At 73.0% G+C, this 57,671-nt stretch carries 47 protein-coding genes, 2 tRNA genes and 4 pseudogenes (2 of these 53 only partly in view); 26 read left to right on the plus strand and 27 right to left on the minus strand.

The window, feature by feature from the left end; translation table 11 throughout:
* Positions 1–19: the 5' end (the start) of a low temperature requirement protein A gene (locus MCM47_RS18245; protein WP_238862714.1), read on the minus strand. It extends 1,172 nt beyond the left edge of the window; only the first 19 of its 1,191 coding nucleotides appear in the window; its start codon is at positions 17–19; the stop codon falls past the left edge of the window.
* A 589-nt stretch (positions 20–608) separates the two neighbouring features.
* The gene (locus tag MCM47_RS18250) at positions 609–2,315 is read right to left on the minus strand and encodes an ABC transporter family substrate-binding protein (RefSeq protein WP_238862715.1); all 1,707 of its coding nucleotides are present in this window, start codon (positions 2,313–2,315) and stop codon (positions 609–611) included.
* Positions 2,316–2,630: 315 nt separating this feature from the next.
* On the opposite strand from MCM47_RS18250, the gene MCM47_RS18255 reads away from it, so the two are divergent.
* The 5 genes and pseudogenes from MCM47_RS18255 (at position 2,631) to MCM47_RS18275 (ending at position 8,179) form a co-directional block, all read left to right on the plus strand.
* Entirely contained in the window at positions 2,631–3,611 is a 981-nt protein-coding gene (locus tag MCM47_RS18255; RefSeq protein ID WP_238862716.1) for an ABC transporter permease, read from the plus strand.
* A 15-nt stretch (positions 3,612–3,626) separates the two neighbouring features.
* A pseudogene (locus tag MCM47_RS18260) lies at positions 3,627–4,544 on the plus strand (ABC transporter permease); the annotation flags it as partial.
* A gap of 284 nt (positions 4,545–4,828) precedes the next feature.
* On the plus strand, positions 4,829–7,009 hold the full coding sequence (locus MCM47_RS18265) for an ABC transporter ATP-binding protein (protein ID WP_238862717.1): 2,181 nt from the start codon (positions 4,829–4,831) through the stop codon (positions 7,007–7,009).
* A 157-nt stretch (positions 7,010–7,166) separates the two neighbouring features.
* A tRNA-Lys gene (locus MCM47_RS18270) sits at positions 7,167–7,240 on the plus strand.
* Positions 7,241–7,357: 117 nt separating this feature from the next.
* Positions 7,358–8,179 (plus strand): GPP34 family phosphoprotein, encoded by an 822-nt coding sequence (locus MCM47_RS18275; RefSeq protein WP_238862718.1) that lies wholly within the window; start codon positions 7,358–7,360, stop codon positions 8,177–8,179.
* 89 nt (positions 8,180–8,268) lie between these two features.
* Here MCM47_RS18275 and MCM47_RS18280 read toward each other — a convergent pair whose 3' ends face one another.
* On the minus strand, positions 8,269–9,168 hold the full coding sequence (locus MCM47_RS18280; protein ID WP_238862719.1) for an alpha/beta fold hydrolase: 900 nt from the start codon (positions 9,166–9,168) through the stop codon (positions 8,269–8,271).
* Between the two features lie 136 nt (positions 9,169–9,304).
* On the opposite strand from MCM47_RS18280, the gene MCM47_RS18285 reads away from it, so the two are divergent.
* The 3 genes and pseudogenes from MCM47_RS18285 to MCM47_RS18295 all read left to right on the plus strand — a co-directional run.
* A tRNA-Lys gene (locus MCM47_RS18285) sits at positions 9,305–9,378 on the plus strand.
* 385 nt (positions 9,379–9,763) lie between these two features.
* The gene (locus MCM47_RS18290) at positions 9,764–12,079 is read left to right on the plus strand and encodes a transglycosylase domain-containing protein (RefSeq protein WP_238862720.1); all 2,316 of its coding nucleotides are present in this window, start codon (positions 9,764–9,766) and stop codon (positions 12,077–12,079) included.
* Between the two features lie 291 nt (positions 12,080–12,370).
* Positions 12,371–13,369: pseudogene (locus MCM47_RS18295) on the plus strand (DMT family transporter); the annotation flags it as partial.
* Between the two features lie 187 nt (positions 13,370–13,556).
* On the opposite strand, the gene lepB reads toward MCM47_RS18295, so the two are convergent.
* Together lepB and MCM47_RS18305 are read right to left on the minus strand one after the other, a co-directional pair.
* Positions 13,557–14,384, minus strand: coding sequence for a signal peptidase I (lepB, locus tag MCM47_RS18300; RefSeq protein ID WP_238862721.1), 828 nt, complete (start codon positions 14,382–14,384; stop codon positions 13,557–13,559).
* Positions 14,385–14,988: 604 nt separating this feature from the next.
* A complete protein-coding gene (locus MCM47_RS18305) occupies positions 14,989–15,351 on the minus strand; it encodes a chorismate mutase (RefSeq protein ID WP_238862722.1) in 363 nt (120 codons plus the stop codon).
* Between the two features lie 239 nt (positions 15,352–15,590).
* On the opposite strand from MCM47_RS18305, the gene MCM47_RS18310 reads away from it, so the two are divergent.
* The gene (locus MCM47_RS18310; RefSeq protein WP_238862723.1) at positions 15,591–16,016 is read left to right on the plus strand and encodes an OsmC family protein; all 426 of its coding nucleotides are present in this window, start codon (positions 15,591–15,593) and stop codon (positions 16,014–16,016) included.
* Positions 16,017–16,409: 393 nt separating this feature from the next.
* A complete protein-coding gene (locus MCM47_RS18315; RefSeq protein WP_238862724.1) occupies positions 16,410–18,776 on the plus strand; it encodes a bifunctional diguanylate cyclase/phosphodiesterase in 2,367 nt (788 codons plus the stop codon).
* 67 nt (positions 18,777–18,843) lie between these two features.
* Here MCM47_RS18315 and MCM47_RS18320 read toward each other — a convergent pair whose 3' ends face one another.
* Positions 18,844–19,944: an LLM class flavin-dependent oxidoreductase gene (locus tag MCM47_RS18320; RefSeq protein ID WP_238862725.1), complete on the minus strand. Its 1,101-nt coding sequence runs from the start codon at positions 19,942–19,944 to the stop codon at positions 18,844–18,846.
* A gap of 526 nt (positions 19,945–20,470) precedes the next feature.
* Between MCM47_RS18320 and MCM47_RS18325 the strand changes: the two genes are divergently transcribed.
* Entirely contained in the window at positions 20,471–21,067 is a 597-nt protein-coding gene (locus MCM47_RS18325) for a DedA family protein (protein WP_238862726.1), read from the plus strand.
* 331 nt (positions 21,068–21,398) lie between these two features.
* The gene (locus MCM47_RS18330; protein WP_238862727.1) at positions 21,399–22,694 is read left to right on the plus strand and encodes a hypothetical protein; all 1,296 of its coding nucleotides are present in this window, start codon (positions 21,399–21,401) and stop codon (positions 22,692–22,694) included.
* 86 nt (positions 22,695–22,780) lie between these two features.
* Here MCM47_RS18330 and MCM47_RS18335 read toward each other — a convergent pair whose 3' ends face one another.
* The 6 genes from MCM47_RS18335 to MCM47_RS18360 form a co-directional block, all read right to left on the minus strand.
* The gene (locus MCM47_RS18335; protein ID WP_238862728.1) at positions 22,781–23,689 is read right to left on the minus strand and encodes an alpha/beta fold hydrolase; all 909 of its coding nucleotides are present in this window, start codon (positions 23,687–23,689) and stop codon (positions 22,781–22,783) included.
* Positions 23,686–24,777, minus strand: coding sequence for a branched-chain amino acid ABC transporter permease (locus MCM47_RS18340; protein ID WP_238862729.1), 1,092 nt, complete (start codon positions 24,775–24,777; stop codon positions 23,686–23,688). Before MCM47_RS18340 ends, MCM47_RS18335 begins: the two co-directional genes overlap by 4 nt.
* Before the next feature lie 164 nt (positions 24,778–24,941).
* Complete coding sequence (locus MCM47_RS18345) at positions 24,942–25,808, minus strand: branched-chain amino acid ABC transporter permease (protein WP_238862730.1); 867 nt, start codon at positions 25,806–25,808, stop codon at positions 24,942–24,944.
* On the minus strand, positions 25,808–26,533 hold the full coding sequence (locus MCM47_RS18350) for an ABC transporter ATP-binding protein (RefSeq protein WP_238862731.1): 726 nt from the start codon (positions 26,531–26,533) through the stop codon (positions 25,808–25,810). Before MCM47_RS18350 ends, MCM47_RS18345 begins: the two co-directional genes overlap by 1 nt.
* Positions 26,534–26,628: 95 nt before the next feature.
* The gene (locus MCM47_RS18355) at positions 26,629–27,405 is read right to left on the minus strand and encodes an ABC transporter ATP-binding protein (RefSeq protein WP_238862732.1); all 777 of its coding nucleotides are present in this window, start codon (positions 27,403–27,405) and stop codon (positions 26,629–26,631) included.
* A 5-nt stretch (positions 27,406–27,410) separates the two neighbouring features.
* The gene (locus MCM47_RS18360) at positions 27,411–28,688 is read right to left on the minus strand and encodes a substrate-binding domain-containing protein (protein WP_238862733.1); all 1,278 of its coding nucleotides are present in this window, start codon (positions 28,686–28,688) and stop codon (positions 27,411–27,413) included.
* A gap of 420 nt (positions 28,689–29,108) precedes the next feature.
* On the opposite strand from MCM47_RS18360, the gene MCM47_RS18365 reads away from it, so the two are divergent.
* From MCM47_RS18365 to MCM47_RS18380, 4 genes are all read left to right on the plus strand, one after another.
* On the plus strand, positions 29,109–29,870 hold the full coding sequence (locus tag MCM47_RS18365) for a CoA transferase subunit A (RefSeq protein ID WP_238862734.1): 762 nt from the start codon (positions 29,109–29,111) through the stop codon (positions 29,868–29,870).
* 5 nt (positions 29,871–29,875) lie between these two features.
* Positions 29,876–30,595, plus strand: a complete 720-nt coding sequence (locus MCM47_RS18370; RefSeq protein ID WP_255752446.1) for a 3-oxoacid CoA-transferase subunit B — start codon at positions 29,876–29,878, stop codon at positions 30,593–30,595.
* Between the two features lie 596 nt (positions 30,596–31,191).
* Positions 31,192–33,297 (plus strand): glycosyltransferase family 2 protein, encoded by a 2,106-nt coding sequence (locus MCM47_RS18375; RefSeq protein ID WP_238862735.1) that lies wholly within the window; start codon positions 31,192–31,194, stop codon positions 33,295–33,297.
* A 33-nt stretch (positions 33,298–33,330) separates the two neighbouring features.
* Positions 33,331–35,262: a galactose oxidase-like domain-containing protein gene (locus tag MCM47_RS18380; protein WP_374209161.1), complete on the plus strand. Its 1,932-nt coding sequence runs from the start codon at positions 33,331–33,333 to the stop codon at positions 35,260–35,262.
* Positions 35,263–35,446: 184 nt separating this feature from the next.
* On the opposite strand, the gene MCM47_RS18385 is transcribed toward MCM47_RS18380, so the two are convergent.
* The 4 genes from MCM47_RS18385 to MCM47_RS18400 all read right to left on the minus strand — a co-directional run bounded on the left by MCM47_RS18385 (position 35,447) and on the right by MCM47_RS18400 (position 39,853).
* Positions 35,447–36,388 (minus strand): glycoside hydrolase family 6 protein, encoded by a 942-nt coding sequence (locus MCM47_RS18385; protein WP_238862736.1) that lies wholly within the window; start codon positions 36,386–36,388, stop codon positions 35,447–35,449.
* Between the two features lie 357 nt (positions 36,389–36,745).
* A complete protein-coding gene (locus MCM47_RS18390) occupies positions 36,746–37,474 on the minus strand; it encodes a uracil-DNA glycosylase (protein WP_238862737.1) in 729 nt (242 codons plus the stop codon).
* Positions 37,475–37,594: 120 nt separating this feature from the next.
* Positions 37,595–38,962, minus strand: a complete 1,368-nt coding sequence (locus MCM47_RS18395) for a low temperature requirement protein A (protein ID WP_238862738.1) — start codon at positions 38,960–38,962, stop codon at positions 37,595–37,597.
* A gap of 111 nt (positions 38,963–39,073) precedes the next feature.
* On the minus strand, positions 39,074–39,853 hold the full coding sequence (locus MCM47_RS18400; RefSeq protein ID WP_238862739.1) for an HAD-IIA family hydrolase: 780 nt from the start codon (positions 39,851–39,853) through the stop codon (positions 39,074–39,076).
* Positions 39,854–40,233: 380 nt separating this feature from the next.
* Between MCM47_RS18400 and MCM47_RS18405 the strand changes: the two genes are divergently transcribed.
* Together MCM47_RS18405 and MCM47_RS18410 are read left to right on the plus strand one after the other, a co-directional pair.
* Entirely contained in the window at positions 40,234–41,364 is a 1,131-nt protein-coding gene (locus MCM47_RS18405) for a lytic polysaccharide monooxygenase (protein WP_238862740.1), read from the plus strand.
* Positions 41,365–41,532: 168 nt separating this feature from the next.
* Positions 41,533–42,624, plus strand: coding sequence for a Gfo/Idh/MocA family oxidoreductase (locus MCM47_RS18410; RefSeq protein WP_238862741.1), 1,092 nt, complete (start codon positions 41,533–41,535; stop codon positions 42,622–42,624).
* Positions 42,625–42,708: 84 nt separating this feature from the next.
* Here MCM47_RS18410 and MCM47_RS18415 read toward each other — a convergent pair whose 3' ends face one another.
* Positions 42,709–43,131, minus strand: coding sequence for a type II toxin-antitoxin system VapC family toxin (locus MCM47_RS18415; RefSeq protein ID WP_238862742.1), 423 nt, complete (start codon positions 43,129–43,131; stop codon positions 42,709–42,711).
* Entirely contained in the window at positions 43,124–43,408 is a 285-nt protein-coding gene (locus MCM47_RS18420; RefSeq protein WP_238862743.1) for a type II toxin-antitoxin system Phd/YefM family antitoxin, read from the minus strand. Before MCM47_RS18420 ends, MCM47_RS18415 begins: the two co-directional genes overlap by 8 nt.
* 211 nt (positions 43,409–43,619) lie before the next feature.
* On the opposite strand from MCM47_RS18420, the gene MCM47_RS18425 reads away from it, so the two are divergent.
* From MCM47_RS18425 to MCM47_RS18435, 3 genes are all read left to right on the plus strand, one after another.
* Positions 43,620–43,913, plus strand: coding sequence for a DUF6412 domain-containing protein (locus tag MCM47_RS18425; protein ID WP_238862744.1), 294 nt, complete (start codon positions 43,620–43,622; stop codon positions 43,911–43,913).
* Positions 43,914–44,042: 129 nt separating this feature from the next.
* Positions 44,043–44,741, plus strand: a complete 699-nt coding sequence (locus MCM47_RS18430; protein WP_238862745.1) for a YidC/Oxa1 family membrane protein insertase — start codon at positions 44,043–44,045, stop codon at positions 44,739–44,741.
* A gap of 129 nt (positions 44,742–44,870) precedes the next feature.
* On the plus strand, positions 44,871–45,641 hold the full coding sequence (locus MCM47_RS18435) for a CDP-alcohol phosphatidyltransferase family protein (protein ID WP_238862746.1): 771 nt from the start codon (positions 44,871–44,873) through the stop codon (positions 45,639–45,641).
* A gap of 59 nt (positions 45,642–45,700) precedes the next feature.
* Here MCM47_RS18435 and MCM47_RS18440 read toward each other — a convergent pair whose 3' ends face one another.
* The gene (locus MCM47_RS18440) at positions 45,701–46,300 is read right to left on the minus strand and encodes a hypothetical protein (protein ID WP_238862747.1); all 600 of its coding nucleotides are present in this window, start codon (positions 46,298–46,300) and stop codon (positions 45,701–45,703) included.
* 139 nt (positions 46,301–46,439) lie between these two features.
* Here MCM47_RS18440 and MCM47_RS43295 point away from each other — a divergent pair.
* Together MCM47_RS43295 and MCM47_RS43300 are read left to right on the plus strand one after the other, a co-directional pair.
* Positions 46,440–47,216, plus strand: a pseudogene (locus MCM47_RS43295) (serine/threonine-protein kinase); the annotation flags it as partial.
* A 114-nt stretch (positions 47,217–47,330) separates the two neighbouring features.
* A pseudogene (locus MCM47_RS43300) lies at positions 47,331–48,005 on the plus strand (cellulose-binding protein); the annotation flags it as partial.
* 21 nt (positions 48,006–48,026) lie between these two features.
* Here MCM47_RS43300 and MCM47_RS18450 read toward each other — a convergent pair.
* Together MCM47_RS18450 and MCM47_RS18455 are read right to left on the minus strand one after the other, a co-directional pair.
* Positions 48,027–48,182: a hypothetical protein gene (locus MCM47_RS18450; protein ID WP_238862749.1), complete on the minus strand. Its 156-nt coding sequence runs from the start codon at positions 48,180–48,182 to the stop codon at positions 48,027–48,029.
* Positions 48,179–48,556 carry an ATP-binding protein gene (locus MCM47_RS18455; protein WP_238862750.1) on the minus strand — a complete coding sequence of 126 codons (378 nt, stop codon included), beginning with the start codon at positions 48,554–48,556 and terminating at the stop codon, positions 48,179–48,181. Before MCM47_RS18455 ends, MCM47_RS18450 begins: the two co-directional genes overlap by 4 nt.
* A 239-nt stretch (positions 48,557–48,795) precedes the next feature.
* Between MCM47_RS18455 and MCM47_RS18460 the strand changes: the two genes are divergently transcribed.
* Together MCM47_RS18460 and MCM47_RS18465 are read left to right on the plus strand one after the other, a co-directional pair.
* Complete coding sequence (locus MCM47_RS18460) at positions 48,796–49,653, plus strand: DUF5753 domain-containing protein (RefSeq protein ID WP_238862751.1); 858 nt, start codon at positions 48,796–48,798, stop codon at positions 49,651–49,653.
* Positions 49,654–49,656: 3 nt separating this feature from the next.
* Positions 49,657–49,842 (plus strand): DUF397 domain-containing protein, encoded by a 186-nt coding sequence (locus tag MCM47_RS18465; RefSeq protein WP_238862752.1) that lies wholly within the window; start codon positions 49,657–49,659, stop codon positions 49,840–49,842.
* 69 nt (positions 49,843–49,911) lie between these two features.
* Here MCM47_RS18465 and MCM47_RS18470 read toward each other — a convergent pair whose 3' ends face one another.
* Positions 49,912–51,405, minus strand: coding sequence for an MFS transporter (locus tag MCM47_RS18470; protein WP_238862753.1), 1,494 nt, complete (start codon positions 51,403–51,405; stop codon positions 49,912–49,914).
* A 138-nt stretch (positions 51,406–51,543) separates the two neighbouring features.
* Between MCM47_RS18470 and MCM47_RS18475 the strand changes: the two genes are divergently transcribed.
* Entirely contained in the window at positions 51,544–52,272 is a 729-nt protein-coding gene (locus MCM47_RS18475; protein WP_238862754.1) for a TetR/AcrR family transcriptional regulator, read from the plus strand.
* Between the two features lie 258 nt (positions 52,273–52,530).
* Here MCM47_RS18475 and MCM47_RS18480 read toward each other — a convergent pair whose 3' ends face one another.
* From MCM47_RS18480 to MCM47_RS18500, 5 genes are all read right to left on the minus strand, one after another.
* Entirely contained in the window at positions 52,531–53,529 is a 999-nt protein-coding gene (locus MCM47_RS18480; protein WP_238863021.1) for an adenosine deaminase, read from the minus strand.
* A 199-nt stretch (positions 53,530–53,728) separates the two neighbouring features.
* Positions 53,729–55,024, minus strand: a complete 1,296-nt coding sequence (locus MCM47_RS18485) for a DUF445 domain-containing protein (protein WP_238862755.1) — start codon at positions 55,022–55,024, stop codon at positions 53,729–53,731.
* A 188-nt stretch (positions 55,025–55,212) separates the two neighbouring features.
* Entirely contained in the window at positions 55,213–56,172 is a 960-nt protein-coding gene (locus tag MCM47_RS18490; RefSeq protein ID WP_238862756.1) for an ATP-binding cassette domain-containing protein, read from the minus strand.
* Between the two features lie 26 nt (positions 56,173–56,198).
* Positions 56,199–57,053: an ABC transporter permease gene (locus MCM47_RS18495; protein WP_374209173.1), complete on the minus strand. Its 855-nt coding sequence runs from the start codon at positions 57,051–57,053 to the stop codon at positions 56,199–56,201.
* Between the two features lie 133 nt (positions 57,054–57,186).
* Positions 57,187–57,671: the 3' portion of an ABC-2 family transporter protein gene (locus tag MCM47_RS18500; RefSeq protein WP_238862757.1), read on the minus strand. The gene runs 394 nt beyond the window's last position; the window shows 485 of its 879 coding nt (coding positions 395–879); its start codon lies beyond the right edge, outside the window; it ends in the stop codon at positions 57,187–57,189.

The raw sequence follows: 57,671 nt of genomic DNA on the forward strand, positions 1-57,671 counted from the left end.
CGGCGGATTCGCTGCTCATGGTCTGGTCTCCGGGCTGCGGGACGGCGGACTGCGCCAGGGCGGGCCGCCGGACGGCCTGCTGCGCCGTCCCGCGCATCCTGGCAGCGGCGCGGGACGGGCGCACGCACCGGCGCGCGGTCGCGAAACACGCCCGTCATGTCGCTGTGGCCCGGTATTCTCCCTCCGGCTTCGCCCGATATGCCCTGCCGTCAGCGAGAGTTGACGCCCGGGTGCGCGAACCGGGTGACAGCGGCACGGGTTTCCGGGCGCGCCCGTGCCGTACGGCACGGCGGCCGGGATCCCCCGCTAGATTCTTCCCCGGTTGGAAGCGAGCGGGTCCGGAGCGACCCCACGACACGGGCGGCCTGCGGGCAACGCGGAAGGTCAAGGCCGGCGGCAGGACGGCGGGGGCGGCAGAGCCGGTCCCCCGCGTCCGCACCACCGGCCTCGTGATCACCGCGCTGCTCGCCAGCGCCTGCCGTGCCGCGCTCTCCGCCGCCTACGCGGACGCGACGCCCGCCGGAGCCGATCGGGCCGCCGGAGCCGATGGGATAGAGCCGATAGAGCCGCTGAGGCCGATCGGGCCGCCGGGGCCGCTTCGGCGCCGGTCACTTCTCCCAGCCGACCTTGGCGTAGTCGACGCCGGCCAGGCCGAACGCGCCGTAGTTGGCCAGGCCCTTGCGAGCCGCCACCACCGTCGGCCGCTGGTAGAGCTCGACGGTGTGGCCGAGCTCCCAGATCCTCGCGTCCGCCTGGTTGTAGAGCTTCGCCGCCTCCACCGGGTCGATGGTGCCGGCCGCCTTCTTGAGCAGGCCGTCGATCTCCGGCGTGCCGAGCTTGGAGAAGTTGCCGAAGACGTTGTCGCCCTGCGGCAGGCGGAAGTTGCCCAGGCTGCTGGAGAGCGGGAACGAGTCGGTGTTGCGCCAGCTCGCGACGTCGAACTTGCCCAGGTTGACGTACTTGGTGAAGAAGTCGTTGCTCGGGACCTTGTCGAGCTCGACCTTGACGCCGGCCGCCAGCCACATCGCCTGGGCTGCGGTGGCCAGGTCGAGCTGCGCCTGGGGGGTGGCGTCGTTGAGCACCCAGTGCAGGGTCAGCGACTGGCCGTCCTTGGTCCGCGGCTGCCCGCTGCCGGCGTCCTTCCAACCGGCCTCGTCCAGCGCCTTCTTGGCGGCGGCCAGGTCGAACTTGGCCCACTCGCCCGAGTTGTCCTGGTAACCGGTCTGGTTGGGCATGAAGATGTGGTTGCCCAACGGCTTGAACTCCACCGGCACGCCGTTGTTGGCGATCTTGATCAGGGCGGAGCGGTCCAGCGCCTTGCCGAGCGCCTGGCGCACCTTCTGGTCGGCCAGCGCGCCGCCGCCACCGAAGGAGATGTGCACCTCGTCCCACGGGCTGGCGCTCCGGATCACCGCCTCCTTGGCGTCCTTGAGCTGCCCGTACGCCGTCGCGGTGCCGGCCGTGGCGAAGTCGATCTCGTTGTTGAGGAAGGCCTGGGTGGTCGCCGACTGCGACATCACCCGGAAGGTGATCTTGTCGGCCTTGGGCTTCGCGCCCCACCAGTTCGGGTCCGGGACCAGCGTGAGGGTCTGGGCGGTCTTGTCCGCCACGCCGACCTTCAGCGCGCCGGCGGTGATCGGGATCTTCTCCACCCAGCCCTTGTTGAAGTCGTCGGCCGTGGCGATGCCGGCCGCCGGGATCAGCGGGCGGAACAGGTTCTGCCAGTCGGCGTACGGCTCCGAGAAGGTGACCTTCACCTCCGTCGGGTCCGCGCCCTGCTCCACGCCGGAGATCAGCTCGTAGCCGGCGGAGTCGGCGATGTTGTAGCCGTCCTTCTTGCCGCCGGTGGCCTCCCAGTCCGCCTTGAAGTCCAGGTAGCCGAGCGGCTTCCCGTCCGACCACTTGGCCTTCGGGTTGAGCTTGTAGGTGACCACCTGCGGCGAGGTGGAGGTGACCTTCGCCTCCAGCAGGTAGTCGGTGACCGGCTTGAAGGTGCCCGACTCGTCGGTGGTGAACAGATTGGGCTCCAGGGCCCGCATGATCTCGACCGCGTCGCCGTAGCGACCGTCCACCTGGTACGGGTTCCACTGGGTGATCCACTGGTACAGCGGGAACTTGACCTCGCCGCCGTCCTTCAGCTGGTCCACCGGCTTGGGGTTGATGTCGCTCGCGCCCTGTCTCGGCGGCTCGCTCTTGACCGCGTCGTCGGCCGAGCCGCCGCCCGAGCTGCACGCGGTCGCCGCCAGCGCGGCGGCCAGGGTGAGGGCGGCCGCCCGGCCGAGACGGCGCACGGGCGTGACGGTGGATGCGTGCATGAGGGTCCCCCAGAAGATCCGGAACGTGGCAAGGGTTGGGCGTCGCGAGGTGTGGCGAGGCTTGAACGTGGGCAGCCAAGTCGGTGCCCGGTGAGCGAACGTAACAGCCGATCAGATCCAGTACCAGGGGGTGTGGTTCACGCCTGATCCAAAAGCAACGGGCGGCAACACGGCCGCAACACGCCGGCCGTGCGCCGGTGCCAGACTCCTGACCTGCACCTCTCCCCGTCCGGCCCGAACCGGGCCACCGACCGAAGGCCACCCACCGATGCCCACCAGACGCGTCGGAGCCGCCCCCACCCCGGGCGGCCGCTGATGCTCCGCTACCTGGCGAAACGATTCAGCTACTACGCCGTCCTGCTGATCGTCGCCGTCTTCCTGGCGTACGCGCTCTCCGCCACCGCGCTGCGGCCCCGCACCTACTTCGAGGCCAAGGTGCCGCGCCCGGCCGCCGCATCGGTCGAGCGGCAGCTCGACGACCTCAACCTGAACGACCACACCCCCGTCGTCGAGCGCTTCGGCCACTGGGCCGGCGACCTGCTCCACGGGGACCTCGGCCGCACCATCCACGACACCCCGGTCACGGACGACTTCCGCCGCCGGGTCTGGGTCTCACTGCGGCTGCTGCTGCTCGGCAGCCTGCTCGGCATGGCCCTCGGCGTCGCGGCCGGCGCCTGGAGCGCGGTACGCCAGTACCGCATCTCCGACCGGCTGCTCACCGTGTTCTCGTTCGTCCTGCTCTCCACCCCGGTCTTCCTGGTGGCGCTGTTCCTCAAGAACGGCGCCATCGCCGCCAAGGACGTCGCCGGCCACGAGGTCGTGCCCTTCACCGGGTACGAGACCCCCGGCCTGACCGGCGGCATCGGCGCCCACCTCGCCGACTGGGCGCTGCACCTGCTGCTGCCCACCCTCTCGCTGGCCCTCGGCGGCCTCGCCACCTACAGCCGCTACCAGCGCGGCACCATGCTGGACGTGCTCGGCTCGGACTACCTGCGCACCGCCGAGGCCAAGGGCCTCACCCGGGGCCGCGCGCTGGTCAAGCACGGGCTGCGGACGGCCGTGATCCCGATGTCGACGATGTTCGCCTACAGCTTCCTCGGCATCTTCACCGGCGCCGCCTTCACCGAGACCATCTTCGGCTGGCACGGCATGGGCGAGTGGTTCATCCAGTCCATCAACGAACAGGACGTCAACTCGGTGGTCGCCGTCAACCTGTTCGCCGCGGTGGTCGTCCTCGCCTCCGGCTTCCTCGCCGACACCCTGCACGCCGCCCTCGACCCGCGCGTGCGGTCCTGACCGGAGGAGACTGCCGTGACCGCCGTCGCCGCGGAGCCCTCCGCGCCCCTGCCCGCCCCCGACCCCGCCGTAGGGGCCGCCCCCGACGCTGCCGGCCGGGGCCGGCTCGTCCTCGCCCGCCTGCTCGCCGCCCGCTGGGCGGTGGCCGGCGCCGTCGTCGTCCTGCTGCTGTTCGTCCTCGCCTTCGGCGGCCAGTACCTCACCCCCTGGGACTACGCCACCCCCGACTACACCGCGCTGCGCCAACCGCCCTCCACCACGCACTGGTTCGGCACCAACGGGGTCGGCCAGGACGTCTTCGCGCAGACCGTCCGCGGACTGCAGAAGTCGCTGGTGATCGGGCTGCTGGTGGCGTTGTTCTCGACCGTGCTGGCCTCGCTGTTCGGCGCCTGCGCCGGCTACTTCGGCGGCTGGACCGACCGGATCCTGATGTTCGTGGTGGACCTCATGCTGGTCTTCCCCAGCTTCCTGGTCATCACCATCATCTCGCCCCGGCTGAAGGGCGCCGGCTGGCTCGCCTTCGTCCTGCTGCTGGCCCTCTTCAACTGGATGATCACCGCCCGGGTGGTCCGCTCGATGACCATCTCGCTGCGCGACCGCGAATTCGTCCGCGCGGCCCGGTTCATGGGCGTGCGGCCGCTGCGGATCATCACCCGGCACATCCTGCCGAACGTGGCGTCCTTCCTCATCATCGACGCCACCATCGCCGTCGGCGGCGCCGTGATGAGCGAGACCGCGCTCTCCTACTTCGGCTTCGGGGTGAAGGCGCCCGACGTCTCGCTCGGGACGCTGCTCGCCGCCGGCACCAACGACGCACCGGTCTTCCCGTGGCTGTTCTACTTCGCCGCCGGGTTGCTGGTGCTGTTCGTCCTGGCGGTCAACCTCATCGGGGACGGGCTGCGCGATGCCCTGGACCCCACCGCCGACGCGGCCCGTAGCCGCCGCACCCGTCGGACCCGTCGCACCCATCGGACCCGTCGGACCCGTCGGACGCGTCGGACCGGGAAGCGGGAACTGCGGAGCGGCGCGGGCGACGCCGGTCCGGCGCGCGCCGCGCCGGCCGGAGCGACTGCTCCGGCCGCGGCGCCCGGATCAGCCGAGGCGACGGGGACGGCCGGAGCAGCCGAGGCGACGGAGACGGTCGGCTCAGCGGAGGCGACGGAGGCGGCCGGTTCGCCCGGCGTCGACCGTTCGGCCCGTAGGAAAGGTGACAGCCAGTGACGACCACCGTCGTGACCCCGCCGGCCACGGCCCCGCTGCTCGACGTCCGCGACCTGCGCGTCGACTTCGCGGGCCCGCGCGGCACCACCGTCCCCGCCGTCCGCGGCGTCGACCTCACCCTGCGGCGCGGCGAAACCCTGGGCATCGTCGGCGAGTCCGGCTCCGGGAAGTCCGTCACCGCGCTGTCCGTCCTGGGCCTGCTCCCCGGCACCGCCCGGGTGCGCGGTTCGGTCCGGCTGGACGGCCGCGAGCTGGTCGGCCTGCCCGGCCGCGAACTCGCCGCCGTCCGCGGCCGCCGGGTCGCCATGGTCTTCCAGGACCCGCTCTCCGCCTTCACCCCCGTCTACCGGATCGGCGACCAGATCGTCGAGGCACTGCGCGTCCACCAGTCGCTCGACCGGACCGCCGCGCGCACCCGCGCCGCCGAACTGCTCGACCTGGTCGGCATCGCGGCGCCCGAGCGGGCGCTCGACAGCTTCCCGCACGAGTTCTCCGGCGGCATGCGCCAGCGCGCGATGATCGCCATGGCCATCGCCAACGACCCCGACATCCTGCTCGCCGACGAGCCCACCACCGCCCTGGACGTCACCATCCAGGCGCAGGTGCTGGACGTGCTGCGCACCGCCCAGCGGGAGACCGGCGCCGCGCTCGTCCTGGTCAGCCACGACCTCGGCGTCATCGCCGGGATGGCCGACCGCGTCGCGGTGATGTACGCGGGCCGGGTGGTCGAGACGGCCGGCGTGGAGGAGTTGTTCGCCGCACCCCGGCATCCGTACACGCTCGGGCTGATCGGCGCCGTACCGCGGCTGGACGGCCGGGGCGGAGCGCTCGTCCCGATCCCCGGCGTGCCGGCGCCGATGGCCGAGCTGCCGGCCGGCTGCCCGTTCGCGGCCCGCTGCCCGCTGGTGGAGGAGCGGTGCCGGACGGCCGAGCCCGCCCTCGCGGGCGGCGCGGAGCCCGGGAGTCCGGACGACGTCCCGGGGACGGAGGCCGTCGCGGGTTCGGGCGGGCCCGCAGGTTCGGGCGGGGTCGCGGGGACGGGCGGGGCCCGGGGGGCGGGCCGGCACCTGGCGGCGTGCGTCCGGGCCGGCGAGCTGGCCGAGCGGCGCCCCGCACCGAGCGAGGTCTACCCCGTGCCGCCGGTCCCGCCCGCCGCGGTCGCCGTGCCGCGCGAGGAGCGCGCGCCGGTGCTCGCCGTCACCGGCCTGACCAAGACCTTCCCGCTGCTCAAGGGCACCGTCTTCAAGCGCCGGATCGGCGAGATCCACGCGGTGGACGGCGTCGAGCTGGACATCCGGCAGGGCGAGACGCTCGGCCTGGTCGGCGAGTCCGGCTCGGGCAAGTCCACCACCCTGTTCGAGCTGCTGCGGCTGGCCGCCCCGGAGTCCGGCCGGATCGAACTGCTCGGGCAGGACACCGCCGCGCTCTCCCGGGCCGATGCCCACCGGATGCGCGCCCAGCTGCAGATCGTCTTCCAGGACCCGATGGCCAGCCTCGACCCGCGGATGCCGGTCGGCGACATCGTCGCCGAACCGCTGCGCGCCCAGCGCGCCGCCCGGGAGGAGATCGCCCACCGGGTGCCCGGACTGCTGCGGCAGGTCGGCCTGGACCCGGCCCACGCCGTCCGCTACCCGCACCAGTTCTCCGGCGGGCAGCGGCAGCGGATCTCGATCGCCCGCGCGCTGGCCGTCCGGCCGAAGCTGCTCGTCCTGGACGAGCCGGTCTCCGCGCTGGACGTCTCGATCCAGGCGGGCGTGCTCAACCTGCTCCAGTCGCTCAAGGCGGAGCTGGGCCTGTCCTACCTCTTCGTCTCGCACGACCTGTCGGTGATCCGGCACCTCGCCGACCGGGTCAGCGTGATGTACCTCGGCCGGACCGTCGAGCAGGGCGAGGTCTCCGCCGTCTTCGACCGCCCGCGCCACCCGTACACGCGCGCGCTGCTCTCCGCCGTCCCGCTCCCGGACCCGGCCGCCGAGCGGGCCCGGGGCCGCATCCTGCTGGCCGGCGATCCGCCCTCGCCCACCATCCGGCACACCGGCTGCCGCTTCCGTAGCCGGTGCCCGGTCTACGCCGGGCTCGACGCCGGCTCCAGGATCCGCTGCGAGAACGAGGCCCCGGCGCTGACCGGGCCCGCACCGGGAGGGGACCACGAGGCGGCGTGCCATTTCCCGGAGTGACCGGAGCCGGCTCGGCCCGGGTTGTTGCGGCCCGGTTCGTTGCGGCCCGGGCCGAGCCGGACCGCTGCGGCGCGACACCGCCGGTCACCGAGAGTGCCCGTTCGGTCGCGATTCGGCGGATCGGCCCGACCCCGTGTAATGTCTTCCAGGTCAGCAGGCGCCGCTAGCTCAGTTGGTTAGAGCAGCTGACTCTTAATCAGCGGGTCCGGGGTTCGAGTCCCTGGCGGCGCACATGGCAAGGTCTCAGGCCGTCCACTCCGGTGGGCGGCCTGAGGCGTTTCCGGAGCGGTAGGTTGCGAGGACGGCGCGGCCCCACGCGCCCGTCCGCGACCGCTGGGGGTTCCGTCCATGGCACCGCTCGACACCCGCTCGCTCCCGGAGGAGCTGCTGCTGCTCTGCGCCGAACCGGTGAGCGGCCGGCTCCGGATTCCGCAGTCCGCCTTCTACTGGGCCGTCCCCGGCAGCATCCTCGCCGAACTGCAGCTCAGCGGAGCCATCACCGTCGACGGCCGCCGGATCACCGGCTTCCAGCCCCTCGGCTCCGCCGACGAGATCGCGGCCGGGGTGCTCACCCGGCTGGAGGAGACCGGCAAGCGCAAGCACCGGCTGGGTCTCGACCTGGCCATGCGCCGGATCCCCCGCAAGCCCACGCAACAGTTGCTCCTCGACCGGCTGATCGCCGACGGTGTCCTCCCCGTCGACCGCCGGAGCTTCCTCGGCCTGCCGTACCGGCGGTACACGGCGGTGCCGCCGGCAATCGGGCAGGAGATCGCGGCTCGGGTGGCCGCCACCCTGGCCGTCGACGACGCCGGGTCGACCCTGGCGCCGCCGCCCGCCGCTGCCCCTTCGCCCTCTCCCTCGCCCTCACCCTCCCCCTCGCCCTCGCCTTCAGGTGATGCGGCCCCCGCCGAGGCTGCGCCCGTCGGCGGGGGCGAGGTGTCCGGTACGGCCGGGGCGTCCACCGCCGAGGCCGACCGGGACCGCCGGTCGGCCGATCGAGACCGCCAGCTGGCCGGGCTGATCTTCGCAGCGGGGCTGCACCGCCGGCTCTACCCCGGCCCGGCCGGCGCCCCCACCCGGCGCGCCGCGCGCCGACTGGCCAACGAGCTGCCGGTCCCCCGGGCGGTCCGGCGGGCGATCTCGGCGATGTCGGCGAACACGGCCTCCTGAGCCGCGGGGAGCGGCGGGTGCGACCCGCGGCCGGCGATCGACCGGCCGGCGATCGACCGACCGACGGCCGGCAGTACGACCGGCGGCGCTCAGCGGGTGTCGAGGATCGCCGAGGCCACCGCGTCCGGGCGGTCGAACATCAGCAGATGCCCCGCCGGGGCGGTGGTGCGGAAGTCGGCCCCGAGCAGCGCGGCGAGCCCCCGCTGCCGGGCCAGCCACTCCTCCGTGCGGCGGGTGCGGCACCCGTCGTCGGCGGCGAGCACGGTGATCGGCAGCTCCTCCGGCAACGGCACCACGCCGCGCAGCTCGTCCAGCTCCGCGGCCACGTCCAGGTACCGGGCGTTCTCCCGGAGCACCGCGCGCAGGGCCCGGCCGGTCCGGTAGCAGTGCCGGACCAACGGTCGCGGGGCGAGGTCCTCGCGGCGCACCGTCGCGGCCCGCGCGACCAGCCGCCGTACGGTCGGCCCGAGGACGTACGGCACCGCCAGTGCCGTGGCCGCGCCCGCGACCGCCCGGGCCGCCAGGTCGCGCAGCTCCGGCGCCGGCCAGGGGCGAGGTGACGACTCGACGCTGCCGTCCAGCAGGACCAGCCCGGCCGTCCGCTCCGGGTTCAGCCGGGCGAAGGCCTCGACGTGGAAGCCCGCCAGCGAGTGGCCCACCACCGTGCACGGCTCGCCCAACCCGAGCCCGTCCAGGACGGCCAGGATGCGCTCCGCCTCTCCGACGGCGGTCGGACCAGGACGGTCGGCCGGCTCCCGACCGCTCAGCCCGTAGCCGGGCCGGTCGAAGCGGACCACCGTGCGGTAGGGGGTGAGGAAGGGGACCACGAGGTCCCAGTCGAACCAACTGCTGCCGAGCCCGCCGGCGAGCACGACGACCGGGCCGCTGCCCTCGGTCCGGACGTGCAGGGGCGTGCCACCGATGCGCAGGAACGCCACCGCGGGGACGGCGGGCCGGGCCGTCCGGCGGCCGGGGTCGGAGCTGGGCACGTTTCCCACCCTAACCGCCGGAAAACTCCGCCCCAACCGGGCGGAAACGGGCTGCCGCCACGGCGTGCGGGCCTGCGGGACGCCGCAATGGTGCGAGCCACCCCTCCGGAGCGTGTATTGTTTTCCAGGTCAGCAGGCGCCGCTAGCTCAGTTGGTTAGAGCAGCTGACTCTTAATCAGCGGGTCCGGGGTTCGAGTCCCTGGCGGCGCACAGACACTGGGGAGCCTCTCGCACGAGCGGGAGGCTCCCCAACTTTTTGCCCTTCGGCGTCCGATTTGTGTGTGATGTCGGTCTCGCTTGCCGTCCCGGTGGAGCCAATCGCCCCGATCGGTGCGTTCTGGGCTGTACAACCGGAAACGGGACGAACGGTCCCGACCGCCGAAGTCCCCTCCGCTGTGCAGGCCGGCACGGTCCGCCCGCAGGAAAGGCCGCCGATTTGTCCCGAGACACCCAGAGCGGCCGTCGCACGGCGTCCGCCCTCCTCCGTCCGGTCAACCGTCTGAAGCGCTCCGGCGGGAGCCCGACCGGCGGGACCGGCGGGTCCGGGCCAGGCCGCAGGCGCACCGGATGGCGGCGGCTGATCCCGACCTGGCGGATGACGCTGGCCGGTCTCGTCACCGCGCTGCTGCTCGGCGTCGGCCTGTTCGCCCTGGGGATCGCCCTGGTGAAGGTGCCGGACGCGCACGCCGCCGCGATCGCCCAGAGCAACACCTGGCTCTACCAGGACGGTTCGGTGATCGCCCGGACCGGCCAGACCAACCGGCAGAACGTCCCGCTGGACAAGGTCTCCCCCGCCGCGCAGCACGCCGCGCTGGCCGCCGAGGACCGCAACTTCTACGACGAGGGCGCCGTCAACGTCCAGGGCCTGGTCCGCGCCGCCGTCAACACGGTCAAGGGCGAGGGCACCCAGGGCGGCTCCACCATCACCCAGCAGTACGTGAAGAACACCTACCTGAGCCAGAAGCAGTCCATCAGCCGCAAGGTGCAGGAACTCTTCATCGCCATCAAGGTCGACGCCACCGAGACCAAGGACGACGTCCTCTCGGGCTACCTGAACACCTCCTACTACGGGCGCGGCGCCTACGGCATCCAGGCCGCCGCCCAGCAGTACTTCGGCGTCGACGCGTCCGCGCTCACCCCCGCCCAGGGCGCCTACCTGGCCGCCCTGCTGAACGCGCCGAGCGCCTACGACGTGGCGACCGCGACCCCGGCGGGCAAGCAGAACGCGGTCAACCGCTGGAACTACGTGCTGGACGGCATGGTGAAGGAGGGCTGGCTGTCCGCCGAGGAGCGGGCCGCCACCACCTTCCCCGAGGTCCGGGACCCGCAGGCCCAGCTCGGCCTCTCCGGCCAGGCCGGCTACCTCGTCAACGCGGCCACCGAGTACCTGACCGCCAACCGGATCATCACCGAGTCCGAGCTGGCCAAGGGCGGCTACACGATCAAACTGACCGTCGACCCCGGGCGCCAGTCGGCCCTCCAGGACGCCGTTCAGGCCCAGCTGCACGACACCCTGAACCCGGACAAGCGGAAGAAGGACGCGGCCGCCCAGGCCGGCGCCGCCTCCGTCGACCCGAAGACCGGCGCGGTGGTCGCCCTCTACGGCGGCGTCGACTACACCAAGCACTACATCGACAACGCGACGCGTCGGGACTACCAGGCCGGCTCCACCTTCAAGGCCATCGCGCTGGCCGCGGCGCTGGAGAACAACGCCAAGACCCAGTCCGGGCAGACCATCACCCCGCGCACGGTCTACGACGGCACCAGCGGCCGCAAGGTCCGCGGCGGCAAGGGCACCGCGTACGCGCCGCCGAACGAGGGCGACAAGAGCTACGGCCAGATCACCCTGCAGCAGGCCACCGACTGGTCGGTGAACTCGGCGTTCGCCCAGCTCGCCCAGGACACCGGCCTGCAGAAGGTGCGGGACACCGCCGTCGCGCTCGGCCTGCCGGCCAACACCCCCGGACTCGAACCGCTGCCGTCCATCCCGCTCGGCACCGCCACCCCGAGCGTCCTCGACCTGGCCGGCGTCTACGCGACGCTGGACAACGGCGGCAAGCAGATCACCCCCTGGCTGGTGCAATCGGTCGACCGCGAGGGCGAGGCCCTCCAGCTGCCCGCCCACAAGGCCACCCAGGCGATCGGCGAGGACACCGCGCGCAGGGTGACGGCCATGCTGGAGGGCGTGGTGCGCGACCCCGGCGGCACCGGCTGGCGCGCGAAGGCCCTGGGCCGCCCGGCGGCCGGCAAGACCGGGACGACCGACGACCAGAAGTCGGTCTGGTTCGTCGGTTACACGCCCGAGCTGGTGACCTCGGTCGCCCTGTTCGGCCAGGACCCGGGCACCGGCGCCCAGGTCAGCCTCAGCGGCACCGGCGGCATCGACGGCGCGGCGGGCGGCCAGTACCCGGCGCAGATCTGGACCAGCTACATGAAGGCCGCGCTGAAGGGCAAGCCGGTCACCGACTTCGCCTCGCCCGCGGGCCGGGACGACACCTGGTCGGACGGCTCCTCGTCGGGCGGCCCGGACGGCCCGGCGACCCCGTCCGGGCCGGCTTCGGCACCGGCTTCCCCGGGCGGCTCCGGCAACGGGGCGGGCTCCGGCGCCGCGCCCAACGGCTCCGGCGACGGGTCCGCCCGGTCCGGCTCGGGCGCGCCCGGTTCGTCGAACGGGCGGAACGGCTCGCGGTCCGGTGACGGCGGGCCGACCGGCGGGCCCACCCAGCAGCCGACGGCCCAGCCCAGCTCCCAGCCGACGTCGCAGCCGACGACCCGGCCCACCAAGCCGCCGGCGCCCACCACGGGGCCGACCACCGCCCCGACGACCGGGCCCACCACGGCGCCGCAGCCGACGGGGGGCACCGGTTCGGGCGGCGGCTCGGCCGACGCGGCCGCGTCGGCCGGGCAGTAGCCCGCCCGGGAGAGGTGGGCGGTGGGCGGTGGCGCTGGCCCGTGGGACGGTGCCCGTGGGGGGCGGCCCGTGGGACGGTGCCCCGTGGGGGCCATGGCGGTGGGGGCGGTGGCCCGTGGGGTGGGTGGTGGCGGCGGTGGCCCGTCTGGTCGGTGACGTGACCGCCGGGGGTGGGTGACCGTAGCCGATCGGCGGGTGCGCGTGAACCTGCCGTCGCGCACAGTTGGAGGCAGGACCAAATGACGGAATGGCGCCTTACCGAACCGATGACATGACTGTCACAATGCCTCGGTGCACAGCTCAAACCCCCCACTCGGCCGGTCGTCGGCCAAAACCCTCGGACTCACCCTGGCGCTGGTCTCGGCCATCGCCTTCGGCGGCTCCGGCACCGCCGCCAAGCCGCTGATCGAGGCCGGCCTCTCCCCGCTGCACGTGGTCTGGCTCCGGGTGACCGGCGCCGCCGTGGTCCTGCTCCCCCTCGCCTACCGCCACCGCGACGCGGTGCTCCGGCGGCCCGGCCTGCTGCTGGGCTTCGGCCTGCTCGCCGTGGCCGGCGTCCAGGCCTGCTACTTCGCCGCCATCTCCCGGATCCCGGTCGGCGTCGCCCTGCTCATCGAGTACCTCGGACCGCCGCTGCTCATCGGCTACGTGCGGTTCGTCCAGCGCAGGCCGATCAGCCGGGGCTCGGCGATCGGCGCCGGCGTCGCCGTGGCCGGTCTGGCGTGCGTGGTGGAGGCCTGGAACGGCCTGAGCTTCGACGCCCTGGGCGTCGTGTTCGCCCTCGGCGCGGCCTGCTGCCAGGTGGGCTACTTCGTCCTGGCGGACGCCGGCAGCCGCGGCGAGCGCCCGATCGACCCCCTCGCCGTGAGCGCCTACGGCCTGCTGATCGGCGCGGTCCTGCTGACTGCGTTCACCCACCCCTGGACCGCCGACTGGGGTGTGCTCGGCGGCGACGTCGTGATGAACGGGCACACCGTTCCGGCGCTCCTCCCGGCCGCCTGGATGGTCCTGATCGCGACCGTGCTCGCCTACCTGACCGGCGTGATCGCCGTCCGGCACCTGTCGCCCCCGGTCGCCGGGGTGGTCGCCAACCTGGAGGCGGTGGTCGCCACCGTGCTGGCCTGGATCCTGCTCGGCGAACACCTGGGCCTGCCGCAGATGGCCGGCGGCCTGCTGGTCCTGGCCGGCGCCTTCGCGGCCCAGGCCGGCAAGGCCGGAGCCGCACCCGAGGACGCCGGGTCGGCGCGCGGCGGCGCAGCGGACGGTGTCGAGGCGGACCGTGGCGCGGCGGACGGTGGCGCCCACGACGGCCTGGTGGGCGGTGGCGTGGCGGACGTCCGGGCCGCGGAGGACCACCCTGCCCCCGCGGACTTCGCCGGGGCGACGGCGCTGGGCGAGCAGTTGGCACGGGCCGCCGGACGGGCGGGCGCCGAGGACCGTGCGGTCACCGGAGACCGTGCGGTCGCCGGGCCGGGGGTCAGCGGCCGACCCAGCCGAACCAGTCGAGGTGGTTGAGCGGCCACACGACGCCCGAGACCGGTCCGACCACGTTGTCCACCGGCACGGCGCCGCCGCCCGGCCCGCGCTGGTGGTACCGGGAGTCGGCGGAGTCGCTCCGGTGGTCACCCTCCACCCAGACGTAGCCCTTGGGCACGGTCACCGGGCCGAAGTCCAGTCCCGCGCAGGAGTCGTCCCCGGGGTGGAGGTAGGGCTCGTCCACCTTCGCCCCGTTGACGGTGAGCGTGGTGCCCGAGCACTGGACGGTCTGGCCGCCGGTCGCGATGACCCGCTTGACCAGGTAGTTGTCGTCCTTCGGCGGCACCAGGCCGATGAACCCGAGTGCGGAGCTCAGCGCGCGGGTGACCGGGTTGCCGTCGGTCGGCTGCGGCGGCAGCCAGTCGCCCGGGTCCTTGAAGACCACCGGCTGGCCGGGCTCCGGCTCCCAGCCGGTGAGCGGCGCGAGCTTGTTCACCCCGACCCGGTCGCCGATCCGCAGCGTGTTCTCCATCGACCCGGAGGGGATGGAGAAGACCTGGAACAGGCACGTCTTGATCAGCAGCGCGGCCACCAGGCCGACGGCCGCCATCAGGGGGATCTCGATCCACCACGGCCGCTGGCGGCGCCCCGCCCGCCGGGCCCGGAGACCCCTGCTCGGACCGCGGCCGGCCTTCCCGGCCTTGGCCGCCTTGCCCGCCTTCCGGGAGCGCGCCCGCCGGGCCGCTGCGCGGCCGCCGTGGCCGGCGCCCGCAGCCGGGACCGGACCGACCCCGGCATCACTGTCCGTGTCGGGCAGGTTCACCGCCATCGTCGCTGCTCCACCTCTCCGGCCGGGAAACCTGCACGCTACGCCACCGGCGAAGCCTCACGAAATCGGGCATTTACCCGCCGCCGACACGACCGCCGACACCGCCGCGGAGAAGGCGGCGGGAGCGAGGCGGTCGGAGGACGGTGCTCGGGGCAATGTCACCCAGGGTACGGCGGGGCGAGCCGCAACGGACGAGCCGCCGCCGGTCGAGCGCCGTCCGGGAGCGCGAAGGCGGGCGCGGAAGCGGGCGTGTACGAGGATGCGGAAGCCCTGCGGGATGGGAAGCCGGGCGGGTACGAGGGGCCGCGGCTCAGCCAGCGGCAGCGGGGCGGGCACCGGCCGATGGCCGGGGCGGCGGCGGGGGCGGCAGGCGTGCGACGCCCCAGGGGACGAGGGGCGCGGGCCGCCCGGCGCGCCGACCGGCGGGCGGCCGGCGCCCGAAGCGGCGACCGGCGAGCGGCCGGCGCCCGAAGCGGCGACCGGGGGGCGTCGGGCAGGCGGCCCCGCGCGGCGACGACAGGTCCGGACACCTCTCCCGGGGCTCGCCGGAACGGTCTTCCGCCCGGGGCGGCGCGGTGTCGGAGCGGCTGGTCCGACCGGCTGGTCAGACCCGCTCGTTCTGGCCGGTCACGGTGTCGCTGGCGATCTTCTCGTGGTGCCGGATGACCTCGGCGATGATGAAGTTGAGGAAACTCTCCGCGAAGACCGGATCGAGGTGGGCCCCGGCGGCCAGCTCGCGCAGTCGCTTGATCTGGTCGCGCTCCCGCGCCGGGTCCGCCGCGGGCAGCTTGTGCTCGGCCTTGAGCCGACCGACCCGCTGGGTCGCCTTGAAGCGCTCCGCGAGCATGTGGACCACCGCGGCGTCGATGTTGTCGATGCTCTCGCGCAGGCTGGTCAGCTCGGCCCGTACGGCCTCGTCGATCCCGTCGAGCGATCCGGCATCGGGGGTCGTGGGGTGATCCGTCATCGGGGCGGCTCCGCGGCTCTCTGGTGATGGGCACCCGGCCGTCGGTGGGCCGGGGATCAGGCCCGCGCAAATCTAACAGGGCACCCGTCGCAGAACCGCACCATTCGGGCCATCCGTCCCACGATCCGGACACCCCGCGGACCGGTGTGCCGCCCGCGGCGGCAGCCTCCCCGTAGGCTGGTGCGCGGCATGGCCGGAAGTGACGAATCAGCTGTTCCTCAGTGATGGAGGTACCGATCGTGGCAACCACCCGCACCGCACGCACCGCCTGGGAAGGCAACCTGCTCGACGGCAAGGGCCAGGTGACCCTCGCCTCGTCCGGCATCGGCGAGTACCCGGTCACCTGGGCGTCCCGCGCCGAGGACCCGAACGGCAGGACCAGCCCCGAGGAACTCATCGCGGCCGCGCACTCCGCGTGCTTCTCGATGGCCCTCTCGCACGCCCTGGCCGGCGCGGGCAACCCGCCCGCCAAGCTGGACACCCAGGCCGACGTCACCTTTCAGCCCGGGACCGGCATCACGGGCATCCACCTGACCGTCACCGGCGACGTGCCCGGCCTCGACGAAGCCGGGTTCGTGAAGGCCGCCGAGGACGCCAAGGCGAACTGCCCCGTCAGCAAGGCGCTCACCGGCACGACCATCACCCTGACGGCCAAGCTGGCCTGACGCCCCGACGGTCCGACGCCCCGTCCGGCCGGCTCGCGGCCGGCCCGGACTCGGCGCGTCCCGGCGCTCGACCAGCGCCCGAGGGCGCACGGCGGAGGCACACGCCCCTGGCGCACATCATGTGATGTGTACCGGGGGCGTCTGCATGTATCACCGCACAGGACCTGAAAGCGGGCGAATCACCCTGGCGGCGGTCACCGCGCGTTGCCGCCGCGTCTTATGATCGGCCGCAGCGCCCTGTTCTTCACGCGGATCCCCCCGCGGACGTTCCACGCGAGCGTTCCACCGGACTGCGAGGACCTCGACAGAGTGCGGGAGCCGGCCGCAGCAGTCCCGGGCGATCGGCCGGACCAGCGTCAAGCATCAAGCGTCAGCAGCGGACGGGAGTATGCCGTGCCGGGCCAGAACGAGGGGGCCGACGCACACCACTCGGGCGTGCGGCACGAGGAACCGCACCAGCACGGCCACCGGTTGTCCCCGCTCCGCCGTCCGGCCAACGGCGCCACCGCCGACGGCACCACCGGTCTCGCCCTGGACGACTCGCGTGACGTCGACCACGCCCCCGGCCTCGACGGCGTCCTCGGCGCCGGTGATCCCCGTGAGCCCCTTGATGACCGGGGCGCGCTGCGCGACGGACTCCGCGCCGGGCTCAGGGCCATCGACCTCCGCGGCAACCACGGCAACCACGGCAACCACGGCACCGTCGCACCGGTCGACGTGACCGGCGGCGCGGTCGGCACCGACCTCCTGCTCTGCCCGACCTGCTCCGCCCCGCTCGCGACCGGCTCGCACCGACCGACCGACGGCCCCGGCCTGCCGGCCGAGGGGACCGACCGCCTGCTCGCCGCCCTGAGTGCCAGCGAGTCCCGCTTCCGGGCCGCCTTCTGCGACGCCGGGATCGGCATGGCCCTGATCGACCCCGACGACCGGATCATCGAGGTCAACCCCGCCTTCGCCGCCCTGGTCGGCTGCACGTCCGCCGACCTGGTCCGCACGCACATCCACGACGTGGTCGACGCGGACGGGATGCCGGACCGCCTCTTCCCGGAGCTGGTCCGCGGCAAGCGGGAGCGGCTGCGGGTGGAGAAGCAGCTCAAGCACCGTGAGGGGCGCACGGTCTGGAGCAAGGTGACCGTCTCGCTGATCCGGGACGGCTCCGGCAAACCGCTCTACACGCTCGCCATGGTCGAGGACATCACCGAGCAGCGCCGGCTCGGAGACCGCCTGGAGTACCAGGCCCTGCACGACCCGCTGACCCGGCTGCCGAACCGGACGCTGTTCTTCGAGCGCCTCGACGCCGCCTGCCTCGCGATCGCCGGGCCGGTCGCGGACGACGTCAGGGACGACGGCCCGGGTGACGGCCCGGGTGACGGCCCGGGCGACGGCCAGGTTGCCGTCGCCGGCGGCGATGCGGTCGCCGGCGTCCGGCCGGACCAGGGCCTACCGCTGGGCGCGGAGGGGCAGGCGGCTCCGGGCGGCACGCCCGGCGAGCGCCGGGTGGGCGTCTGCTACCTGGACCTCGACGGATTCGCGGCGATCAACGAGACGCTCGGCCACCACATCGGCGACCAGCTGCTGATCGCCGTCGCCACCCGGCTGCGGCGCGGGTTCTCCGAGCCCGGTGGCCGCCTGGTGGCCCGGATGGGCGGCGACGAGTTCGCCGTCCTGGTGACCGACAGTCAGGGCAGCGAACAGCTCACCGCGCTGGCCGCGCGGATCCTGGAGGCGCTGGAACGCCCCTTCGACGTGGCCGGGCACCGGCTGGTGGTGACGGCCAGCGTCGGCGTCGTCGAACGGTCCGTGCACGAGACCACGCCGACCGACCTGGTCAAGGACGCCGACGCGACCCTCTACTGGTCGAAGGCGGACGGCCGCGCCCGGTGGACCCTCTACGACCCGGACCGCGGCGCCCACCAGCTGACCCGCCAGCTGCTCGCCACCGCTCTCCGACCGGCCCTGGAGCGGGGCGAGTTCACCATCGAGTACCAGCCGCTGGTCGGCCTCGCCGACGGAGCGGTGCACGGCGCCGAGGCCCTGGTCCGCTGGCGCCACCCCCGCTACGGGACCCTCTCGCCGGATCGTTTCATCCCGCTCGCCGAGGAGTCCGGTGCGATCGTGCCGCTCGGCAAGTGGGTCCTGGAGGAGTCCTGCCGCCAGGCCAAGCGCTGGCTGACCGAGTTCCCGGACACCGAGACCTTCGTGAGCGTCAATCTGGCCGCCCGCCAGATCTGGGACTCCGACGTCGTCGCCGACGTGGCCCAGGCGCTCGAGAGCACCGGTCTGCCGGCCCGGCTGCTACAGCTGGAGATCACCGAGAGCGCGCTGCTCGGCCCCGGCGGGCGACCGCTCCAGGCCCTGCAGGCCCTCGCCGACATGGGTGTCCGGATCGCCATCGACGACTTCGGCACCGGCTACTCCAACCTGGCCTACCTCTCCCGGCTGCCGGTGCACGTACTGAAGCTGGACGGCACCTTCATCGAGGGGTTCCGCGACCCGGCCCCGGCCGGCCGGCCCGAACTCGCCGCGCTCAGCTCCCGGCGCAGCGACGCCGACGAGCAGATCGTGGGTGCCATGGTGCAGTTGGCCCACACCCTGGGCCTGACCGTCACCGCGGAGGGCATCGAGAGCGCCGCCCAGGCCGAGCGGCTGCGGCTGACCGGCTGCGACACCGCCCAGGGCTGGTACTTCGCACGGCCCGGCGAGGCGGAACGCGTCGCGGCCATACTCCGGGAGAACCGCCTCGGGCCGGAGGGCCGGTAGCGGCTGCCGCGCAGGACGCCCCACCGGCCCGGAGCGGTCGCCCCGGGCCGGCTGCCCGTTCGCCGGCTCAGGCCGTGGCGACCCCGCCGGTCAGCCCGTAGGCCTCGGCGATCAGGCCGTACGAGCGGTGCCGCGCCTCGTGGCCGTGGATGTGCGAGGTGACCATCAGCTCGTCCACGCCGGTCCGCTTGCGCAGGGCCTCCAGGCCGTCGGCCACCTCGCCGGGCGAACCGATGACCATGTTGCCCATCCAGTCGGAGACGAAGTCGGCCTCCACCGGGCTGTACGGGTAGGACTCGGCCTCCTCGGGGGTGGGGATCGGGGCCGGGTTGCCGCGCCGCACCCGGAGCATCCCGAGCGCCGCCGAGCGCGCCAGCCGGCGGGCCGCCGCCTCGTCGTCGGCCGCGACGGCGCCCACGCCGATCAGCGCGTACGGCTCGTCGAGCACCGCGGAGGGCCGGAACGAGGACCGGTAGAGGTCGAGCGCCGGGAGGGTGTTGGCGCTGCTGAAGTGGTGCGCGAACGCGAACGGCAGACCGAGCCGCCCGGCCAGCTGCGCGCTGAAGCCGGAGGAGCCGAGCAGCCAGATCGGCGGCCGCGCGTCGCCCTGGGGGACGGCCGTCAGCCGCGCGTACGGGTGACCGCCCGGGAAGTCGCCGTCGAGGAAGTGGGTCAGCTCGGCGAGCTGCTGCGGGAAGTCGTCGGCGCCCTCGGCGAGGCCGCGCCGCAGTGCGCGGGCGGTCGCGGGGTCCGTGCCCGGGGCCCGGCCGAGCCCGAGGTCGATGCGCCCGGGGTGCAGGGCCTCCAGCAAGCCGAACTGCTCGGCGATGGTCAGCGGGGCGTGGTTGGGCAGCATGACGCCGCCGGAGCCGAGCCGCAGCGTCGTGGTGTGGGCACCGAGATGGGCCAGCAGGACGGCCGGGTTGGAGCTGGCGACGCCCTGCATGCCGTGGTGCTCGGCGACCCAGAACCGGTGGTACCCCCACTCCTCGGCGCTCCGGGCGAGTCGGGTCGTCGCGGCCAGGGCCTCCGCCGGGGTGTAGCCGGCGCCTACGGTCGCCAGGTCCAGGATGGAGAGCGGCGCCGGCGCCGTGCCGCGGACGACGCCCCGGATCGCCGTGGTGTCCTGCGGCTCGGGCCCGCTGTTCTGCTGCTCCTCGGTGGTCATACCGTCCGCCCTCCTGGCAGTCCTGGTCGCTCGCGTGGTCGTTGGTCCTGTCGGCAGCCGTGAGCGACCGCGCCGATGGCCGGGGTCGCGGCTGCCGACGGAGGACAACCACGCCATCACTCCCGGTGTTCCCGGGAGTTCGCTGTTTTCTCGGCGAGCCGCTCCGGTGCGCGATCGGCGCCCTACCGACCGTTCGGCTGACTCAGAGCCAGCGGACGGACACGCGTGGCGACTTCACGCCAGCGCGGGAAGTCGCCAGCCGCAGGCCTCGCGATCCGCGGGCGGCGTCCGGCAGGCTGGTCCCAGAGCGGATCAGCCAACCGGATTCGCCTCGCCAGCAAGGTCATCGGGCTGGACCAGCGCCGATCGATCCCCGTGAGCCCCTGGAGCGGTACCCCGCCCCAGGGGCTTGCGCCATTGTGAGCTGCCGCACAACCGGGGTGCTTCATGGCATGAAAAGTCGAGGCGCTAGCGTTGACCCCTGCAGCCGTCTGCTCCTCCGGGCAGCTTGGAGGGAGTAAGGGTCGTGGACATCGCGACGGTGATCGGATCCTCGTGGATCTGCGCCCTGGCGCTCTGCGCCGTACTAGGGGACGCGTTCCTCCCCTTCATCCCCAGCGGGACGCTGGTGATCCTGGCCGTGCTCAAGACGTCGCAGACGAGCGGCGCGCCGGTGCTGCTCGGCCTCGGCGTGGCGCTGGCGTCCTTCCTGGGCGACCTGCTGCTGCTCCGGCTGGCCCGGCGCGGCGCCCCGTCGGTGCAGCGGCGGCTCGAACACCGGCCGAAGCTGGCGGCGAGCGTGGCGCGGGTCCAGCAGGCGCTCAACGAGCGCACCACCGGGGCGGCGGCCGCGATGGTGGTGGTGGCACGGTTCGTGCCGGCCGGCCGGACCGTCCTCGACCTGGCCATCGGCCACTCCCCCGGCCATCCGCACCGCTTCCTGCGCTGGTCGGCCGTGGCCGCGCTGGTCTGGGCCGCGTACATCGTCACGCTGGGCTGGCTCAACAGCCACTGGTTCGACACCGCCTGGCTGAGCCTCGCCGTCTCCTGTACGGCCGCCACGGCGGTCAGCACCGCCATCGCCCGGATCGTCCGCCGCAACCGCCGGCTCGCCGCGCTCTGACGCGCCGGCAGGGCCCGGTGGCCCGGTGGCCCGGCCGCAAGGGGCGGCGGGCGGGCGGCGAGCGCCTGACGGCCACCGGCGGTCGACCGACGGGCGGCGCGAGGTGAAACGCCGACAGGCGCCCAGCGTCACAGGACGGCAACAGAACGCCGATTGCCGCAGCCCGAATGCTCCCGATCCGCGTATTGACGTGAGGCGGACTCAGGCACCCTTGGGTGCCGCTACGTCTGCATGACATCCTATTGGCGAATAATCATCAGTTGCCCGATTTGACCGGTAGGGCCCGTTCGGCGCCACCGTCACCCGGCCAGCGCGGCACCCAGGGGAGACCATGACCAGCATCTCGCGCAGGACCGTGCTCAGCGCCACCGCCGCGACCGTGGCCCTCGGTGCTGTGGCGGCGTGTTCCAGCGGTGGCTCGGCGGCCGGATCCGGCTCCGGGACCTCACCGAGCTCGGGGGGCGGCAGCACCGGCGCCGGTACCGGTACCGGTGCGCCGGGCACCGCCAGCCCGAGCACCGGCATACCCAAGGGGACTCCGATCGGAGACGGTTCCACCTCCGACACCGGCCCCCAGCCCAAGCAGCCCAAGCCGGAGAAGCTCAAGCCCGGCGAGCGGCCGCCGCAGTTCGTGGTGTTCTCCTGGGACGGTGCCGGCGGCACCGACGACGGCCAGTTCCCCCGCTTCCTCAAGCTGGCGGAGGAGCACAAGGCCTCGATGACCTTCTTCCTCTCCGGGATCTACGCCCTGCCCAAGGGCAAGGCGGACCTCTACCACCCGCCGAAGCACTCGGTGGGCGCCTCCGACATCCCCTACCTCTCGGACGGCGCGGTCAAGGCCACGCTCAAGCTGATCAGCCAGGCCTGGCTGGCCGGCCACGAGATCGGCACGCACTTCAACGGGCACTTCTGCTCGAGCCGCCCGGACGGCAACGGGGTCAACAAGTGGACGCCGGAGGACTGGCAGAGCGAGATCGACCAGGCGATCTCCTTCGTCACCCAGTGGCGGACCAACACCGGCTTCACCGACGTCGACCCGCTGCCCTTCGACTACAAGAAGGAGCTGATCGGCGGCCGCACCCCCTGCCTTGAGGGACAGAAGGCACTGCTGCCGACCGCCGTCAAGATGGGGTGGAAGTACGACGCCAGCTCCTCCGGCGGTCAGCAGATCTGGCCGCAGAAGGTGCAGGACGGCAAGATCTGGGACTTCCCGCTGCAGAGCATCCCGTTCCCCGGGCACACCTTCCAGGTGCTCTCGATGGACTACAACATCCTCGCCAACCAGTCGTCCGGCAGCACGAAGGGCGACCCGGCCAAGTACAACGACTGGCGCACCCAGGCCCGGGACTCCTACCTCGCCGGGTTCGACCGCGCCTACAACGGCAACCGGGCGCCGTTCTTCATCGGCAACCACTTCGAGCAGTGGAACGGCGGCATCTACATGGACGCCGTCGAGGAGACCCTCAAGACCATCGCGGACAAGCCCGAGGTCCGGCTGGTCTCGTTCCGGCAGCTGGTCGACTGGCTGGAGGTCCAGGACCAGTCGACCCTGCGCAAGCTGCGGTCGCTGAACGTGGGGCAGGCGCCGAGCGGCGGGTGGCAGTCCTTCCTCGGCACGGCCGGCTGAGACGGCGGGAATCCGGCCGCGGCGACCGCACCGGCCGCGGCGTGCGCCGGCCCGGTCGGGCGGCCGGCGCCCGACCGGGCCGCCCCCTACTCGGTGGCGGCGACGGCGCCGAGCAACCGCTGCACCACGGCCTCGGCTCCCGCCCGGCCCCAGAGGATCGAGTAGTGGTTGGTGTCCGGGACCAGCGAGGCCGAGACCACCCGGTCCGGATCGAGACCCGCCCGGGCGATCCGCTGCGCGTCGTAGAGCGCCTGCGGCTCGTCGAAGAGCCCGCGCTCGGCCCAGAGCAGGTCACCGGGGCAGGGCAGCCGGTGGACGGCTGCCGCCGCGTCCCGGTCCAGGAGCACCTGGGCGCCGTCGGTCCGAACCGCCTCCAGCACGCAGGCGGAGTGCAGCTCGGGCTCGACGCCGACGAGGTCGCGCTGGGTGTACGCGTCGATCCCGTCCGACCAGTCGGCGGCGAAGGCCGGGTGCTGCCGCCAGAACGCCCGGTAGGCGGCGCGGTCCGAAAAGGTCATCGACAACCGCGCCAGGGCCGGGCCGAGCACCGCGGCCAGCGCGTCCTCCTCCCCGACGCCCTCGGGCAGCGGGAAGCTGACCGCGCCGTCGACCAGGAGCACCCGGCTGACCAGCTCCGGGTGGCGGACCGCGGTCAGCGCGGTGATCCAGGCCCCCATCGAGTGCCCGGCCACGACCGTCGGCCCCAGGTCGAGCGCGGTGATCAGGGCGGCGATGTCGTCGGCGTGGCGGGCCAGGCCGTACGGCCCGCCGACCGCACGGCTGGCCCCGCGCCCGCGCAGGTCGGGCGCGAGCAGGGTCGCCCGGCCCGCGAGCGTGTGGACCACCTCGAACCAGGCGAGGGCGTTGGCGGTGATGCCGTGCACCGCCACGACGGTCGCCGCCGCCGGGGCTGTGGCGGGCCAGCGGAGCACGGCCAGGTCCCCACCCGGGACGGGGACCGTCAGTTGCTCGGGCTGCGGGAAGGACGGGCTCATGCGGGATTCCCTCCGGTGGGGCGCACGCCCGTCGCACCGGCGGGGCCGGCGGACCGGGCCGAACGGACGGATCGGTCGGCGCGGATACGGGCCGGCAGCCGGGCCAGCCCGCCGGGCAACAGGTAGACGACGGCGACGAAGAGGCCACCGAGCAGGAACAGCGGCTGGGAGAGCGGAACCCGCAGGACCGCGGGCAGGTCGGCGATCGCCGTGGAGTTGGCGAGGTCGCCGAGGCGGTGGCCTGCCCAGGTGTAGAGGACACCGCCGAGCAGCGGACCCCAGCGCGTGCCCGAACCGCCGAGCACGACCATCACCAGGAGCGAGAGGGTGGCGTCGGAGGTGGCGGCCTGGGGCGTGGCGCCGCCGGTCAGCAGGAGGTAGACCACCCCGCCCACCGCCGCGAGGGCCCCGGCGAGGACGAAGGCGACCAGCTTGTAGCCGTACGGGCGGAGTCCGAGCACCTCCACCCGGCGCTCGTTCTCCTTGATGCCCTGCCAGACCCGCCCGATCGGCGAGCCGACGGCCCAGTGCACCGCGGCGAGGGTGAGCACCAGGTAGGCGACGGCGATCCAGTAGAGGTTCGCGGTGTTCTCGATGCCCAGGAGCGCGGAGGGCAGCCGCCCGGCCGGCGCCGACCGACCCTCCTCCCCGCCGGTGATGCCGCCGGGGTTGCGCTGGACGAGGATCGACCCCGCCTGGGCGAAGGCGAGGGTGACCATGGAGAACCCGATGCCGGTGACGCGGAGGCTGACCGAGCCCAGCAGCAGGGCCAGCGCGACGGCACAGGCGACGCCGAAGACGGCCGCCGCGGCGAACGGCAGCCCGAGCTCCAGCATGCCGAGATTGGTGGCGTAGAGGCCGGTCGCGAAGTAGAGCGCGTGGCCGAAGGAGAGCAGTCCGGTCCGCCCGAGCAGGAGGTCGTAACCGGTGGCGAGGGCCCCGTAGAGCAGGCACAGGGCGATGAGTTGGAGGCTTCCCGGGCTGCCGAGCGGTCCGTCGAGCAGTCCCGGGACGGGTAGCGCACTGTAGGGGATGACAAGGAGCAGGATCAGCAGGGCGATCGGCCACCAGCGTAGTGATCCGTGCACGATTGTCGAGCGCCGCGCCAATGAATCACCAGTTCGAGCGAACGTCTCCGCCTCGATCACCCGTCCGGGGAGAATTCCGGGTCCGTTGTCGGTGCGTCGTGCTGAGGTGGCGTCAGTGCGGTCGGCAGCGGTGCCACCGGTGCTCGTGTCCGAGGTGTCGGTGCTCACGCGAGCCTCCCGGTGAGTCCGCGCGGTCGCACCAGGAGCAGGACGGCCAGCAGGACGACGACCGAGAGGTCACCGAGTCCCGCGGTGGTGTAGTAGTTGGCGAACTGCTGGACCAGGCCGACGCAGACGGAGGCGACGGCGGCACCGGTGACGGAGCCCAGGCCGCCCATCACGACGACGACGAAGGCGAAGATGAGCAGCCCGGTCCCCTGGCCGGGATTGACCGAACCGAAGTAGAGGCCGCCGAGGGCACCGCCGAGCGCGGCGGCGGCACCGCCGATGGCGAAGACGAGGGTGAACGCCCTGCGGACGTCGATGCCGAGCGCCGTGACCATCGCCCGGTCCTCGACGCCGGCCCGGACGATCAGCCCGTACCGGGTGCGGGCCAGGAACAACCGAAGAGCGAGCAACAGCAGCACGGCCGCGGCCACGAGCACGAAGCGGTTGACCGGGACGGTCGCACCCAGCACGTGCCAGGTGCCGGAGAGCAGGGCCGGCTGCGGGAACGGGCGGGCGTCCGCGCCCCAGACGCCCATCAGGAGGGCGGGCACGGCCAGTCCGACGCCGACGGTGGCGAGGATCTGGTCCCGCGGCCGGCTGTAGAGCGGCCGGATCAGGAAGAGCTCCAGGAGGACGGCGGCGGCCGTCCCGACCAGCGTGCCGAACGGCACGGCGAGCCAGAAGGAGAGGCCGGCCTCGGTGCCGGCCCACCAGGTCGCGTAGGCGCCGACGGAGAGCAGGGCTCCGTGGGCGAAGTTGAGCACGTCCATCAGTCCGAAGATCAACGAGAGGCCGGAGGCCACCAGGAAGTACAGCGCACCAAGACCGAGTCCGGTACAGGAAAGGAGGACGACGGTGTCCATCAGGGGTTCACCTCCTCGGTGGCGGCAGGGAGGCCGGGGCGGCGGCCGCCGACGCCCAGCAGGCGGCGGGCGGCGTCCTCGTCGGCCAACAGTTGGGCGGTGTCGCCCTGGTGGGCGGTGCGGCCGTCGGCCAGGACGGCGCAGGTACCGGCCAGCCGGCGCACCAGGGCGAGGTTCTGCTCGACCAGGAGGACGGGCACGGCCTCGGCCGCCCGCGCCAGCACGTCGGCGACCTCGGCGACGATCTTCGGCGCCAGGCCCTTGGTGGGCTCGTCGGCGATGATCAGCCGGTTCCGGTTGAGCAGGGTCCGACCGATGGCCACCATCTGCTGCTGTCCTCCCGAGAGCGTGCCGGCCAACTGGCCGGCCCGCTGCTCGAGTTCGGGGAAGAGTTCGTGGACGAGGTGGTAGGCCGGCTCGGCGTCGCGGTCGCGCTCGGCGAGCCGCAGGTTCTCGGCGACCGTGAGGCCGGCGAATATCCCGCGGTCCTCCGGGGCGTAACCGATGCCGTGGCGGACCACCAGATGCGTAGGGAGGGAGGACAGCTCGGTACCGGCGAACCGGACGCTTCCGGTGCGCGGCACGAGGCCCATCACCGCCTTGACGGTGGTGGTCTTGCCGGCGCCGTTGCGCCCCAGCAACGCCGTGACCCCGGTCGGCGCCACGTCGAGGTCGACGCCGTGCAGGATGTGCAGCCCGTCGATGACCACCCGCAGATCACGCACCGAAAGGAGGGCAGCGCCAGGGAACGGCGAGTCGCTCACGGAGGCGCCGTTCTGGAGGGAGTCGTTCTGGAGGGAGCCGTTCCGGAGGGAGTCGTTCACAGCGCCTCGCCCAGGTAGGCCTGCTGCACGGTGGCGTCCGCCATCACCGCGTCCGGAGTGTCCAGGGCGAGCAGCGTGCCGTGGTGCATCACGGCCACGCGGTCGGCCAGGCCGAGCAGGACGTCCATGTGGTGCTCGACCATCAGGACGGTGCGCCCGAGGTCCCGGTGCACTGAGCGGATCAGCTCGGTGAGGGCGGGTACCTCCTCCGCGCTGACCCCGGCCATCGGCTCGTCCAACAGGATGAGCCGCGGGTCGCAGACCAGCAGGACGGCGAGTTCGAGCTTGCGCTTCTCCCCGTGGGAGAGCGCGCTCGCCGGGGTGTCGGCCCGGTGGGCGAGCTCGGTGCGCGCCAGGGTCTCGGCCACCTGGTCCGCGTAGCGGTCGGCGCGGCGCCAGATCCGGTAGGAGGCCCGTGGACCGGCGGTGGCCTGCGCGGCCAGCCGGACGTGGTCCGCGACCGTCGTCCCCGGCCAGAGCGAGGAGGTCTGGAAGGTCCGTCCGAGCCCGCGACGCGCCCGGGCGTGGACGGGCTCAGCGGTGATGTCGGCACCGTCGAGTTCGATGCTCCCGGCAGTCGCCGGGTGGATGCCGGAGATCAGGTTGAACAGGGAGGTCTTTCCAGCACCGTTGGGCCCGATGAAGGCGATGAACTCACCCTCCCCGACCGAGAAGGAGACGTCCTCGACGATCGGCACTCCGCGGACGGCCCAGCCGAGGCCGGTGAGGCGCAGCACCGGCGCCACCACGGCGGGCGAGGCAGGACGGGGCACCGGGGTCACCCCGCCATCGGGGTGACCGGGGGCGCCACCTCGTCCGCGGTGAGGGTGCGCGCTACCGAGGGCTTGGCAGCAGCCCCGTTGCCGGTCAGCTTGACCTGGAACATGGGCTGCAGCAGCGCGTGGTCCTCGGCCCGCACCGTGGTGCGCCCCTTCACGCCGTCGAAGCTCCAGCCTTCGAGCGCCTTCACCAGGGCCGAGGTGTCGTCGGCCGAGCCGTGCGCGGCCTCGACGGCGTGCACGATCAGCTGGGCGGCGGTGAAGCCGTCCGGGGTGAAGATGTCGGGCTTGCCTCCGGCGGCGGTGACGGCCTCGTCCATGGCCTTCTCGACCGGGGTGCCGGCGGCGCCGCCGAAGTAGTGGTTCAGGAAGGAGATCTTCTCGCCGGCGGGTCCGAAGAGCGGGTAGGAGGCGGCGAGGTCCAGGCCGGTGACCACCTTGGTCTCGGCGAAGACGTCCTGCTGGTTCAGCGCCGTCCACAGGGCGGCCGAGGTGTCGCCGGCCCAGGCGACGAAGAGCAGGTCCGGCTTGGCGGTCTTGGCCTGGGTGGCGAAGGGGGTCAGGTCGGTCGCACTCGGCGGGGCCAGGACGGCGTCCACCGTGGCGCCCTGGCCTCCCAGAACCGCCTTGACGGCGGCCACGTTGGCCTGCCCGAAGGCGTTGTCCTGGGCGAGCACGGTGACCTTCCTCCCCTTGGCGTCGCCGATGAACGAGGCCGCCGTCCTGATGTCCTGGTACGACTGGCGCCCGGAGCGGAAGGTGTACTTGTTCAGGCCGGTGACCTTGTCGGCGGCGGCCGGGCCGCTGATGAAGAGCACTTTGTTCTGGGCGGCGATCGGGCCGACCTGGAGGGCGACGCCGGAGGCGGTCGAGCCGGCAAGGATCTTGTGGCCCTTGCCGATGAGGTCCTTGGCGGCCGAGACGGCCTTGGCCGGATCGCCGGCGTCGTCCTGCTCCTCGATCTCGATCCGGTGCCCGTCGACCGCGCCGCTGCCCTTGGTCGCGTAGCTCAAGCCGGCCTTGAAGCCCTCCAGGTACTGCTTGCCGTAGGCGGCCAGCGGCCCGGTCCTGGAGTACACCAGGCCGACCTTGACCGGGCTCTTGGCGCTGCCGCCGTCCGCCGCGCTCGTACCCGCGGTGCCCGCCTCGGCGCAGCCGGCCGCGAGGAGTGCGCAGGCCGCGAGGGCGACGAGCCTGCGCGCCGGGCCGGCGGCTCCGGCCGCGCCTGCGGAGGCGCCGGAGGCGGTCCTGGTGGGGGCTGCTGTAGAGCTGCGCATGGTGACCGACTCCTGAGGGGGCTGCGGGGGGTGGATTCCGGAACCGTAGGGGTGGCACGGGGGCGGCGACATGTGCCCGGAGGACGTATCAGCCCGTGTGGATGTGGCTGCAGCCGCCATACCGCTGGGCCGGCAGCGGGTCGGGAGGTCGCGCGTGTGGGCGGTCGCCATGCCCAGGGACCTGCGCGTGGCGCGCCCCGCCATGGCACGGCCCACCCGCACCCGGTGACGGTGGAGGGGCAGGAGCGACAGCGGTCGCCTCGGCGGTCGGGTTCCGGCAGCCGCGCTCGACGGTCGGGACGCCCCGGCGCACCCCGCACCCCCGCCGTACGCCGTGCCGTCGGCGCGCCCGCAGACAGCGACCCGTGCACCCCGCACCCCGCACCCCGCACCCACCGACTCCCCTCACGAGGTGACCCTTTGGACAAGGTCCTGGACTCCGCCGCCGAAGCGGTCGGGGACGTTCCCGACGGCGCCGTGCTGGCCGTCGGCGGCTTCGGCCTCTGCGGCATCCCCAGCACGCTGATCGGCGCCCTGGTCGACTCGCGCACCACCGGACTGCGGGTGGTCTCCAACAACTGCGGGGTCGACGACTGGGGGCTCGGCCTGCTGCTCCAGGCGGGGCGGATCGCCCGGATGACCTCCTCCTACGTCGGCGAGAACAAGGAGTTCGCCCGGCAGTACCTCTCCGGCGAGTTGGAGGTGGAGCTGACGCCGCAGGGCACGCTCGCCGAGCGACTGCGGGCCGGCGGCGCCGGCATCCCCGCGTTCTTCACCCCGGCCGGGGTCGGTACGCAGGTCGAGGAGGGCGGGCTGCCCTGGCGGTACGGGGCGGACGGTTCGGTGGCGCTCGCGTCGCCGCCGAAGGAGGTCCGCGAGTTCGGCGGCCGTCGCTACCTCTTGGAGGAGGCCATCGCGGCGGACTTCGCCCTCGTCCGCGCCGAGGTCGCGGACCGGCACGGCAACTGCGTCTTCCACGCCGCCGCCCGGAACTTCAACCCGCTCTGCGCCATGGCCGGCCGGGTCACCGTGGTCGAGGCGGACCGGATCGTCGAGCCGGGCGAGCTCGGCCCGGACGCCGTCCACCTGCCCGGCGTGTACGTCGACCGCGTGGTCGCGGCGGACCCCGGGGACCGCCGGATCGAGCGCCGCACCGTCCGCACCGCAGCCCAGGAGGCCTGACACCGATGTCCACCGCCCCCACGACCACCAACACCACCGCCACCACCACCACCGCCAACACCACCGCCACGACGCCTTCCGCCGTGCTCGACCCGAGGAACGCGCTCGCCGCCCGGGCAGCGCGCGAGCTGCGGGACGGGCAGTACGTCAACCTGGGCATCGGCCTGCCGACCCTGATCCCGAATCACCTGCCGCCCGGTGTCCATGTGGTGTTGCACTCGGAGAACGGCATTCTCGGCGTCGGCCCGTACCCGCTGGACGGGTCGGAGCACCCCGATCTGATCAACGCGGGCAAGGAGACCGTGACCGTCGCCGCCGGGGCCTCGTACTTCGACTCCGCGTTCTCCTTCGGCATGATCCGGGCCGGCCGGATCGACGTCTCGGTCCTCGGCGCGATGCAGGTCTCGGCCGCCGGCGACCTCGCCAACTGGATGGTCCCGGGCAAGATGGTCAAGGGCATGGGCGGTGCGATGGATCTCGTGCACGGCGCCCGGCGACTGATCGTCGTCATGGAGCACACGGCGAAGGACGGTTCGCCGAAGATCGTCGACGAGCTCTCGCTTCCCGCCACCGGGCGCGGCGTCGTCCACCGCATCGTCACCGACCTGGCGGTCATCGACGTCACGCCGGCCGGACTGCGCCTGGTCGAGACGGCGCCGGGGGTGACGGGGGACGAGGTGCAGGCGGTGACCGAGCCCACCCTCCTCCTCCCCGCGGCACGCTGAGGAGCGGCGCGCCGACCGCCCCGGACGACGCACCACAAGTACCGGCAGCACCGGCGCACCACACAGGGAACCGGTCCCGAATCGGACAAGGCCGGACTGCCAGCACGGCAGTCCGGCCTTCGCTCGCTTATTCGAGACATCCGACGGATCGGGAATGCCCACCCGTCCACTGACCGCAACAACCGCCATTAGCATCCTCGATGCCGCAACTGGCCGGGAATCGCCATATCTTCATGCTTAAGCAATGATCATTTCGCAGATCGGTTGCGATCACGTGGGCGCTCCGCGACAGTTGGGGAAGCCCGAGGATCCCGCCCCCGGTGGGGAGTCCGGAGAACGAGCCGGGATCCTGCCTTCGAAGCGTCGGCGCAGCCCTGCACGACAATCGATCGTGTACGTTTTAACGATTGACGGCCCGGAAACTGCCTGGAAACGGCACAGTTCACCGGCCGGTGTTCTGCTTCGTAAGCAAGGCTCCGGGGGGAGCTGTGGTCCCGGCGCGCAGGTCGCAGCGCGCGGTTTCAGCTCGCACACCCCCGGTCGAAGCACGCACGGAACGGGTCGGCCCGCGCGGCCGGCCACGGGGGGAGCCACACATGAACAAGCTGTTCTCGCGTCAGACGGACCGGGGCGAATCGCACGTCCGGGCCACGGCAGCGACGGCGGCCACGGACGACGACCTCAGCTCCATACCGGTCCCCGAAGCCCCTTACGACTACGCTCACTTCAGCCGACTGGCCGGGCCCGCCACCGAACCGACCACCGAAGCCGAACCGACCACCGAAGCCGAACCGACCCGCGCCACCGAACCGACCCGCGCCACCGAACCGACCGCCGTCGCAGCAGTCGGAGCCCCGCCGCCCTACCGCGTCCAGTACCGCAGCCTGCTGCGACGCGAGCCGCACCGCCTCCGAGCGGCGCTGCTCCTGCTCGCCGCCCCCGTCGTCGAGGCGGTGCTCCTCGTCTGGCTGCTTCTCCCCGGCCACTGGCCGGTCCGACCGGGCGAGACGCACACCTGGCTGCTGATCGGCGACAAGGTGATGATCGGGATCATCGCGGTGGTCGAGGTGTTCCGGCTGGTCAACGTCGTCTCCAACACCCACGCGACGCTGGTCGCCCGCGACCCGGTCCCGGTCACACCGGAGAGGGGCACCCGGGTCGCGTTCCTCACCACCTGCGTGCCGGGCAAGGAGCCGCCCGAGATGGTGCGGGCCACCCTCACCGCCGCACTGGCCGTCCGGCACGACGGCCCGTACGACGTCTGGCTGCTGGACGAGGGAAACGATCCTGCGATGCGGGCCCTGTGCACCGAACTGGGCGCGTGCCACTTCAGCCGGCACGGGATCGAGCGGTGGAACCAGCCCAAGGGCCGCTTTCGCGCCAAGACCAAACACGGCAACTACAACAGCTGGCTCCAGGCCCACGGCCCCGACTACGACTTCTGGGTCTCGGTGGACACCGACCACGTGCCGCTGCCGGAGTTCTGCGAGCGGATGCTCGGCTACTTCCGCGACCCCGACGTGGCGTTCGTGGTCGGGCCCCAGGTGTACGGGAACTACCGCAGCTCCGGTTCGGCCGTCACCAAGTTCTCGGAGAGCCAGCAGTTCCTCTTCCACTCGCTGATCCAGCGGGCCGGGAACCGTTACGGCGCACCGATGTTCGTCGGCACCAACAACGCCGTCCGGATCAGCGCGCTGCAGTCCATCGGCGGTCTGTACGACTCGATCACCGAGGACATGGCCACCGGCCTGGAGTTCCACCGCCGCCGCAACCCGGGCACCGGCGCGCGATGGAAGTCGGTCTACACGCCGGACGTGCTGGCGGTCGGCGAGGGGCCCTCGTCCTGGACGGACTTCTTCTCCCAGCAGCTGCGGTGGAGCCGGGGCACCTACGAGACCCTGCTCACCCAGTACTGGCGGGCGGCCTGGCGGCTCTCGCCCGGCCGGCTGCTCAACTACACGCTGATGGTCTGCTTCTACCCGATGGCGGCGCTGACGTGGCTGCTCGGCGGGCTGTCCAGCGTGCTCTACCTGGGCTTCGGCGCCTCCGGTGTCCACGTCTCGTCCGAGATCTGGATGATGCTGTACAGCGACGCGGCCGCGCTGCAGGTCCTGCTCTACACCTGGAACCGGAAGCACAACGTCAGCCCCCACGAGCCGGCCGGGTCCTCCGGGGTGGCGGGCATGGTGATGTCGGCGCTCTGCGGGCCGATTTACGCAGCATCGTTTCTGCAAGCGGCGCTTCGACGGCGAAGCCGCTTCGTGGTGACACCCAAGGGCGACTCGGCCAGCCCGGACCGGCCGGCGACGTTCCGGATCCACCTCTTCTGGGCGTTGGTGTTCGGCGGCGCCGTCACCGCCTCGTTCTTCACCGGCCACGACCACCTCGCCATGCGCACGTGGGCCTGCCTGGCGCTGTTCCTCAGCCTGCTCCCGATGCTGGTGCTGGCGGCGGACACCGTCCGCCGACGCCGGGCCCGCCCCACGTCCACCCTCTCGATCACCGGCACCACCGGTACCACTGGCACCACCGGCACCACCCCCAAGCCGGCCACCTCCACCACTCACGCCACCACTCCGAGAGTCCCGGCCCAGGGCCGCACCCCCACCACCCCCGCCCGGTCCGCCGCCGGCACTGCCCCCGCCCCCGCCGCCGCGCCCACAGTCACGGCGCCCACCGCCACGGCGCCCACCGCACGCTGAACCCGAGCCCGGAGCACGAGGGGACCGACCACCGTGAAGATCCGCAACGCCGGCCGCACCAGGCGCTTCGCCCTCGGCAGCACGGTCGCGCTGACCGTGGCCGGGATGAACGCGCCGGCCGTGCTCGGCTTCGCCAACGAGCAGTACCACCAGTACGTGATCAACCGCGCCGAGTACAAGGCCGAGTACGGCCACTGGCAGACCGTCACCCTGCCCGCCGGCTTCCGGATCAACGCCATCCACGCCACCCTGCTGCGGACCGGCAAGATACTGATCATCGCGGGCTCCGGCAACGACCAACGGCAGTTCGACGCGGGCAGCTTCAAGAGCCTGCTCTGGGATCCGGCCAAGAACACCTACAAGCCGGTCCCGACCCCGGCCGACATGTTCTGCGGCGGCCACACCGCGCTCCCGGACGGCCGCCTGCTGGTGGCCGGGGGCACCCTGCGCTACGAGGCGCTGGACGGCGCCGTGAAGAAGGCGGCCGGCACCATGCGGGTGCGCAACGAGAACCCCGATGCCGCCCGTACCCTCCCCAAGGGCACGGTGTTCACCGCGCCGAACGGCCACGCGTACGTGTCCACCGCCGCGGTCACCGTCCCGGCGGCGGTCAAGACCGGCGCCGGGGACCGGACGGTCGTCACCGCGAGCGAGCAGCACGTCTTCGTCGAGGCGGTGGCAGCGGGGGCCGACTACGTCGCCGACGCGCCCGCCCAGTACACGATCAAGGGACTGAGCGGCGCCGACGCCCGCAACCTCTACGGCATGGCGGACCGCCTCACGCTGGAGAAGCAGGACTTCCAGGGCATCCGCTCCGCCTTCGAGTTCAACCCGGACACCGAGCTCTACGAGCCGGTCACCGACATGGCGTACGCCCGCTGGTACCCGACCCTCACCGGGCTGGGCGACGGACGGGTGGTCACCGTCTCCGGGCTCGACGACACCGGGCAGATCCTCAGCGGCAACGACAACGAGATCTACGACCCGGTGAGCAAGACCTGGTCCAAGGCACCCGACCGCTACTTCCCCACCTACCCGTCGATCTTCCTCACCGCCTCCGGCAAGCTCTTCTACTCGGGCTCCAACGCCGGCTACGGGCCGGCCGACAAGGGCCGGGAGCCGGGGCTCTGGGACCTCAAGGACAACAGCTTCCAGCCGGTGCCGGGGCTGCGGGACCCGGCGCTGACCGAGACCTCGTCCTCGGTGCTGCTCCCGCCGGCCCAGGCGCAGAAGGTGATGGTGCTCGGCGGGGGCGGGGTGGGCGAGTCACCGCTGTCCTCCGCCCGGACCGACATCGCCGACCTGTCCGCCGCCAAGCCCGCGTTCACCCCTGGCCCGGACCTCCCGGCGGGCGGCACCCGGTACCTCAACAGCGTGATCCTGCCGGACGACACCGTGTTCACCACCGGCGGCTCCAGCGGCTACCGGGGCAAGCACAAGAGCGACCTGCTCAAGGCGCAGGTCTACCACCCGGACACCAACACCTTCACCACCGCCGCCGATCCGACCGTCGGCCGGAACTACCACTCCGAGGCGCTGCTGCTGCCGGACGGCCGCGTGGTCGTCCTCGGTTCCAACCCGCTCTTCAACGACCGGGCCGACACCGAACCGGGCACCTTCGAGCAGCGGATCGAGATCTACACGCCGCCGTACCTGTTCCACGGCGAGCGCCCGCAGCTGACCGGCGCGCCGGAGACCGCCAGGCTCGGCGGGACGATCACGGTCGACTCGCCGAACGCCGGGAGCATCGTCACCGCGAAGCTGATCCGGCCGAGCTCGGTGACCCATGCGACGGACGTCGAGCAGCGGTCGGTCGCCCTGGACGTCGGTGCCCGCAAGGACGGCGCCGTCGCGCTCACCCTGCCCGCCAACGCCGATCTGCTGCCACCGGGTTGGTACATGCTGTTCGTGACGGACGACGCCGGGACCCCGTCGGTGGCCCGCTGGATCAGGGTGACGGGCTGAGGCGCGTCCGGCGGGCCGCCCCCACGAGACCTGCGAGACCCGAGGGGCCCGAATGCCCGGCCGGAGCCCGGCGGGCCCGAGCCCGCAGGCCCGAGGGCCCGACGGGAGCCCGGCGGGCCCGGCCCCGCAGACCCTCGACGGCCGACAGGGCCGGGCCCTGTCCGCGGATCCCGCCGCGCGTGAGCTACGCGCCCCCGCGCGCGAGCCCCAGGGCGTACGGCAGCCAGAACTCGCCCGCCCTGGGCTCGCCGCGGCCGCACTCGCCGTCGGACTCGCCGGGGTTCTTGATCCAGAGGTAGGCGTCCACTCCGGGCCGGCCGGTGGAAGCGGTGGGCGGCTCGCCGAGTGCCCGGCCGGGCGGGTTGCACCAGGCGTCGGCGCCGAGCGGGCCGTTGCCGTTGCGGCTGGTGTCGATGACGAAGGGCTTCCCGCCCAGCGCGGCGGAGAGCTCCGCGCCGTAGGCCGCGTTCCGGTCGGTGGCGTAGAAGTTGGAGACGTTGACCGCGAAGCCGTCCGCCGTGGCGATGCCGGATTTGCGCAGGGCCTCGGCCATCGCGGACGGGTCCTGCGCCCAGCCGGGGTTCCCCGCGTCCAGGTAGACCTTCACCTGCGGACGCTTCTTCAACTCCTGCACCGCGAAGGCCAGCAGGCCGTACCGCTCGGCGGCGGCCGCGCCCTTCACCCCGCAGGCGTCCAGGGTGTGTGCGACGGCGTCCGGCTCCAGCACGACCCAGGCCCGGCGGTCCCCGAGCGCCTCGCCCAGGCCGGTGATCCAGGAACGGTAGGCCGCGGCGTCGGCCGCGCCGCCCGCCGAGTACTGGCCGCAGTCGCGGTGCGGGATGTTGTAGGCGACGAAGACCGGGGTGCGGTCCACCGCCGCGGCCCGGCGGCTCACCTGCTCGGCGATGCCCTTGGCCGCCTGGTCCCCGAGCCACTGCGAGGAGGGCTGGGCCGCGATCCTCAGGAGCGTGTCGGCCTCGGCCGTCCGCCCCTGGCTGCGCAGGGCGACGAGTTGCCGGGCGGCCGAGGTCTGGTCCGAGACGTAGAAGGCCTGCCCCGGCAGCTGGGTCAGCCCGGCGGCGGAACCGCCGGCATCACCCCCGCCGGTCTGCCCGCCGGCCCCCACCGACGCCGAGGCACCCCCCGAGCCGGCGACCCCGCCCGATCCGGACGCGCCCCCGGACACGCCCCCGGACGACGCGCTCCCCGACACGGCCCCGCCCGAACCGTTCGTCGCCCCACTGCCGTTGCACCCCGCAACGGCGGCCAGGCAGCCCAACACGGCCACCCCCGCGGCCAGCCGGAATCCCAGCCCTCGCCCTAACCGGCGCACGTAACGCCCCTCCCCAGACCCGGTCCGGCGACCCGGTCGGAACCCAGCTTCGCACACCGGGTACCGACCGGCAGCCGAGGCCGGTGAACAGCGGACGGCGGCAACAGGGGCGGCGGTGGGTGGGCGAGGCGTCGACCCGCCCCGGCCACCTCAGCCCTGCTTGAGGTTCGGCACCTGCCAGTCGATCGGGTCCACGCCGAAGCCGGCCAGCGCGTCGTTGATCTGCGAGAACGGGCGGCTGCCGAAGAACAGCTTGGCGGAGAGCGGCGACGGGTGCGCGCCCTGGACCACCACGTGCTTCTCGGTGTCGATCAGCGGGAGCTTCTTCTTGGCGTAGTTGCCCCAGAGCACGAAGACGACCGGCTCCTCGCGCGCGCTCACCGCCTTGATCACGGCGTCGGTGAACTTCTCCCAGCCCTTGGCCTTGTGCGAGTTGGCCTCGTGCGCGCGCACCGTGAGCACCGCGTTCAGCAGCAGCACGCCCTGCTCGGCCCAGTGCATCAGGTAGCCGTTGTCGGGGGCCGGGATGCCCAGGTCGGCGTCCAGCTCCTTGAAGATGTTGCGCAGCGACGGCGGCGTCTTGGTGCCCGGCAGCACGGAGAAGCTCATGCCGTGGGCCTGACCGTCGTCGTGGTACGGGTCCTGGCCGAGGACGAGGACGCGGACCTTCTCGTACGGGGTGGCCTCCAGCGCCGAGAACTCCTGGCCGCTGGGCGGGAACACCTGGTGCTCCGCGCGCTCGGCCGCCACGAAGGCCGCCAGCTCGGCGAAGTACGGCTTCTCCGTCTCGGCGCCCAGCACCTCGCGCCAGGACTCGGGCAGCTCCAGCCCGGCACCCGCTCCAGCCTCGACCACGCCCGCCTCGACCGTGTCCGTCACGACATCAACCTCCCACCGGACGGCCGCTCACCGCCGCACCGCCCCGACCTCGGGCGCACCGCACCGCTTGCGCCGCACGCCCTCTTTCCACACCGAACGCTACACAGACCGACTGACACTTCACTGCGCCGCGGGCCGGCCGGCCCCCGCGGAACCGTCGTTCGCCCCCGCACCTGCCGTCGCACCCGCCGTCGCAGGCGGCGCGGACCCGGCCGCCACGGGCACCGCGGACCCTGCCGCCGCGGGCACAGCCGCGGCCGCAGCCCGCTCCACCCGGACGTGCTCGACGACGTTCAGCACCACCAGCGCCACCGCCAGGACCGCCAGCACCACGATGGCCGGCCGCCGCACCATCACCGGGACCAGCGCCAGCACCACCGCCGCCGCCACGATCCGGGTGGTCGACACCGCGCGGAACATCATCCACCGGGTGTAGCCGAAGGTCAGCAGGTACAGCCCGCAGCCCCCGTACAGCAGCGCCACCGAGCCCGGGCCGAGCGACTGCCGCGGGTCGGCCACCGTCTCGCCGAAGCCGACCGCCACCGCGATCACCGCGGCCACCAGCGCCAGGTGGCCGTACTGGAAGATCCGGCGGATCATGTCGCGGCGCGAGTCCGCGACCGTGACGGCGTGCCGCATGGCGTCCGCCGCGTAGACGAAGTACTGCCACCAGAGCCCGCAGGAGATGGTGAATGCGGCTGCCACCGCGGCGAGTTCGACCGCGTCCAGGCGCGCGTTCGCGGCCGTGGCGCCGATCCCGACGATCGACTCGCCGAGCGCCACCAGCAGGAAGAGCGCGAACCGCTCCGGCATGTGGGACGGGTGGTAGGCCACCCGGGCCAGCCGGCTGCGGAAGATCAGCGGGGCGGAGAGGTCGCACGCCGCCGCGAGCGCCCAGAGCACCGTCCGCGGCCCTTCCGGCAACAGCCCGCCCGCCAGCAGCAGCGGGCCGCTGACCAGCACGCCCACGCCGTACGGCCCGCGCCAGACGCCCGGGATGCGGATCAGCACCAGCAGCAGCACCACCCGGGCCGCCCAGTACCCGGCCCCGAGCAGCAGGCCCCGGCCCTCGTACGCGGCGGGCACGGCGAGTGCCATGAAGAGGCCGGCCAGGCCCACCGCGAGGATGCCGATCCGGCCCTTCGGGGTGTCCACGTCCCGGATGTTGGCCTGCACGGTGGTGCCGACCCAGCACCAGTACACGGGTACGAACACGACGAGGGCCCGGGCGACGCCGGCCCAGTCGTGGTGGTGGTGCAGCAGGCCGGAGACCTGGGTGATCGCGAAGACGAAGACCAGGTCGAAGTAGAGCTCCGCCCAGGTGACGCGCTTCTCCTCGACCGGACCCGCGCCGCCCTCCGCCCCCGGCGCCCCGGCCGCCCCGGCCTCCGCCCCCGGCGGCGCGGCCGACGTCCCGCCCTGCGTCGCGGCCGACGTCCCGCCCGTCGGGTCCGGCCCCCCGGCCGGCTCCCCCGTCCTTGTGCTCATCCGCCCCTCCTCGGCGATCACGGACGCACCGTGCACGGACTCACCCCGCACAGCGCGCGGGCCCTCCCCCGGCCGGACGGCCGGGAGAGGGCCCGAACAACAGAACGAACGCTAGATCAGTTCGACCAGGTCCGCGATGGAGTTGACCACCCGGGTCGGCCGGTACGGGAAACGCTCCACGTCGGCGGCGGCCGTGAGCCCGGTGAGGACCAGGATGGTCTCCATGCCCGCCTCCATGCCCGCCACGATGTCGGTGTCCATCCGGTCGCCGATCATGACGGCGGACTCCGAGTGGGCGCCGGCCGTGTTGAGCGCCTCGCGCATCATCAGCGGGTTGGGCTTGCCGACGAAGTAGGGCTCGACGCCGGTCGCCTTGGTGATCAGCGCCGCGACCGAACCGGTGGCCGGCAGCACGCCCTCGGTGGACGGGCCGGTCTCGTCCGGGTTGGTGCAGATGAACCGGGCGCCCTGGTTGATCAGCCGGATCGCCTTGGTGAGCGCCTCGAAGCTGTAGGTGCGGGTCTCGCCGAGGACGACGTAGTCCGGGTTGTTGTCGGTCAGCACGTAGCCGGCCTGGTAGAGCGCGGTGGTGAGGCCCGCCTCGCCGATCACGTACGCGGTGCCGCCCGGGCGCTGGCCCTTGAGGAACTGCGCGGTGGCCAGGGCGGACGTCCAGATGGACTCCTCCGGCACGTCCAGGCCCATGCCGGCCAGGCGGGCGCTGAGGTCGCGCGGGGTGTAGATCGAGTTGTTGGTGAGCACCAGGAACGGCTTGCCGGACTCCCGCAGCCGGCGCAGGAACTCCTCCGCGCCGGGGATCGGCGTGCCCTCGTGGATGAGGACCCCGTCCATGTCGGTCAGCCAGGACTCGATGGGCTTGCGGTCTGCCACGTGCGTGTCTCCCGAAGTCTTGCAACGTCTTGCGATGGTCGTACGAACCTTCGGCGCACCGCCGTCACCGTTGCGCCTCCCACCGGCCGGACCCTCCCCGGGACACCGGACCGCCGGGGGTACTGCTGGCTGCCCCGACGGGGCACAGCCTAATCCGCACGCCAGGCCGACGACAGCGAGGTCCCGCTCTCCGTGCCGCCGCCCGGAGACCGGCGCGGGCAACCGCCTTCCGGGGCCGGAGGATCCGCCCGGCACCGCACTTGCCTCAAAGGCTCCTTAAGCAGCCCCTAACCGCACTGATGACCCCTCAGTACGGCCGCCGCGCGGGTCTAGCGTGAGCGGCACCACCCTCACCGCGCTCCTCGGAGGAGTCCCCTGCCATGCCCGTGCGCCGCCGTCTCTCCGCCGCCGTCCTCACCCTCACCGCCACCGGCCTCGCCGTCGGCCTGACCGGCGCCCCGGCCGCCGCGCACGGCTCGATGCAGAACCCGCTCAGCCGGGTCGAGGGCTGCTACCTGGAGGGCGCCGAGCACCCGAAGTCGGCGGCCTGCACGGCGGCCGTGGCCACCGGCGGCACGGCGGCGCTGTACGACTGGATGAGCCTGCGGATCGGCGACGCCGCCGGCCGCCACCGGGAGCTCATCCCGGACGGGAAGCTGTGCAGCGCCGGCTCGGACACCTACCGGGGCCTGGACCTGCCGCGCGCCGACTGGCCGGCCACCAACCTCACCTCGGGCGCCGACTTCACTTTCCGCTACCGCGCCACCGCCCCGCACAAGGGCACCTTCCAGCTCTACATCACCAACGGCAGCTACTCCCCGACCAAGCCGCTGACCTGGGCGAACCTGGAACCGCAGCCGTTCCTCACGGTCACCGACCCGCAGCTCGCGGACGGCTCGTACGTCCTGCCGGGCAAGGTGCCCGCCGGGAAGACCGGGCGCCAGCTGATCTACGCCATCTGGCAGCGCTCGGACAGCCCGGAGGCGTTCTACTCCTGCTCGGACGTCGTCTTCGACGGCAGCGGCACCAATCCGGGCACCAACCCGGGCGGCACCACCACCGGCACGGGCAACGGCGGCACGGCCGGGCCGACCGGAGCCGCCACGCCCTCCACGCCCACCGCGCCCACCACGGCAGGCGGCCACGACCACGGCCACGCCCCCGGCCCGACCGCCCCCGCACCGAGCGCCCCCGCGCCGGCCGGCGGCGCCACCGCCCCGACCGCGGCCCCCGTCCCCGCCTCCGCCGGCACCCCGGCCGCCCCGGCCACTCCGGCCGCCCCCGCCCCTGCGCCCGCGGTGCCGACCCCCACCGGCACCGCGGGCACCCCGGTCGCCGCCGGCACCGCCGACGCCGCCCCCGCGACGACCGCCGCCGCCGACCAGCTCGCCCAGACCGGTTCGGACCGCTCCCTCGGCATCCTCGCCTCTATCGGCTCCGCCTTCCTCCTCGCCGGCGCCACCGTCGCCGTCCTCCACCGGCAGCGCCGCCGCCGGGCCCACGCCCGCTGAGCCGGGGCACCACCACCGAGCCCGGTACGGCAGCAGACCGCGCCCGGGCCGGCGCCGGGCCGGACCCGACCCGGCCCGGCCCGGCCCGGCCCGGCCACGGGCGGAGGCGGTCCCGACCCCGCCTCCGAAACCCGGGACGACCGGACGCAGCGTGATTGAGTAGGGCGCATGAGCCCCTCCTCGCGCCCCCGCGCCCAGCACGACGGCCCCTTCCGGGTCGGCCTGATCGGCTACGGCCTGGCCGGCTCCGCCTTCCACGCCCCGCTGATCGCCACCACCCCGGGCCTGCGGCTGGACGCGGTGGTCACCGCCAACCCCGACCGCCGCGCCCAGCTGCTCCGGGAGCACCCCGACGCCCGCGCCGTCGACACCCCCGAGCAGCTGCTCGCCGACCCGGACGCGCTCGACCTGGTCGTCATCGCCTCCCCCAACCGCACCCACGTGCCGCTCGCCCGGGCGGCACTGCGCGCCGGGCTGGCGACCGTCGTCGACAAGCCGCTGGCCGCCACCGCCGCCGAGGCGCTGGAGCTCTGCAGGACGGCCGAGGAGCGGGGCGTGCTGCTCACGGTCTTCCAGAACCGCCGCTGGGACGGCGACTTCCTCACCGCCGCCCGGCTGGTCCGCGAGGGTGCGCTCGGCCGGGTGCACCGGTTCGAGTCCCGGTTCGAGCGGTTCCGGCCGAAGCCCAAGCCGGGCTGGCGCGAGCTGGCCGACCCGGCCGAGGTCGGCGGCACGCTCTACGACCTGGGCAGCCACCTGGTCGACCAGGCGCTCGCGCTGTTCGGGCCGGTCGAGTCGGTGTACGCGGAGATCGACGTGCGCCGCGACGGGGCGGTGGTCGACGACGACGCCTTCCTCGCCCTCACGCACGCCTCCGGCACCCGCTCGCACCTGTGGACGAGCGCCGTCGCGCCGCTGGTCGGCCCCCGGCTCCGGGTGCTGGGCGACGCCGCGGGCTACGTGAAGACCGGCATGGACCCTCAGGAGGCCGACCTTCGCGCCGGCCACCGCCCGGGCGACGGACGCCCGTGGGGCGCCGACGAGCCCGGCCGCTACGGCACCCTCGGCACCGACGAGTCCACCGTCCCGGTCCGCACCGACCCGGGCGACTACCCCGCGTTCTACGCGGGTGTGGCCGCCGCGCTCGCCACCCCCGGCACCCCGCCGCCGGTCGACCCGCGGGACGCCGTAGCCACCCTCACCGTCCTGGAGGCCGCCCGCGCCGCGGCCGCCACCGGAACGACGGTCCGGCTGGACTGACCCGTGCCGCTCGGCGCCGGGCCCCCGACCCGCGGTACCCGGTACCGCGGTCGGGGGCCGCCCCGGGCCTCGGACCCGGAGCGGTCAGATCCCGATGATCTCCACAGCCGATCCCAGGCCGCGGAAGTCCGCGACGTTGCGCGTGTAGAGCGGCAGGCCGTGGGCGGAGGCGACGGCGGCGATCATCAGGTCGATCCGCCGCGGGCGCGGCTGGCGCCCGGCGGCGATGGTGAGGGTCACCAGCGTCCCGTACCGCGCGGCGGCGGCCGCGTCGAAGGGCAACGGGTCGAAGTCGGCCATCGCCGCGCCCAGCACCTCCAGCCGGGCCGCCCGGCTGACCGGATCGCGCGCCATCGAGACGCCCTGCTGCAGCTCGGCGAAGGTGATCGCGGTCAGCTCCGGCACGGCGGGCAGGTCCGCCGGACTGAGCAGCGCCAGGTCGATGTAGACGCACGTGTCCAGGACCCCGGCCGGCCGCCGCCGGCCCGCCCTGCGCCGCTCAGCCACGCGGCCGCTCGAAGGGGTCGTCGCCGTCGTCCCCCACCAGCTCCTCGGGACCGAAGTACTCCTCGGACTCCTTGCGCATCTGGTGGTAGTCGACGCGCGGCAGCTTCACGTGCCGCGCGACCAGCTCCTCCGCCGTGAGCCGTCGCCGGCCCGACACCGGTCGCAGCTCCGCGACCTCGACCCCGTTCCTGGTGATGTGGAAGGTCTCGCCCGCCTCCACCGCGTCCATCACCGCGGCGGAGTTGTTCCGGAACTCCCGCTGGGTAATCGTCTTCATACCCTCCAAGGTAGCCCCGCGTAGCACCCGTGGCTACAGCGCTGACAGCAACCCTCCGACCGCCGCCCCGGGAGTGGCGGATCGCACCCCGACGAATCCGCTCCACGGGCACCCGGCAGGCCGTACCATCGTCGTCAACGTCCGGAAGCGTCTCCGAGGCGTCCGGAAGCGTCCGGACCAGGTCGAGCCGCGAGCAGGAGAGGAGCAGGGCGTGGAACTCGTCGCGATGCTGCTCGGGCTGCTCCGCGTGCTGAGCGGGGACGTGCTCGCCGAGGGCGGCACGCTGACCTCGGTGGCGACTGCCGCAGCCGTGGTGCTGCTCACCGGAGCGGTGGCGGGGGCGCTGGTCGTCGCCCGGCTGCTCGGAGCACGGGCACCGGCCGCCGTACGGAACGGGATGCTGCGCAGGCGCGCGTTCCGGACCGCCTTCCTTCCACAGCGTGATCCGGACGCCCGGGGCAGGCGACGCCCCAGGGCACCCGGAGCGGCCTCGACGGCCGCGTAGCTCCACCTCTCTCCCCCTCCGAGCAGGCCGCCCGGCCGCTCCGGGGTTCCGAGCGCCGTCCCGACGCGGCCGTCCTCCGCCGATCACTCATGTCACCAGACGCTGAGACCCCGGAGGGCTCGCTCCACCATGTCCCTTTTCGCAGTTCTCGACCCGGCCGTCACCCTGGCCCACGACGTCGTCGCCGCGCTCGCCACCGTCCTGCCCACGGCAGCGGCCATCGTCCTGTTCACCGTCGGCGTCCGGCTGGCGCTGCACCCGCTGGCCCGGGCCGCGGCACGCGGCGAGAAGGCGCGGGCCCGGCTCGCGCCGAAGATCTCGGAGCTGAACCGCAAGCACAAGGACCGGCCGGAGAAGCTCCAGGCCGCGCTGGCCGAGCTGTACAAGGAGGAGAAGGCCTCGCCGTTCGCGGGGTGCCTGCCGATGCTGGTGCAGATCCCCTTCTTCTCGGTGATGTACCGGCTGTTCACCACCCCGAACGACCTGCTGGGCCACACCCTCTTCGGCGTCCCGCTCGGCCTGCACGTGGGCAGCGCCCAGGGCGCGGCGCAGTGGGTGGTGTTCGGCCTGCTGTACGCGGCGCTGGCCGGGGTGGCCTACGTCGGGTTCCGGCGGGCCCGCCGCGCACAGGCGGCGCAGCCCGCCTCCGCGACGCCGCAGCCGGGGCTGGCGTTCCTGCCGTACCTGTCGTTCGGCACCGTGCTGTTCGCCGCGCTCGTCCCGCTGGCAGCCGGGATCTACCTGCTCACCACCACCGCCTGGTCCGCAGCCGAGCGCGCGTGGCTGCACCGGGGCACCGCACCGGTCCCCGGCGTCGCCCTGGTCTGAACCCGACCGGCCCGCCGGGCTTGCCGACCGTCCCGGACCCTCCCTGGCGCGGGGCGGTCCGGGGCTGCCGTCTAGCCTGTGCTGATCGTTCAGGTCGTCCGCGGGTCGGACCGATGGAGGGAAGTCGTCATGGTGGTCGCTGCTCCGGCGTTGGCCGAGTTGCGGGAGGTCTGCCAGCCGCAGGCGAAGCTGCAGAGCCGCAACGGGGAGCACTGGGCGGGCCGCCTCTACATGCGCCGCATCTCGCTGCGGACCACCCGGCAGCTGGTCCGCACCTCGGTGTCGCCGAACACGCTGACCTGGCTGATGGTGGTCTGCGGGGTGGGCGCCGGGGCGGCGCTGCTGATCCCAGGGCTGGCGGGTGCCGTGCTGGCGGCCGTGCTGTTCCAGGGCTTCCTGCTGTTCGACTGCGTCGACGGCGAGGTGGCTCGTTGGAAGCGACAGTTCAGCACCGCGGGGGTGTACGTCGACCGGCTCGGTGCGTACCTCGCCGATGCCGCGCTCATGATCGGGGCCGGGGTGCGGGCCGCGCGCGGGGGCTCGGAGCTGTGGGTCTCGGTCGGACTGGCGACCGCGCTGGGCGTGGTGCTGCTGAAGGCCTCGACCGACCTGGTGGACGTCGCGCGGGCGCGCAGCGGCATGGCGCCGGCCGACGAGGAGTCGACGCAGCCCCGCTCCCAGGGCATCGCCACCGCGCGCCGGCTGGCCTCGATATTCAAGATCCACCGGGTGACCAACGGCATCGAGGCCTCGCTGGTCCTGCTCGCCACGGCGGTGGCGGACGCGGCGGTCGGCGACATCGGCCCGACGCGGTACGCGCTCGCGGCCATCGCGGTGATCACCTGGGGGATGGTGGTGGCGCACCTCGCGTCGATCCTGTCGTCGTCACGGCTGCGCTGAGCCCTGCCGGTTCCCCGCTGCCCCTGGAAGCGCGCTTCCAGGGGCAGCGGCGTTCCGGGTCAGACCTTCTTGAAGCACATCGTGTAGTCGACGCCCTTGCTGCGGTCGACCTTGATGCCGTAGTCGAAGGCGGCACCGCAGCTCTTGTCGGGGCCGTAGAGCTTGTCGGCCATCTTGTACTGGGCCTCGGAGGACTTGCAGTCGACGACGGTCGGCACCGGCGAGCCCTGCGGGTCCTGGATCTTGACGCACTCGCCGATGTTCGGGTCGTGCGTCCTGTTCTCCGCGGCCTGGGCGGACTGCGAGGCGGCGGCCTTGGCCTTGCCGCCGTTGGGGTCGGTGTTGTACTTCCACACGTACCAGGCGCCGCCGCCGAAGACGGCCAGGATGATCACGATCGGGAGGACGGCCTGCAGCGGGCTGCGGCGTTGCGGGCGCTGCGGCGGCCGGGGGGCCGGCGGCTGGGCGCCGTACGGGGGCTGGGGCTGGGCGTACTGCGGCTGAGGCGGCTGCTGGCCGTAGACGGGCGGCTGGCCGTACGCGGGCTGGGGCGGCGGCGGTGCGTAGCCGTAGGGCTGCTGGGGCGGGTGGTTCTGGTAGGGCGGCGGTGCGGACATGGTGCTGGGGTCCCCGTGGTCGATGACGTGAGCGGTGGTCAACGCGCCGTTGACCGATGCAGGTTACTCGCCCGCCGACCGGTGATCACACCGGTCCGATTGCGCGTGGACACCCTGCCCGAGCAGGCGCGAGCGGTAAGTTGTGCACGGCGAGGCGCGGTTGGCGGGCGAGGGGGCGGGAATGCAGGCGGGCGATGTCCTGGACGACCGGTACGAGCTGATCGAGACGATCGGCGAAGGCGCGTTCGGGGTGGTGTGGAAGGCCCGCGACGCCCGGATCCAGCGCCACGTCGCCGTCAAGGTCATGCAGCAGGGCGGGAACACGGCCAAGGACGTGGCCCGCTTCGTGCGGGAGGTGGCGACGGCCGGGGCGCTCAACCACCCTCACATCGTCACCGTGCACGACTTCGGCGAGCACCGGAGCGCGGGCCGACCGGTGTTCTACCTGGTCATGGAACTGCTCGACGGCGCCCAGCTGAACGAGAGCCTGGCCCGCGGGGTTCCGCCGCTGGCCCGTTCGCTGGCGTGGGCCTCGCAGATCGCCGACGCGCTGGCCGTCGCCCACGGGGCGGGCGTGGTCCACCGAGACATCAAGCCGGCCAACGTGATGGTGCTGACCTCCGGTTCGGTGAAGGTCGTGGACTTCGGCATCGCCCGGACCGAGGCCGCGGACGACGGCGTGACCAGCACGCACGCCATCATCGGGACTCCGGCGTACATGGCGCCGGAGCGGTTCGAGGGGAAGGGGCTCGACGCCCGCTCGGACCTCTACGCCTTCGGCTGCCTGCTGTACGAGCTGTGCACCGGCCGGCCCCCCTTCCGTGGTGGTGTCTTCGAGTTGATGCGGCTGCACGGCACGGTCGCCCCTGCGCCGCCGAGCGAGTTCCGGGACGCGATCCCGGCGGAGGTCGACCGGCTCGTCCTGGAGTTGCTGGCGAAGGACCCGGCCCAGCGGCCGTCCGGCGCCGACCAGGTCGCCGTTCGCCTGCGCGCGGCCGCGTGGTCGCTGGCCAATCCGGCGCCCGCGTACACGCCGACGGTGCGCGACACCTCGATCAGCGACGACGTGTACGTGCGGAGCCGGCGGGACGAGGCGGACGCGCTCTTCGAGGAGACCCGGGCGAAGGCCGCCCAGGCGGCCGCCGAGTTCGAGACCAACCTTGCCAAGCGCCGGGAGCAGTCCGAGCGCTACATCGCCGGTCTGCGAGCCAGTGCCGAGGAGGAGGTCCGGGTAGTCCTGGAGGAGGCCAAGAACGAGAGCGCCCAGCTGCGCGCCAAGGCCAACCTCGATGCCCAGAACAAGCGCGGGGAGGCGGACGATCTGTTCGAGCTGACCCGCACCAAGGCCGCCCAGGCCGCGTTGGAGTTCGAGACCAACCTGGCCAAGCGCCGGGAGCAGTCAGAGCGCGACCTGGCCGCCCGTCAGGCCAAGGCCGAGAAACGCCTGGCCGAGATCGAGCACCGGGCCGAGCAGCTGCGCCTGGAGGCCGAGAAGCTGCGCACCGACGCCGAGCGCCGGGCCCGCCAGACCGTCGAGACGGCCCAGCGCCAGTCCGAGGACATCGTGGCCGACGCCAACGCCAAGGCCGACCGGATCCGCAGCGAATCCGAGCGCGAGCTGGCGGCTCTGACCAACCGCCGCGACAGCCTCAACGCCCAGCTGAACAACGTCCGCGAGATGCTGGCGACGCTGACCGGCGCAGCCGTGGCCGCTGCGGAGCTTCCCCCGCAACAACAGCAGCGCTAGCGCCGGGTAGGCAGGGGCCGGTCAGGAGCCCTTCGGCTGCGCGTTGGTTTCGGCGTCGCGCGGCCGGAGGGATGCGGCCCGCGCCTCGCAGACGCCGCCGAGGACGGCGGAGAGCAGGATCAGGATCAGGAGTCCGAGCACGGGGAGACCGTTCGGCGGGGTGGGGGCGGAGTTCACGCGGCGGCGTCCAGTTCGAACCAGACGGTCTTGCCGCGCTTCTGGGGTTCGGCACCCCAGCGGTGGGTGAGGCCCTGGATCAGCTGGAGGCCTCGGCCGCACTCGGAGTGGCGGGACGGCTCGCAGGGCTGGGGAAGGTCAGAGCTGTCGTCGCAGACGGAGACGCGGAGCGTGCCGTCGAGGATGAGGAAGAGGACGACGGGGGAGGTCGTCCGGCCGTGTCGCCAGGCGTTGACGATCAGTTCGGCGAGGGCGAGTTCGGCGTCCGCGATGAGGTCGGGGTGCCAGCCGGAGCGGTCCATGGCCGAGCGGAGGGCCTCGCGGGCGACGGCGAGGGAGGGGGAGTTGAGGGGAGCGAGGTTGCGGTTACACACGGGAGATCTCCCTGCGATGCGGAGAAGGTGCGCCGGAACGGATGTCACCGTGAGCAAGTCCTGACGGAGGCTCTGCGGTGCCAGGCATGAGGTATCAACTGCCATTTGGGAAAGCATTACTGACATGCCGTCCGGTGACGGTGGCATCACCGACTGTAAGGCATACAGGGGTACATGTACCAGCCGATGCGGTACATGTACCCCTAATCGCAACTGGACTCTCAATAGCGTTGCGGTGGATGCTTGAGCACATGCCACCTACGCCAAGTGCACGAAAGCAGCGGGTTGGCATCGAGCTACGGAAGATGCGCGATGCCGCCGGCACAACCGCTGCGGATGCGGCAACCGTCCTCGGAGTAGCCCGAACGAAGATCACCCTCATCGAACAGGGGACCTACTCGGTGACCCCTGAGCGAGTGGCCGCCCTCGCCCGCAAGTACGGCGAGCCGGATTCGGACTACGTCGAAGCCCTGGCCGCGATGGCCGGGGACAGAACCAAGGGATGGTGGGAGGAATACCGCGGAGCGGTGCCGCCGGGGTTCCTCGACATCTGCGAGATGGAATTCCACGCGACCGGCCAGCAGTCCTATCAGATCTGTCACCCACCAGGCCCCATGCAGACCGAGCGGTACAGCAGGGCGATCTTCCGCGATGCTCAAGTCCCTCTGAGCCCCCGGGTTGTGGAGACGCGGGTGGAGAATCGACTGCGGCGATCCGAGACACTGATGGCCGAAGGTGCAGCACCGTACACGGCCATCGTGCACGAGGCCGCACTTCGCATGCAGTTCGGCGGCCGCGAGGTGGCGCGTGAGCAATTGGATTGGATGCTGGAGCTCTCCCATCGCCCGCACGTGACACTCCGCGTGGTCAGCTTCGAATCAGGTGGATTCAAGGGATCGGGCCAAGCGATCATCTACATGAACGGCCCCGTGCCCCGCCTCGACTCCGTTCAGTACGACACCATCGATGGCCCCACCTTCCTTCACTCGACGGACCATCTGCAGAAGTACCGCGGCCTCATAGAGCAGATGACCGACCGAGCGCTCTCGGTTGACGGCACTCGTGACCTGATCTCGAAAATCAAGAAGGAGCTGTAGCCGATGGAGCAACTGGCCTGGATACGCCCGGCAGCCTGCGCCAATGCCAACAACTGCCCCGAGGTCGCCGTCACCGCCGACGCCGTCCATCTCCGCAGCAGCCTCCAGCCCGATGCCGTCGCCACGTTGACCACTGCCGAATGGCGCGATCTCCTCGCCGGGATCCGCAACGGCGAATTCGACGTCTGACCGCGCCACCGACGCCGGAAGGCCGGCGCCCCTTCCGGGGTGCCGGCCTTCTCCGTTCACCGCTCTTCCTCACGCGGCGAGTTGGGGTTCCTCCGTGGGCAGCTCTTCCTTCTTCTTGTCCCGCATCACCACGGCCGCCAGCAGCGCCGCCGCGAGGACACCCACCGCGCCCACCGTGAACGTGGTGCTCATCGCCGAGGTGAACGCCTCCCGGGCCGCATGCACCAGACCCGCATCCCCCTTCGCCTCCGCGATCGCCCCCACGATCGACTGCTTGGCCTGCTCCGACGCCCCCGCCGGCATCTCGTCTGCATACCCGCTCGCCAGCAGCGAGCCCAGGATCGCGATGCCCAGCGCCGTCCCCGCCTGCTGGATCGTGTCGTTGAGCGCCGACCCCACACCCGCCCTCTCCGCCGGGATCTCCCCCATCAGCGCACCGATCGCAGCCGGCATCGCCAGCCCCGCACCGAGCCCCAGCAGACCGAGCGCCACCGCCGGGACCACGAACGCGGTCTCCGCGTCCACCGTGGTCAGCAGCGCGAACGCACCTGCCATCAGCGCCATGCCGGCCAGCACCAGCGGCCGGTTGCCGATCTTCGCCGTCAGACCCGCCCCCGCACCGTTACCGATCAGCGCGGCCACCGCCAGCGGCACGAAGGCCAGGCCCGCCTTGACCGGCGAGTAGTCCAGCACGAACTGCAGGTACTGGGTCAGGACCAGCAGCAGACCGCCGTTCCCGATCTGCACCAGGGTCAGCGACAGCGACCCGCCACTGAAGTTGCGCTTCTTGAAGAGGGCCAGCGGCACCATCGGCTCGGCCGTCACGTTCTCCCAGACCACGAACCCGACCAGCGCCACGACCGCGACCGCGAGGGTGACCGGCGACCGGCCCTCGAACGCGCCGTGCTTCGGAATCTCGATGATCCACCACACCAGCGAGGTCATCCCGACCGCCGACAGCACCGCACCCAGCGGGTCCGGCTTCTGCCACGGCCCCTTGGACTCCGGCATCAGGACGAGCGCCGCCACGATCGCCAGCACCACGACCGGCACGTTGATGAAGAAGATCGAGTGCCAGGAGAAGTGGTCGATCAGCACACCACCCAGCACCGGGCTGCCCACCAGGCCGAGCATCGACACCGAACCCCAGGCCGCCATCGCCCTGCCGCGCTCGTCCTCCTCGAAGACGGTGATGAGGATCGACAGCGTGGACGGCATGATCAGCGCGCCGCCGATGCCCATCGCCACCCGGGAGGCGACGACCTCGCCCGGGCCGGTGCAGTACGTCGCAGCCAGCGACGCGGCCCCGAACAACAGCAGGCCGACGATCATGACCCTCCGCCGGCCGAACCGGTCACCGAGGCTTCCCGAGGTCAGCAGCAGCCCGGCGAACACCAGGACGTAGGAGTCGAGGATCCACTGCGTGTCCTGCGCGCTCGCCTTCAGGTCCGCGGTCATCGACGGCACCGCCACCGTCAGCGCCATGCTGTCGATCACCAGGACCATCGAGCTGAGGCACAGCACGACCAGGATCCACCAGCGTCGTGGATTGCGGGCTTCCATGGGTGTTCCCCTCCGAGGTGCGTACGGCGTTCCGTCGATGCGCACACTGTACGCAGATAGGAACAGTGTGCGCAATCCCGATTCCTGTACGCTCGATGCGAACGGTGTACGCGACTGGTTAGCGACGAGGGAGTGCCCATGGCCGCCAAGACGAACCCGATCCCGTCGGTATGGGCGCGTGAGCAGCGCGAGCCCGAGCAGCCCTCCCTCAGCCGGGCCGCGATCGTCCGCGAGGCGATCGCGATGCTGGACGCGGACGGCATCGAGGCGCTCTCGATGCGCAAGCTCGGCGCCCGCCTCAACGCCGGCGCCACCTCGCTCTACCGGCACGTCGCCACCAAGGACGAGCTGATGGAGCTGGCCGTCGACGAGGTCTTCGCCGAGATCGTCCTCCCGCCCGCCGACAGCCCCGACTGGCGCGCCGCCACCACCGAGGCCGCCCGGTCCTTCCGCACCACCACGCTCCGGCACCCCTGGCTGGCCTCGGTCCTGGGCACGGCGGGCCTCGCCTATCTCGGCCCCAACCTGATGTCCTTCTCGGACCGGCTCGCCGCCCTCTTCACGTCCTTCGGCTTCCCCGAGCCGAACCGGGCGATCGACACCGTCATGACGTACGTGATCGGCATGAGCACCACCGAGGCGGCCTGGCTCAACACCGTCGCCCGCTCGGGCGAGAGCGAGGCGGAGTTCATCAGCCGCCTGATGCCCGCCGCCCGGGAGGTCGCCGCCGGATACGACCACCTCACGGAGTCCTACGCCGCGTCCTCGAAGGTCGCCGCGGTCGATCCCGTCGCGATCCGCGACAGCAAGTTCCACTACGGCCTGGAGGTCGTCCTCGACGGCCTCGCCCTGCGCCTGCCGCAGTGACGCGCCGACGCCCGCCAGCACCGACCGCGCAGGAAGTCGGCCACTCCGACTTCCTGCGCGACTGCGATGCCCGCGCCCTCAGGCGACGGCGCATTCGGCGAGCGACGGCTCCAGCGCTCGACGGCTTCCTCGCCTGACCGACCGCCCGGCCCCCGCCAGGGCCGCTCCCCCACCGAACCGAACCAACCGAACCGCCCCCGCCGGCAAAGGTCCGGCGGGGGCGGTCACCGGCAGCGGGCCGGTACGGCGGGGGTGGGATCAGCCGCGGTTCCACCCGGCGAGGTAGGTGTCGATCTCGCCGGTGAGCCGGGCCTTGCCGGCCTGGTCGAGGAAGGACGCCTCGACGGCGTTCTTCGCCAGCGCCGCGACCCCGGCTTCGTCCAGTTCGAGCAGCCGCGCCGCCACCGCGTACTCGGTGTTGAGGTCGGTGCCGAACATCGGCGGGTCGTCGCTGTTGACGGTGACCAGCAGCCCGGCGTCGACCATCTGCCGGATCGGGTGGTCCTCGATCCGCTCCACCGCCCTGGTGGCGATGTTCGAGGTCGGGCAGACCTCCAGCGCGATCCGGTGCTCACCGAGGTGGTCCAGCAGTGCCGGGTCCTTCACCGCCTGCGTGCCGTGGCCGATGCGCTCGGCGCCGAGCACCCGCAGGGCGTCCCAGACGGTCTCCGGGCCGGTGGTCTCGCCGGCGTGCGGGACGCTGCGCAGGCCGATCGCGCGCGCCCGGTCGAAGTAGGGCTTGAACTGCGGACGCGGCACCCCGATCTCCGGGCCGCCGAGGCCGAAGCTGACCAGGCCCTCGGGGGCCAGGTCGACGGCCAGGCGGGCGGTCTCCTCGGCGGCCGCCAGGCCGGCCTCGCCGGGGATGTCGAAGCACCAGCGGAGGACGACGCCGAGTTCCTTCTCGGCGCGCACCCGGGCGTCCTCGATCGCCTCCATGAAGGCGACGTCGGGGATGCCGCGGCTGACCGAGGAGTACGGGGTGACGGTCAGCTCGGCGTAGCGGATGTTCTGCCGGGCCATGTCCTCGGCGACCCCGTAGGTGAGCGCCCGGACGTCCTCGGCGTCGCGGATCAGGTCGACCACGCTGAGGTAGACCTCGATGAAGTGCGCGAAGTCGGTGAAGGTGAAGTACTCGGCGAGGGCCGCCGGGTCGACCGGCACCTTCGACTGGCCGCGGTGGCGGGCCGCCAGCTCGGCGACCACGCGCGGCGAGGCCGATCCGACGTGGTGGACGTGCAGCTCCGCCTTGGGCATCCCGGCGATGAACGCCTCGATGCCCCGGTCGGCACTGAGGTTGCTGGCGGTTCCGATCCGACTTCCGTCCGGCTGGACCACGGTGGTGCCCTTCTTCTCTGGTGTTCCGCGTGGGAACGCGCGACGTCCTCGTGGCGCCGGGTGGGCGCCGACGACATCTACGCGCGTATCGAGCAGTGGTCGCAAGGATAAGCAGCGCTCACCCGCCCAACGCCACCGCCACGGTGTGGATGATCAGACCGGCCAGCGCGCCGACCACGGTCCCGTTGATCCGGATGAACTGCAGGTCACGGCCGACGTTGGCCTCGATCTTGCGCGAGGCGTCGTCCGCGTCCCAGCCTGCCACCGTCTCGGAGATCAGCGAAGTGATCTCCGCCCGGTAGGTGTCGACCAGGTACTGGGCGGCGTCCTGGAGCCAGCCGTCCACCTTGGCCTGGAGCTTGCGGTCCGTCGCCAGGCGCGCACCGAAGTCGCGCACGCCGGTGCGGATGCGCCGGCGCAGTTCGCTCTCCTCGTCCTCGGCGGCGTTCAGCACCAGCGTGCGGACCGCGGCCCAGGTGGAGGCGATGAGGTCCTGGACCTCGGGGCGGGCCAGCAGTTCGACCTTGGCCCGCTCGACCCGGGCGATGGTCTCCGGGTCGGTCTGCAGCTCGGTGGCGAAGTCGGCGAGGAAGTTGTCGATCGCGCCCCGGGCCGGGTGGTCGGGGTCGTCGCGGATGTCGGTGACGAACCGCATCAGCTCCTTGTAGACCCGCTCGCCCACCTGGTGGTCGATGAACTTCGGGGTCCAGCCCGGGGTCTTCTGGCTGACCCGCTGGACCACCTCCTCGTGGTTCGCGCTCAGCCAGCCGTGCGCCCGGACCGCGACCAGGTCGACCACGCCGTGGTGCCCGCCGTCGGCGACCACCTTGGCCAGCATCCGGCCGGCCGGCTCGGCGACCGAGGTGGCGGCGGCCCGCCGGGTGACCGCCTCGCCGACCACCGCCTTGACGTCGTCGTCCCGCAGCACCGCGAGTACGCCGCGCAGGGCCGCCGAGGCCTCCTTGGTGACGCGCTCGGCGCTGCCGGGCGCCGCCAGCCACTCCCCGAGCCGCCGGCCGATCCCGAGCGCGCCCAGCCGGCTGCGGACCACCTGGCCGGAGAGGAAGTTGTCGCCGACGAAGTCGCCGAGCGAGCGGCCGAAGGCGTCCTTCTTGGTCGGGATGATCGCGGTGTGCGGGATCGGCAGTCCGAAGGGGCGCCGGAACAGCGCCGTCACGGCGAACCAGTCGGCCAGGGCGCCGACCATGCCCGCCTCGGCCGCGGCGGCCACGTAGCCGGCCCAGGCGCCGGCGCCGGCCGACTTCGCCCAGGTGGCCAGGGCGAAGACCAGGGTCGCGAAGGCCAGCAGGCCGGTCGCGATGGTCTTCATCCGGCGGACGCCGCGTCTCTTCTCCTCGTCGGCAGCGGTGAACCGCACCCCGGGGCCGGTCCCGCTGAAGGCTTCGTCGCTCACCCCGCCAGTCTGCCCGGTGACCGGCGCGAGCGGAGGGCGCGCCCCGCGAACTCGCGCCGGGTGCGCACCACACGGGCACCGGCGAGCGCTCCACCGGGCGGAGCGGCGGGGCCCGGGGCAGCGGGGCCCAGGGCAGCGGGGCTCGCTCGACCGGGCCCCGCCGCCGGCGCCCCGGCGCCCCGGCGCCGTCAGCCGATCGCGACCTCCGCATACATCCGGGCGATCACGTCCTCGATCGCCGGCTCGCGGACCGAGAGGTCGACCAGCGGGTAGCGGTCCGCGACCGCGGCGACGATCGGGGCGGCGCTCTGCTGGGCCGGGAAGGCGAGCCACTGCCGCGGGCCCTCGACCTTCACCACCCGGGCCCCCTCCACCTCGATCGGCGAACGGGCCTCGGCGAGGTCGACGACCAGGGTCCGCTCGCTGTCGGCCGCGGCGTGCAGGCCCTCCAGGCCGCCGTCGTAGACGACCCGGCCGTGGTCGATCACCATCACCCGGCCGCAGAGCTGCTCGATGTCGGTGAGGTCGTGGGTGGTGAGCAGGACGGTGGTGCCCTGGTCGCGGTTGACCTCGCGCAGGAACTCGCGCACCCGCCCCTTGCTCACCACGTCGAGCCCGATCGTCGGCTCGTCCAGGTAGAGCACCTGCGGGTCGTGCAGCAGCGCCGCGGCGAGGTCGCCGCGCATCCGCTGGCCGAGCGAGAGCTGGCGGACGGGGGTGTCCAGCAGCCCGCCGAGGTCGAGGAGTTCGACGCAGCGTTCGAGGTTGGCGCGATATCGGTGGTCGGGGATGCGGTAGAGGCGGCGGGCGAGTTCGTAGGAGTCGCGCAGCGGGAGGTCCCACCAGAGCGTGGTGCGCTGCCCGAAGACGACGCCGATCCGGCGGGCCAGCGCGACGCGCTCGCGGGCGGGATCGATGCCGGCGACGCGCAGCCGGCCGCCGCTGGGCACCAGGATGCCGGTCAGCATCTTGACGGTGGTGGACTTGCCAGCGCCGTTCGGGCCGATGTAGCCGACGCACTCGCCAGCCGCCACCGTGAAGCTCAGGCCGTCCACCGCGCGGACCTCGCGCTTCTCGCGCCGGAACCGGCCGGCCCTGGTGCGGACGGTGAAGGTGCGTCGGACGTCGTCGAGTTCGATCAGGGTCATGGGAGTTCTCCGTTGTTCGGGGTGGGTCAGCTGCCGGTGCCGCGGTACGCGCGCAGGCCCGCGCGCCAGGCCAGGCCGGCCGCGGCGCAGCAGAGCACGGCGGCGACGGGAGAGGCGTACTGGAACGCGGCGGGCAGGCCGAGCGGGTCGGGCCGGTCGAGGATGCGCAGCGCGGGGAGCCAGTTGACGAACGCCAGCGGGACGCCGAAGACCACGCCGGCCACCAGCTCCCTGGCGAAGATCGTCGGCGGGTACTGCAGCAGGGTGGCGCCGCCGTAGGTGAGGGAGTTCTGCAGCTCGCCGGCCTCGCCCCACCAGAACTGCACGGTGGCGCCGCCGACGAAGAGCGCCGCGAAGATCGCGCTGCCGCAGATCAGCAGGACGGGTACCAGCAGGGCCTTGTCCCAGGTCCAGTGGACGTCCAGGGCGGTCAGCGACCAGACGAGCACGCCCGCGCCCTGCAGGGGCCGGCCGAGCCGGCGCAGGGTGAAGCGCTCGGCGCAGAGCTGGGCCAGGGCCGGGGCGGGCCGGATCAGCATGGTGTCCAGGCTGCCGGTGCGGATCCGCTCGCCCAGTGCGTCGGCGGTGCCCACCAGCAGGTTGGCGGTGCCCAGCGCGAAGGACGACGTGCCGTACAGGAAGCCGAGCTCGGGCAGGGTCCAGCCGCCGAGGGCGCTGGTGTGGCGGAACATCAGCAGGACCACGGCGAAGTCGAGGAAGGTGACGACCGTGCTGGCCACGGCCATCAGGGCGAAGGAGAGCCGGTAGGCCATGGTGGAGCGCTGCCACATGGCCGCCACCAGCCACCAGGAGCCGACCGCCCAGCGGGCCCGGGCGGTCAGCGGCTCGGTCGGGACGGTCGGGACGGTCGGGACGGTCACGGGCCGACCGCCGGCCGCGCCGGGGCCGGCCCCGGCGCGGCCGGCCCCGGCGCGGCCGGCCCCGGCGGCAGGACCCGCGGCAGGCGCACCCGCGGCAGGGGCCCCGGCCGCGAGCGCCTCGGAGCGGACGGTGTCAGCCACCCTGGACCACCACCTTGCGGGTCGCGAGCCTCTGCACGGCCCGGCCGGCGGCGAGCAGCAGGGCCGCCCAGAGCAGCTGGAGCCCGAGGATGCCGAGCAGTCCGGCGCCGCTGTGCCGCTCCAGGAAGACGTCCGTGGGGATCTGGATCATCGCGGCCCAGGGCAGCAGCGGGGCGAGCTCGCCGAGCCACCCGGGGAAGAGCCCCAGCGGGAGCAGCATCCCGGAGAAGAACATCGTCACCACGACCATGACCGAGCGGATCCCCTCGGCGTCCTGCATCCAGAAGCCGGTGAGCGAGACCAGGAAGCGCAGCCCGAAGCTGACCACCACGGCGAGCAGGACGGAGAGCAGGAAGACCGCCCAGACCGCGGGGTCGTGCGGCAGCCGGGTGTCGAAGGCGAGCGCGCCCGCCGCGGTCGGCAGGATGCCGCGGGCGAGCAGCTGGAAGCAGGCCCGTCCGAGGTCGGTGGCCAGCC

The organism is Kitasatospora sp. A2-31 (assembly GCF_022288725.1).
Classification (GTDB): domain Bacteria; phylum Actinomycetota; class Actinomycetes; order Streptomycetales; family Streptomycetaceae; genus Kitasatospora.

Bases quoted from the DNA above. Each gene is read 5' to 3' on its own strand.
- MCM47_RS18490 (WP_238862756.1), bottom strand. From the start codon at position 56,172: ATGACCCTGATCGAACTCGACGACGTCCGACGCACCTTCACCGTCCGC.
- MCM47_RS18255 (WP_238862716.1), top strand. From the start codon at position 2,631: ATGCTCCGCTACCTGGCGAAACGATTCAGCTACTACGCCGTCCTGCTG.
- lepB (WP_238862721.1), bottom strand. From the start codon at position 14,384: ATGGCGGTGAACCTGCCCGACACGGACAGTGATGCCGGGGTCGGTCCG.
- MCM47_RS18435 (WP_238862746.1), top strand. From the start codon at position 44,871: ATGGTGGTCGCTGCTCCGGCGTTGGCCGAGTTGCGGGAGGTCTGCCAG.
- MCM47_RS18335 (WP_238862728.1), bottom strand. From the start codon at position 23,689: ATGAGCCCGTCCTTCCCGCAGCCCGAGCAACTGACGGTCCCCGTCCCG.
- MCM47_RS18460 (WP_238862751.1), top strand. From the start codon at position 48,796: ATGCTTGAGCACATGCCACCTACGCCAAGTGCACGAAAGCAGCGGGTT.
- MCM47_RS18420 (WP_238862743.1), bottom strand. From the start codon at position 43,408: ATGAAGACGATTACCCAGCGGGAGTTCCGGAACAACTCCGCCGCGGTG.
- MCM47_RS18345 (WP_238862730.1), bottom strand. From the start codon at position 25,808: ATGGACACCGTCGTCCTCCTTTCCTGTACCGGACTCGGTCTTGGTGCG.
- MCM47_RS18430 (WP_238862745.1), top strand. From the start codon at position 44,043: ATGTCCCTTTTCGCAGTTCTCGACCCGGCCGTCACCCTGGCCCACGAC.
- MCM47_RS18395 (WP_238862738.1), bottom strand. From the start codon at position 38,962: ATGAGCACAAGGACGGGGGAGCCGGCCGGGGGGCCGGACCCGACGGGC.
- MCM47_RS18370 (WP_255752446.1), top strand. From the start codon at position 29,876: ATGTCCACCGCCCCCACGACCACCAACACCACCGCCACCACCACCACC.
- MCM47_RS18320 (WP_238862725.1), bottom strand. From the start codon at position 19,944: ATGACCACCGAGGAGCAGCAGAACAGCGGGCCCGAGCCGCAGGACACC.
- MCM47_RS18360 (WP_238862733.1), bottom strand. From the start codon at position 28,688: ATGCGCAGCTCTACAGCAGCCCCCACCAGGACCGCCTCCGGCGCCTCC.
- MCM47_RS18470 (WP_238862753.1), bottom strand. From the start codon at position 51,405: ATGGAAGCCCGCAATCCACGACGCTGGTGGATCCTGGTCGTGCTGTGC.
- MCM47_RS18305 (WP_238862722.1), bottom strand. From the start codon at position 15,351: ATGACGGATCACCCCACGACCCCCGATGCCGGATCGCTCGACGGGATC.
- MCM47_RS18250 (WP_238862715.1), bottom strand. From the start codon at position 2,315: ATGCACGCATCCACCGTCACGCCCGTGCGCCGTCTCGGCCGGGCGGCC.
- MCM47_RS18405 (WP_238862740.1), top strand. From the start codon at position 40,234: ATGCCCGTGCGCCGCCGTCTCTCCGCCGCCGTCCTCACCCTCACCGCC.
- MCM47_RS18480 (WP_238863021.1), bottom strand. From the start codon at position 53,529: ATGCCCAAGGCGGAGCTGCACGTCCACCACGTCGGATCGGCCTCGCCG.
- MCM47_RS18410 (WP_238862741.1), top strand. From the start codon at position 41,533: ATGAGCCCCTCCTCGCGCCCCCGCGCCCAGCACGACGGCCCCTTCCGG.
- MCM47_RS18475 (WP_238862754.1), top strand. From the start codon at position 51,544: ATGGCCGCCAAGACGAACCCGATCCCGTCGGTATGGGCGCGTGAGCAG.
- MCM47_RS18290 (WP_238862720.1), top strand. From the start codon at position 9,764: ATGACGCTGGCCGGTCTCGTCACCGCGCTGCTGCTCGGCGTCGGCCTG.
- MCM47_RS18375 (WP_238862735.1), top strand. From the start codon at position 31,192: ATGAACAAGCTGTTCTCGCGTCAGACGGACCGGGGCGAATCGCACGTC.
- MCM47_RS18330 (WP_238862727.1), top strand. From the start codon at position 21,399: ATGACCAGCATCTCGCGCAGGACCGTGCTCAGCGCCACCGCCGCGACC.
- MCM47_RS18465 (WP_238862752.1), top strand. From the start codon at position 49,657: ATGGAGCAACTGGCCTGGATACGCCCGGCAGCCTGCGCCAATGCCAAC.
- MCM47_RS18275 (WP_238862718.1), top strand. From the start codon at position 7,358: ATGGCACCGCTCGACACCCGCTCGCTCCCGGAGGAGCTGCTGCTGCTC.